Raw genomic sequence first — 57,671 nt, 5'->3', positions numbered from 1 at the left:
AGCGCCCCGTCGACCTGATCGAGTACCCCGAACCGGTTCTGCACCGCCGCGACGGGCGCGATCGCGCGGGCCTCGGCCAACTGCTCGGCGCTCACATTGCTCACCCCGAGCCGCCGCACCAGCCCTTCCTCGCGCAGCGCGGCCAGCGCGGCGAACCGCTCCCCGAGCGGCACCCCGCCCACCGCCTTGAGCCGCCCCACCCGCAGGTAGACCAGATCGAGCGCGTCGACGCCGAGCTGCCGCAGGTTCTCCTCGACCAGCCCCCGCAGCTGCTCCGGCCGCGCCTCCGCGTACATCTCGCCGGTCGCGGTGCGCAGCGGCCCGACCTTGGTGGCGATGGTGACGTCCTCGGGGTACGGATGCAGGGCCTCGCGCAGGATGTCGTTGGCCCGCTCGGTGGCGGAGAAGTAGAAGGCGGCGGTGTCGATATGACGGGCGCCCAGCTCCACGGCCCGCCGTGCGACCGCCACGGCCGTCGCACGCTCGACGGCGGGACCGGCCCACCGCCCCGGCAGCTGCATCGCTCCGAAGCCGAGCCGATCGGCCGGTGACGAGAGGTGAGAGAACAAGGACGAAGACGAGGGGGGTGCGGAGGATGAGTTCATGGGGCAGCATGCGCACCTTTTCGCCCCGACCACAAGATCGATCAGCCCGAGGACCGCTCCAGCAGCAGCGCCCGCTCACGGGCGTTACGGGTCAGGGCCGCCGCTCGGGCGAACTCCGCCCGGGCCTCCTCATGCCGCCCCAGGCGCTCCAGCAGATCCCCGCGGACGCTCGGCAGCAGGTGGTAGTCCTTGAGGGCCGGTTCCTCCGCCAGCGCCTCGACCAGCTTCAGACCCGCCGCGGGCCCTTCCGCCATCGCGACGGCGACCGCCCGGTTGAGCTCCACCACCGGGGACGGGGCCAGCGCCATCAGCCGGCCGTAGAGGGCGGCGATGGCCGTCCAGTCGGTGTCCTCGTAGCGGATCGCCCGTGCGTGACAGGCGGCGATGGCGGCCTGGAGGGAGTACGGGCCATGGCCCGCGCGCTGCAGGGCCTCGACGCCCCGGCAGATGAGCAGGCGGTTCCACTTGGTGCGGTTCTGGTCGGCGAGCAGCACCGGCTCACCGCCGGGGCCGGTGCGCGCCGCGATACGGGAGGACTGGAACTCCAGCAGCGCGGCCAGTCCGTGGACTTCGGGCTCCTGGGGCAGCAGCCCGGCCAGGACCCGCGCCAGCCGCAGCGCGTCCTCGCACAGGGCCGGGCGCACCAGATCGTCGCCCGTGGTCGCGGAGTAGCCCTCGTTGAAGACGAGGTAGATGACCTCCAGGACCGAGGAGAGCCGGGCGGTCCGGTCGTCGCCGTACGGCACTTCGAAGGGGACGTCGGCCTGGGCGAGCATCCGTTTGGCCCGGACGATGCGCTGGGCGACCGTGGGCTCCGGGACCAGGAACGCGCGGGCGATCTCCTCCGTCGTCAGCCCGCCCAGCAGCCGCAGGGTGAGCGCGACCCGGGCCTGGGTGGACAGCACGGGATGGCAGGCGGTGAAGATCAGCCGCAGCAGATCGTCGTCGATGTCCTCGGCGGTGCGGGCGAGATCCGCCGGGTCGGGCGGTGAGACGTCCTCCAGGGCCCGCCCGACCTCCGCCAGCTTGCGTGCGTAGATCTCCTTACGGCGGACGAGATCGATCGCGCGGTGCTTGGCGGTGGCCATGAGCCAGGCGCCCGGATTGTCCGGCACTCCCGACTCCGGCCACCGCTCCAGCGCGGTGACCAGGGCGTCCTGCGCGAGTTCCTCGGCCAGCCCGACGTCCCGCACGATGCGGGCGACGCCTGCGATGATCCGCGCGGACTCGATCCTGAAGACCGTTTCGACCGTTGCGGCGATTTCAGTGGTTTCAGCCGTCTCGTCTACTTGAGCCGCTTTCGCCGGATCGGCCGGGCTTGCTGCCGTCACGGCCCCTATCAGAGCAGCCGTACGGGGACGGAGCAAGCACTGCCGGCTCAGCCCGCGACGATCTCGCGGACCTCGACGGTGATGGTCCAGAACTCCTCATGGGTCCGCAGGAACCGCTTGGTCCACTCCACGGCCTCGGCCTTGTCCTTGGCCTGGACGATGGAGTAGCCGCCGATGACCTCCTTGCTCTCGGTGAAGGGGCCGTCGGTGCAGCTGATCTTCCCGCCGGACCAGGTGACCCGGGTGCCCTCGGAGGTCGGGGTGAGCCCGGCCGTGTCCAGCATGACCCCGGCCTTGGTCATCTCTTCGATCAGCGCACCCATCCGCTCCATGAGCTCGGGGCTGGGGCCCTCGGCGGGGGGGTTCTGCTCATCGACGCGGATCATCGACAGATAGCGCGGCATGGTGACTCCTCATTCGACATTACGAAGCGAGATTCGGGACGGAGGCCGGGGGCTTCCCCGCCTCTCACCCCTGCGTCGAACGGGCGCCGCCCGGATCGACAGACCCCACCAGATTTTTTTCGCCGAGGCCGTATCGCCCGGCCCCGCCATGACACGCGCCACTATTGCAAGCAAATGCTTGCAATAGTTAGCACTCCTGTTGCAGCATCGAGGTATGGCATCACTCAACGTCGGCAACCTCGGCGAGTTCCTGCGTGAGCAGCGGCGCAGTGCGCAGCTGTCACTCCGGCAGCTGGCCGATGCGGCCGGGGTGTCCAATCCGTACCTCAGCCAGATCGAGCGCGGTCTGCGCAAGCCGAGCGCCGAGATCCTGCAGCAGCTGGCGAAGGCGCTGCGGATATCCGCCGAGACCCTGTACGTACAGGCGGGGATCCTCGACGAGCGGGACCGCGAAGAGACCGAGGTGCGCAGTGTGATACTCGCCGACCCCTCGATCAACGAGCGGCAGAAGCAGGTACTGCTCCAGATCTACGAGTCCTTCCGCAAGGAGAACGGGCTCCAGACCGCCTCGGACGACATCTCCGATCCCTCCGACACCTTCGGCACCGGCGCCGACGTCGCCACACCCTCGAACTGATCCGGGAGGACCATCACCATGGCCATCACCGACGACGTACGCAAGACCCTGACCGACCCGACCCCGCTGTACTTCATGGCGGGCACCGCCGATCTGGCCGCCCAGAAGCTCAAGGAGGTGCCGTCGCTCGTCGAGAAGATCGTCGCCGAGGCCCCGGAGCGCCTGAACTCGGTGCGCAACACCGACCCCAAGGTCGTGCAGGAGCGGGTCTCCCAGCAGGCCAAGGAGGCCCAGGGCAAGCTCAACGAGGTGCTGGGCTCGCTCGACACCGACATCAAGCGGCTGCGCGACACGGCGCAGGACCTCGCCCTGCAGGGTGTGGGCCGGGCCGCCGAGCTCGCCGTGAAGGCGCGGGAGCGGTACGACGAGGTGGCCGAGCACGGCCAGGAGGTCGTGCGGACCTGGCGCGGTGACGCGGCCGACGAGGTCGTCGACATCGCCGGTGCGATCGAGCCCCACGAGGGGCGGGACGGCAACGCGGCGGCCCGGTCGAAGGCCCCGTCGCAGTCGGTCGCCATGGACTCGTCCAAGGAGGCGCCGAAGTCGGCGGCCAAGCCGGCCACCCCGGCCACCCCGGCCCCGTCGAGCAACTCGGGCCACTCCGGCCACTCGGGTCACTCCGGCGCGCAGACGTCCGCGGCCTCTTCGTCCTCCCAGGCCAAGAAGGCCCCGGCGCGCGGCAACAAGCCCGCCACCCCCGCCAAGCGGCCGGAGCCGAAGTCGGCCGGCTGACGAGCGCACGTCCACGACCGGGCCGGGTACGCCGGGTACGCCCTGCGTGCCCGGCCCGGTGTGCGGGTACGGTGGCCCGCAGAGACGCTTCCCATACATATCTTCTAGGCGGTGGATGGCGTGCTGGTTGAAGGCTTCGGCAAGCTGATGTACTGGGTCTCCTGGGCCCTGCTCCTCTTCAGCCTCTTCGCCTTCGTCGACTCGGCGATCCGCCGGGATGACGCGTACCGGGCGGCGGACAAGCAGACCAAGGCGTTCTGGCTGATCATCCTTGGCCTCGCCGCCGCGGTGAACTTCTTCATGGGAATCCTGGACTTCCTGCCGATCATCGGGCTCATCGCGACGATCGTGTACATCGTCGACGTCCGGCCCGCGCTGCGGCAGGTCTCCGGCGGTGGCCGCCGCTGGCCGCGCGGCCGCGGCTCCAGCTCCGACGGTCCTTACGGACCCTTCAACGGCCACTAGGACGGGCCGAGCGGCTGCAAGCGGCGCGGGGAGACAGGCACCGGGCGCCGGGCGGCAGACGGTGAACGCCGGGCGGCAGACAGCGGAACGGGCCGCGGCCGATCAGCCGCGGTCCAGCAGTAGCACCGCCAGATCGTCGGTCAGCTCCCCGCCGTTCAGCGACCGCACCTCGGTGACGGTCGCGTCCAGCAGCTCCTCGCCGCGCCGCCCCTCCGCGACCTGACGGGCGACGATCTCGACCATTCCCTCCTGGCCGAGCCGCTGCACCCCTGCTCCGACGCGGCCCTCGATCAGCCCGTCGGTATACATCATCAGGCTCCATGCCCCGCCGAGTTCGACCTCGCGGCGCGGCCAGCGGGCGTTCGGCAGCAGGCCGAGCGCCGGGCCGTTCTCGTCCGTGGGCAGCAGCCGGGGCGCCATGCTCGGGCGGATCGCCAGCGGTGAGGGGTGCCCGGCCAGGCAGACCCCGGCCCGGCGGCCGTCCGGCGCGATGTCGACGGTGCACAGTGTGGCGAAGATCTCATCGTCGGCGCGTTCGTTCTCCAGCACCTGCTGAAGGGTGCCGAGTAGCTGATCCCCGCAGAGCCCGGCGAAGGTCAGGGCGCGCCAGGCGATGCGCAGCTCCACCCCGAGGGCGGCCTCGTCCGGGCCGTGGCCGCAGACGTCGCCGATCATCGCGTGGACCGTGCCGTCCGGGGTGCGGACGGTGTCGTAGAAGTCGCCGCCGAGCAGGGCCCGGCTGCGGCCGGGCCGGTAGCGGGCGGCGAACCGCAGCCCCGAGCCGTCCAGCAGCGGGGTGGGCAGCAGCCCGCGCTCCAGCCGGGCGTTCTCCTGGGCGCGCAGCCGTGACTCGGTGAGCTGGCGCTGGGCGAGGTCGGAGCGTTTGCGCTCGACGGCGTAGCGGATGGCGCGGCTGAGGATCCGGCCGTCCAGCTCGCCGCGGAAGAGGAAGTCCTGGGCGCCCACCCGCACCGCCTCGGCGGCGCGCTCGGCGTCGTCCTCCGCGGTCAGGACGAGGACGGCGTGCAAGGGCGCGAGCCGCAGCACCTCGTGCAGCGCGGCCAGCGAGTCCGCGCCGTCGCGGCCCGGGCCCGGGAGGGCAAGGAGGATGCACTGCACCCCGTCGGTGAGCAGCCGGCTGGCCTCGGTGAGATTGCGCGCCGTACGGATGCGGACTCGGTTACCCTCGGTATCCAGCATCTCGGGAACGTTGAAGGCACCGGACGGATCGTCCTCGATCACCAGCAGGGTGAGCCCGTTGTCGGGCAGGGCGGCGGGACCGGCCTGCGGGGCCGGTGCCTCCCGTTGCCTCGGCACGGGTACGGACATCGCTCGATTCCTTCCCTCCCCCCGAGGGCGCGCACCGCCGACCGGTGGAGCGCAGTGGGATTCCGGTACGCACACCGACTGGTCGGTTTCAGCGGACCCAGGGCGCGGGTACCGGATATTGCCAGGCGACCTTAGCGCTAGGCGGCCGTTTCATGGAATGACCTTCAGGCACCGACTTTTGTCATATGCCGCACGTCATGCGGCACTTGGTGGCCCGGGAGACAATCCCGGGATGACGAACATCACGCTGGCACTGGGGGACATCACGGAGCAGAGCGTCGACGCGGTCGTGAACGCGGCCAACTCCTCCCTGTTGGGAGGGAGTGGCGTCGATGGAGCCATCCATCGACGGGGCGGATCCGGCATTCTGGATGAATGCCGCGATCTGCGTGCGTCGCGTTATGGCAAGGGCCTTCCGGCCGGTGAGGCGGTCGCCACCACGGCCGGCCGACTGCCCGCCCGCTGGGTGATCCATACGGTCGGACCGGTCTTCTCCACCACCGACGACCGCTCGGCCACACTCGCCTCCTGCTACCGGGAGTCACTGCGGGTCGCCGATGAGCTGGGCGCCCTTACGGTCGCCTTCCCGGCCGTCTCCACCGGCGCCTACCGCTGGCCCCTGGACGACGCGGCCCGGATCGCGCTCACCACCGTCCGCGCTGCGGACCCCGCGGTCACCGAGGCCCGCTTCGTCCTCTTCGACCAGCGCGCGTACGACGCCTTCGAGACGGCCCTGAACGGACTTCCGCCGGCCTGAGGCGACCGGGCGGACCCCCGCCCGCACCAGCGGACCGGGCCCCGCCGCACTCCCCCGCGTCGCCTTACTACCTCGCGTCCGGCCGGACCACACCGAGGATCGGCATCGAGCCCGCGCCCGCGACCGTCACCTGACGGCCGGGGCGGGGGGCGTGGATCATCGCGCCGCTGCCCACGTACATCCCCACATGGCTCGCGTCCCTGAAGTAGATGATCAGATCACCCGGGCGCATGGCCTTCGTGCTCACCTTCGGCAGCAGCCTCCACTGCTCCTGCGAGGTCCGCGGGATCGCCCGGCCGGCCGCCGACCACGCCCGCTGGGTCAGCCCCGAGCAGTCATAGGTGTCCGGGCCCACCGCGCCCCACACATAGTTCTTGCCGAGCTGGGCCCGCGCGAAGTCGACCGCGCGCCCGCCCATCGCGGTGGCGCCGCTGCCGAGCTCCCGCAGTATCCCGGTGTCCAGCCACTTCGCCTGCGCGCCACGGGCCTTGCCCTCCTCCAGTTGGCGCAGCCGCTCCCGTTCGTCCTTCGCCAGCCGCGACTCCAGCCGCTGCGCCCGGGCCAGCTTGCCCAGGATCTCCTTCTTCGCCGCCGCCTTCTTCGCCCGACTCCGGTCCAGCCGCTCCCACTCCAGGGATGCCGAGTCGGCGTAGCGGTCGAGCGCCGCCTGGGTGCGCTCCAGACGGCCGATCAGGCCGTGGGTCGCCTTTTCACCCTTGCGGGCGAGCGTCACGCCGTCGAGGAACTCGCCCGGATCGCCGTTGAGGAACAGCCGCGCCTCCGCCGGCATCCCGCCGCCCCGGTACTGCGCCCGGGCCATCGCCCCGGCCCGCTTGCGCAGCCCGGCCATCTCCTTCTGCGCCTTCACCACGGCTCGGGCGATCTTCAGGATGGCCTTCTCCTGACGGGCCTGTTTCTCCCGCGCCAGGTTGTACGCGTCCGTGGCGGACTCCGCCTTGCGGTAGAGCCCGTCGACCTCCTGATGGACCTCCTCCAGGCTCTGGCCTCCGGTCGCGCCGCCATCCGCCCCGCCGCCCGGCCCCGGAGCCGGCCCCGGCTCGCCGGGCGCGGCGTACGCCGTCTCCGGCACGGCCGACAGTCCCAGCGCACAGACCAGCGCGGTGGCCGCGGCGACGCTCACACCCCTCCCTCTCCCGTCCCGCCTCACCCGCGGTCTCCTCTCGTTCCGTTCCGGCCGGGCGCGCTCCTGTCCCTCTCGCGCGCCAGACCTGACGTACCGGCACGTAGGGACGGATAGTGACATGCCGTACCGCAATTCGACAGAGACACGCGGCGGTTACGCCAGCAGCCACCCCGAACCGGTTCACCGGACGGGTGCCGCACAGGTGTCGGACGGACCCGGCGCGACCTCCGCAAGGACGTCGCCCGGCTCGGGATCAGGCCGTGACCTGGCCGTGACATGGCCACCACACTGACGGCCGAGGTTCACCATCCGTTAACTCACCCCCTCAGGCCGCTTCACCTGATCTGCCTACTTTCGGCCCTACTGAGCGTGAGCCGAGTCCGGCTCCGGCGCACGCCGCACCAAGTGCGCTCCACCCAATCTCGCGCGCCGTCCCCCAACCGGCGGCTCCTGGAAGGAACTCCTGAAAGTGAAGCTTCAGCGCAAGAACCGGCTTCGCGCCATCACCGCCGGTGCCCTTGCCGTCTCCGGCGTCCTTGTTCTTACGGCGTGCGGTTCCGACGACAACAGCGACTCGGGCGGCGGCGGCTCCAAGGCCGCCTCCAACATCAAATGTGACGGCAAGGGGCAGCTGCTGGCCTCCGGCTCGTCCGCGCAGAAGAACGCCATGGACCTGTGGATCAAGACCTACGGCGAGGCCTGCAAGGACACCAAGCTCAACTACAAGGCCACCGGCTCGGGCGCGGGCATCCAGGAGTTCCTGCAGGGCAAGACCGCCTTCGCCGGCTCCGACTCGGCGCTGAAGCCCGAAGAGGTCAAGTCCTCCGAGAAGATCTGCAAGGGCGGCAAGGCCATTGACCTGCCGATGGTCGGTGGCCCGATCGCCGTGGGCTTCAACGTGCCCGGCGTCGACAAGCTGACGCTGAACGCCGATGTCCTCGGCAAGATCTTCAACTCCGAGATCAAGAAGTGGGACGACCCCGCGATCAAGGCGCTGAACAAGGACGCGAAGCTCCCGAGCCTCAAGATCCAGGCGTTCCACCGCTCCGACGAGTCGGGCACCACGGACAACTTCACCAAGTACCTCAAGGCCGCCGCCCCGAAGGCGTGGCCGCACGAGCCGGGCAAGGCGTGGGAGGGCAAGGGCGGCCAGTCGGCCGACGGCTCCTCCGGTGTCTCCTCGCAGGTCAAGCAGGTCTCGGGCGCCATCTCGTACTTCGAGCTGTCCTACGCGACCGCGAACAGCATCAAGACCGTCGACCTGGACACCGGCGCCTCCGCCCCGGTCCAGGCCACCGTCGAGAACGCCTCCAAGGCCATCTCCGAGGCCAAGATCAAGGGCACCGGCAACGACCTGGCCCTCGACCTGGCGTACGACACCAAGGCGGACGGCGCTTACCCGATCACCCTGGTCACCTACGAAATCGCCTGTGACAAGGGCAACAAGGCGAGCACCCTCGCCGCGACCAAGTCCTTCCTGACCTACGTCGCCAGCGAGGACGGTCAGACCTCCCTCAAGGAGCTGGGCTACGCCCCGCTGCCGACCGAGATCGCCAACAAGGTCCGCGAGAGCGTCAAGAGCCTCTCCTGACCCGAGTGCGGCTGACTCCGCCGCGGCAATCGCCGCGGCGGAGTCAGCCGCATTGTCCGGTGCACCGCCGCACCAGGAGCCTCATCCGCATCAGGCTCCGCAGACCGGAGAACTCATGAAAACGGATATAGAACCCACATCATCAGCCGCCGGGTCTCCACCCAAGGTCCGGACGCGCTCCACCGGCCGCGCCGGTGACAAGATCTTCCTCGGCCTCTCGCGGGGTTCCGGTATCGCTCTGCTGGTGATCATGGCGGCCATCGCGGCCTTCCTCACCTACCGCGCCGCCATCGCGATCTCCAAGGACGAGGCCAACTTCCTCACGTACTTCGAGTGGAACACCGGCTCCTCGCCGATGCGGTTCGGCATCGCCGTCCTCGCCTACGGCACGGTCGTCAGCTCGATCATCGCCATGGTCATCGCGGTCCCGGTCGCGGTGGGCATCGCGCTGTTCATCTCGCACTACGCCCCGCGCCGGCTGGCCACTCCGGTCGCCTACGTCATCGACCTGCTCGCCGCGGTCCCCAGCATCGTCTACGGCCTGTGGGGCGCGCTCTTCCTGGTCCCGCATCTGACCGGGCTGTACACCTGGTTCGACGACTACCTGGGCTGGACCGGGATCCTCAGCTACCAGGGCGGCGCCGCGCGCTCCCTGTTCACCGTGGGCATCCTGCTGGCGATCATGATTCTGCCGATCGTCACCAGCGTGAGCCGCGAGGTGTTCCGGCAGGTCCCGAAGATGCACGAGGAGGCGGCGCTGGCGCTCGGCGCGACCCGCTGGGAGGTCATCCGGATGTCGGTCCTCCCCTTCGGCCGCTCCGGCATCATCAGCGCCTCGATGCTGGGCCTGGGCCGTGCGCTGGGCGAGACCATGGCGGTCGCCACCGTGCTGTCCCCCAACTTCCTGATCGAGACCAGCCTGCTGGACCCGGGCGGCGGCACCTTCGCCCAGAACATCGCCAGCCGCTTCAAGGAAGCCGGTAACGACGGCCGCGACGCGCTGATCGCCTCCGGTCTCGTGCTGTTCGTCATCACCCTGCTGGTGAACGGCGCCGCGCGAATGATCATCGCCCGCCGCAAGGAGTACTCGGGGACCGCCGCATGAGTAACGCTGTCGTTAGCAAAGGCTCGCACCGCGCTTCGAGCCTCCAGCAGGCCCGTCTGCCGCGGTGGACCCCGTACGCCCTGGTCGTCGGCTCGGCGGCGGTGGGAGCGGGCATCGGCACCGCCCTGGGAATGGGCAATCCGCTCCAGTGGAGCCTGTTCGCCGCCCTGGTGTTCATCATCGCCTCGTACATCCTCGGCGCCGTGGTCGAGGGAGGCCGGCAGGCCAGGGACCGGCTGGCCACCAGCCTGGTCTGGGTCTGCTTCCTGCTCGCCGTCATCCCGCTGCTCTCCCTGCTCTGGGAGACCATCGACCGGGGCCGGACGGTGCTCGACGGCTACTTCCTGGGCCACTCCATGGAGGGTGTGCAGACGATCCTGCCCGGCGGTGGCGCGTACCACGCGATCATCGGCACCCTGGAGCAGGTCGGCCTCGCCACGCTCATCGCCGTTCCGATCGGCCTGCTGACCGCCATCTACCTGGTGGAGTACGGCCGCGGCCGGCTCGCCAAGGCCGTAACCTTCTTCGTCGACGTGATGACGGGTATCCCCTCGATCGTCGCCGGCCTGTTCATCCTCAGCTTCTGGATCATCATTCTCGACTTCAGCTACTCGGGCTTCGCCGGTGCCATGGCGCTGGCCATCCTGATGATGCCGATCGTCGTCCGCTCGACCGAGGAAATGCTCAAGCTCGTCCCGGACGAGCTGCGTGAGGCGTCCCTCGCGCTCGGCGTGCCCAAGTGGCGCACCATCCTCAAGGTGGTGCTGCCCACCGCGATCGGCGGAATCACCACGGGTGTGATGCTCGCGGTCGCCCGTATCGCCGGCGAGTCCGCCCCCATCGTGCTGCTGGTCTTCGGTGCCGCCGGGATCAACAACAACCCGTTCGAAGGCGCCCAGTCGTCGCTGCCCTACTACATCTACGAGCAGTGGCAGCTCGGCAACGAGGCCTCCTTCAACCGGGCTTGGGCCGCGGCGCTCGTGCTCATCGCCTTCGTCATGATCCTGAACCTGGTGGCCCGCGGCATCGCCCGCTGGAAGGCCCCGAAGTCCGGCCGCTGAGGCCAAGAAGAAGAGAAGTGATTCACATGGCCAAGCGCATCGACGTCAGCGGGCTGACGGCCTACTACGGCACCCACAAAGCCATCGAGGACATCTCGATGACGGTCGAGCCCCGCTCGGTGACCGCCTTCATCGGCCCGTCGGGCTGCGGCAAGTCGACCTTCCTGCGCACCCTCAACCGGATGCACGAGGTCACCCTCGGCGGCCGGGTCGAGGGCAAGGTGATGCTCGACGACGAGAACCTCTACGGCTCGGGCGTGGACCCGGTCTCCGTGCGCCGCACGGTCGGCATGGTCTTCCAGCGCCCCAACCCGTTCCCGACGATGTCCATCTTCGAGAACGTCGCCGCCGGGCTGAAGCTCAACGGCTCGTACCGTAAGAGCGAGCTCGAGGCCGTCGTCGAGAAGTCCCTCAAGGGCGCCAACCTGTGGAACGAGGTCAAGGACCGGCTGAACAAGCCGGGCGCCGGGCTCTCCGGTGGTCAGCAGCAGCGGCTGTGCATCGCCCGCGCCATCGCGGTCGAGCCCGATGTGCTGCTGATGGACGAGCCCTGCTCGGCGCTCGACCCGATATCGACGCTCGCCATCGAGGACCTGATCGGTGAGCTCAAGGAGCGCTTCACGATCGTCATCGTGACGCACAACATGCAGCAGGCGGCGCGCGTCTCGGACCGTACGGCCTTCTTCAACCTGGCCGGCGTCGGCCAGCCCGGCAAGCTCATCGAGATCGACGAGACCGAGCGGATCTTCTCCAACCCGTCGGTGCAGGCGACCGAGGACTACATCTCGGGCCGCTTCGGCTGACCAGACTCCTCGCCGCACTATGGGCGAGGACAGAACGTCCTGCGGTGCTGCATGGCGGTGCCACCGCAAGACGAAGGGCCCGCCCCTGGCTCCCGGGGGCGGGCCCGCTTTTGCGTGTCTGCTTCGTGTATCCGCTTCGTGAATCCGCGTGCGGCGGTCGGCCGGAGCGCGTGCGGCGGTCGGCCCTGAAACGTACGCCGGTCAGCCGAAGGCCAGGTTGACGATCCAGTAGCTGAGCGCGGCGACTCCGGCCGCCGCGGGCATGGTGATGAACCAGCCGAGGATGATGTTCTTCGCGACCCCCCAGCGGACCGCGCTCACCCGCTTGGTCGCCCCCACACCCATGATCGCCGAGGTGATCACATGGGTGGTCGAGATGGGCGCCTGGAACATGAACGACGCCGTGTACATGACCCCGGCCGCCGTGGTCTCCGCCGCGAACCCCTGCGGCGGGTCCAGCTCGATGATCCGCCGTCCCAGCGTGCGCATGATGCGCCAGCCGCCCGCGTAGGTGCCGAGCGACAGCATCGCGGCGCAGGAGATCTTCACCCACACCGGAATCGCGTCGCCTTCGTCCTCGACACCCCCGATGACCAGGGCCATCACCACGACACCCATGGTCTTCTGGGCGTCCTGGAGACCGTGGCCGAGCGCCATGGCCGCCGCCGAGACGGTCTGCGCTATCCGGAAGCCGCGCTTGGCCTTGTGCGGGTTCGCGTCACGGAACAGCCAGAGGATGATCACCATCACGAAGTAGCCGAGCACCAGGCCGACGATGGGAGAGAGGACCATCGGGATGACGACCTTCTCCAGCACCCCGTCCCAGTGGACCGTGCTCGCCCCCGCCAGCGCCGCGCCGACCAGCCCGCCGAACAGGGCGTGCGAGGAGGAGGACGGCAGACCGTAGTACCAGGTCACCATGTTCCAGGTGATCGCGCCGACCAGCCCGGCGAACAAGATCATCATGCCTTGGCCGCCGGTGGGGGTGGCGATCAGGCCCTCACTGACGGTCTTGGCGACACCGCTGCCGAGGAAGGCACCCGCGAGGTTCATCACGGCGGCCATCGCGAGCGCCGCCCTGGGGGTCAGCGCCCGGGTGGAGACCGAGGTCGCGATGGCGTTGGCCGAGTCGTGGAAGCCGTTGGTATAGGTGAAGAAGAGCGCGACCGCGATGGTCACGACAAGCGCGAAGGTGTCCATGCCCGGGCTCAGGACTCCTTGACGGCGATGGTCTCGACCGTGTTGGCCACATGCTCGAAGGCGTCGGCCGCTTCCTCCAGCACATCGACGATCTGCTTGAGCTTGAGCACCTCTATGGCGTCGTACTTACCGTTGAAGAGGTGGGCCAGGAGCTTGCGGTGGATCTGGTCCGCCTGGTTCTCCAACCGGTTGACCTCGATCCAGTACTCGGTGAGGTTGGTCATGGTGCGCAGATTCGGCATCGCCTCGGCGGTCAGCTCGGCCGCCCGCGCCAGCACCTCGATCTGCTGCTCAACCCCCTTGGGCAGCTCGTCGACCTGGTAGAGGACGACCAGGTCGACGGCCTCCTCCATGAAGTCCATGATGTCGTCGAGGGACGAGGCCAGGCGGTAGATGTCCTCACGGTCGAACGGCGTGATGAAGGAGGAGTTCAGCTGGTGGAAGATCGCGTGTGTGGCGTCGTCCCCCGCGTGCTCCGCGGCCCTCATCCGCTCCGCGATCTCGGCACGAGCGGAGGAGTCCGCCCCGAGCAGTTCCATCAGGAGCTTGGAGCCGGTCACGATGTTGTCCGCGGACGCGGCGAACATGTCGTAGAAGCTCGTCTCCCTGGGGGTCAGACGAAAGCGCACTGGGGATCCTCGGAGGCAGCGGATGGGGACTCGTCGATGCTAGGCGCATCTTCCGGCCACGGTAACCGGCGATCCCAGTGTCGCCCATCGTGCAGAGTGCTCAGCACGGGGGCCCGGTTCGACCAGAAAAGCCGGTACCATATACCCACTGGGGGTATATGCGGACATTGCGTAATCAACGGGAGGACGCCATGACGACCACGGCAGCCGACACCACCGCGCCCACCGACGGCGACGAGCGGGGCCAGACGTCCGGGCATACTTCCGCCCAGGAGTCCGTACCCCACGGTGGCCATGGATACGCCAAACAAAAGGATCAGCACCTCAAGCGTTTGCGCCGGATCGAGGGCCAGATCAGGGGACTGCAGCGGATGGTCGAGGAAGACGTCTACTGCATCGACATACTCACCCAGGTCTCGGCCGGCACCAAGGCACTGCAGTCCTTCGCCCTCCAACTGCTCGAGGAGCATCTGCGCCACTGCGTCGCCAGCGCGGCCGTGGAGAGCGCGGCCCAGGGGGAGACGGAGGGCACGAGCGAGGTCGACGCCAAGGTGGCCGAGGCCACGGCGGCCATCGCCCGGCTGCTGCGGACCTGAGCCCGTACCGGCACGGCCCGTCCCGGGCGCGGATATGACCGCAGTCGGGCGCAGACAGGGCCGCTCGCCGGACGGGGCCGCTGGGCACCCGCCGGCGAGACGGCGACTCCGCTACGGAGCGTCCGGGACCCCGGCCTCCGGGGCGCCCGTCGATTCCTCGGCACCCCTTGCGTCCTCGGCGCGATCAGCGTTATTGACCCCCTTGGTCCGCTTGACGCCGTTGGCACCCTTGGTCCCATTAGCGCCCTTGGCACCCTTGGCTCCCTCGGCCGAATCTGATCGGTCGGCCTGCACCCGGAGCACCTCGTCGATACGGTCCGTACTGAGCCTGTCCTCGTCCGCGCTCGACGCAGCGATCATCAAGTCACCATAGAGATCGATTTCGACGAGGGCCACGGGGTCCGGGCCCGACGAGCCGCGACGCGCAACCACGTGTTTCACCTCCTCCAGCGAGCACCTGCGAGCACTTTCGAGCAGCGGCTTCCCAGCGTAGGGATCGGTACACACTCCGCGCATGGCACGGATGGGCCATTTCGAAGGGTAAAGCAGGCCCCTCCGACTACTTCTGAGGTGATCCGACCTTTCCTGTGTAGATATCCGTGGGCTTGGGGAGCTCGATCACGGCCGGCGCCCCGAAGTCGTACAGCTCCGTCGTCGAGGCGACGCCCACCGCACCGCGCCGCCCGGCGGCGTCCGGCCCCGCCGTCGCCTCCTGGCCGTCGGTCCGGCTGCTCACCGTGAACCGGTGCCGCACCTCGCGCAGCCGGCCGAGCCCGTCGAGATACGCGTCGAAGGTCACCGTGTTCTCGCCGAACCCCCTCGCCGCGGCCACCAGCGACCCCCGCGCGCCCTCCGACGCGACCCGGGCCGCCCGGCCGATGTCGGTGATGCCGCGATAGTGGCGCACCAGATCCCCGTCGAGCCCCTCCTGGCCGACCAGGCTGGCCTTCCGCACCCCGCGCAGCAGTTCGGCGGCGGTCAGCGGATCTGTGGCCCCGCCGGTGACGAGATTGCCGTCGGGAATGTCCGTCGTATCCACCCGCACCCACTTATCGCGGGGAATGCCCGCCCCGCGATTGCGCATGAAAAGCGCTCCGGAGGCCAGGAGTTCGGTGATCGGCGCATGCTCGGCGGCCCCCATCGCGTCCCTCGGCAGCAGCAGCCGCAGCCGACCCAGCCGCTTCTCGAAGTCGTACGCACCGCTGCCGCGGATAGACACGCGGGTGCCGCCCGTCGCCGTCTCCATGGTGGTGCGGACCCGCGAGCTGCCCGATCTGACCAGCACGTCCGCGGCCCGGTGCAGCACCGTGACCGCGCTCTCCCGCGCCGTGCCGCCGGGGCGTTCATCGGCCGCGGTCTCGGTGGAACAGCCGCTGACGCCCGCCAGCGACACGGCCAGCAGGCCGCCCGACACGACACCGGCGACCGCTCTCACCCGTCTCCGTACGCCGAGCCCGCGCTGCTGGAACTCCATCGACCGCCGACCCCCTGGCCACGCTCGTCCACGCTTGATACTTGTTCGTTTAACGATCAGGACCGGTGGCCCGTCACGGCCCGGTAGCGTGGTCATGTGCTCGACTCAGGCGACATAGGCCCCGGCCAGGACCGCACCACCACCGTGGAGAAGGGCTCCTTCTCCATCGCCCGCTGCACCTGCGGCTGGTACGGTCCGGCCCGTCGCGCCAGAGGCACCGCCCGCGACGACGCGGCGGCTCATGCGACGGCCCGTCACTCCCCGTCCGACACAAGCGATTCATCGGACTCGTCCGATTAGTGGGGCTTGTCCGTCCCCCGACAACACTTCGGCAACGAGCGGAACCACATCCCCCGGTCCCTCCCTCTGACCCAGGGACCGGGCCGGCTCCGCGGTGGCCCGGTCGACGGTTGAGAACAGCGTCGACAGGGAGGGGACACCGCCATGAACCGGCGGACACTGCTGGCAGCGGGCACGGGGCTGACGGCCACCGCCACATGGGCCACCGCGTGCGACGACGACGCGGGAAAGGCCGGCGGTGACGGGACCTCCGCCGACTCCGCCTCCTCCTCGGCGCCGGACGCCCATTCGGCCTCCGCGAGCGGCAGGCGCGGCGCCGTCGACGGCAAGCCGAAGTCCGCCGACTGGAGCGCGCTCGGCAAGGACCTGCAGGGCGACCTGGTGCGCCCCGGCGACTCCGACTACACCTCCGCCAGCCGGCTCTACAACACCCGGTTCGACCATCTGCGCCCAGCCGCCGTCGCCTACATAGAGAACACCTCGGACATCTCCGCCTGTCTGGACTTCGCCCGCCGCCATGGCGCCCCCGTCGCCATCCGCAACGGCGGTCACTCCTACGCCGGGTGGTCGAGCGGCGACGGCCGTCTCGTCATCGACGTCTCCGCGCTCTCGTCGATCCGTACGACCTCCGGGGAGGCGCGGATCGGTGGCGGTGCCAAGCTCATCGACGTCTACACCTCACTCGGCACCCGCGGGGTCACCGTCCCCGGCGGTTCCTGCCCGAGCGTCGGCATCTCGGGGCTGACCCTCGGCGGCGGCCACGGTGTGGTCTCCCGGGCGTACGGCCTGACCGCCGACAGCCTTACGGGCGCGACGATCGTCACCGCGGACGGTAAGGCCCTCGAGGTCTCCAAGAACCGCGAGGCCGATCTGTTCTGGGCGCTGCGCGGCGCGGGCAACGGCAACTTCGGCGTCGTCACCGAACTGCGGTTCCGTACGCATGAGGCGGCCGACGGCGTGACTTGCTATATGTCATGGCCATGGTCTAAGGCCACGAAGGTGCTGAGCGCCTGGCAGAAGTGGGGCCCGGACCAGCCGGACGAGATCTGGTCGGCGCTGCATCTGTCCGCCGCCCCCGGGGGCACCCCCACCATCTCCATAAGCTGCTTCTCGCTCGGCACCTACAGCGCGCTGCAGAACGCGGTGGACCGGCTCGCCGACGGACCGGGCGGCCCCGGCCCGTCCGCACAGGTCAGCCTGCGCCGCCGGGGCTACGTCGACGCCATGCGGATGTACGCGGGCTGCGGCGACACCTCCACGACCAACTGCCATCTGCCGGGCGACAAGCCCGGCCACAGCACCTCCGGGGTGCTGAATCGCGAGACCTACGCGGCGCGCTCGGACTTCTACGACCGCTCGCTGAGCCAGGCGGGCGTACGGGCGATGCTCGACCAGGTGGAGCGCTACGGGCGGCGCACCGGCGGCGGGGGCGCGGTGAGCATCGCGCTGACCGCGCTCGGCGGGGCGGTCAACCGGGCCTCGCCCACGACCACGTCCTTCGTCCACCGCCGCTCGCGGTTCCTCGCCCAGTACACCGCGTCCTGGGCGGCGAGCGGCTCGGGCACCGCGGGCAACGCCTGGCTGGACGGGGCCCATACGGCGATGCGGCGGTACGCCTCCGGCGCGGCGTACCAGAACTACACGGACGCGTCGCTGAAGGACTGGCGCTCGGCCTACTACGGCTCGGCCGCCGACAAGCTGACGCGGCTGAAGAAGCGTTACGACCCGGACCGGCTCTTCGACTTCCCACAGGCGCTGTGAGGCCGTTCGCCGTGCGGTGACGACGGCGACCGCGGCCGCAGGGACGACCAGAGGGTTACCGAGCGGCCGGAGACGTGGGGACGCGGATGCGACGAAGGCCCGGCAGCCGCCGGGCCTTCGTCGCATCCGTAAGGAGGCCATCAGGCGTATCCGTAAGGGAGCCGCTAAGCCGCCAGATCCTTGTTCCCGTGGTCGCCGCCCGCTGAGCGGGACTCGGAGAGTTCCGCACACGCCCCGTCCGCGCCCTGGTCGGCGGCGGCGGGCTCGGCCCGTATCAGCCGGCCGACGCGCGAACTCGCGATCGCCGTGGTCAGCGGTGTCAGCAGCATCATCGCGAGCGGCGCCAGCAGCAGCGTGACCGCCGTCCCCAGGGCGAACCCGCCGATCACATCGGTCGGGTAGTGGACCCCCATATAGACGCGGCAGAACCCTTCCAGCAGCGCGAGCCCTATCGCGGCCACCCCGTAGGCGCGGTGGGCCATGAAGACGCCGACGGCAACCGCCATGGTCAGCGTCGCGTGGTCGCTGACGAACGAGAAGTCGGTCTTGCCCGCCACCAGGACGTCGAGCCCCTGGTGGTCCTTGAAGGGCCTCGGCCGCTCGACGAAGCCGCGGATCGGGATGTTGGCGAACAGCGCCAGCCCGGCGGCCAGCGGGGCCCACACAAGCCCGGCGACGGCGGACGGCGCCTCCTGCGGCCGCTTCCGCACACTCCACCAGGCGGCCAGGGTCACCAGGGCGAGCCCGATGATGATCCCGTACTCGCCGACGAACTCCATGACGCGGTCGAACCAGTGGGGGGCGTCCTTCGCCAGCCCGTTGATGTCGTAGAGAAGGCTGACATCGGGGTTCGACCCGTCCAGCGCGAGTCCAGCCATGTGCCGTAGCCCCTTATCTCTTGCCTGTCACTACGTGCAGCTGCCGACCCCCCGTAATGCCTTGCGATCCGTGGCATCGCGACCGGCGCCGGAGAGTCCGCCGTCGATCCACGCTGATCCACGCTCCGATCCACCTCCAGGGAACTCCCTCTTCTCGCCGGGGGTTCCGTACTCCACCCAACGATCACCGGGACGTTATCGAAGGGTGACCGATCGTCGCAGCTCAGGGGGAATCCTTACGCGGAGTTCGCCCGCGGCAGCGCTTTCGCGCCATCTTGAGTCACCCGTGTAGCACCGATGTAGTCCGGCGAGTCGATCTTGTCAAAACGGATCACCGCACCGGTGTAGGGCGCGTTGATCATGTAACCGCCGCCCACATACATCCCCACGTGGTGGATCGATCTCGGGTCGTCGAGGTCATAGGCGAAGAAGACCAGGTCCCCGGGGAGTAGCTCGTTCCGCTTGGGGTGGGGTCCGGCGTTCCACTGGTCGTTGGCGACGCGCGGCAGGTCGATCCCGACCGTCTTGTACGCCGCCTTCGTCAGCCCCGAGCAGTCGAACCGCCCGCCCTCCTCCGGCGTGCCGTTCCCGCCCCACAGATAGGGCTTGCCGAGCTGCTTCTGCGCGAAGTAGATCGCCCCGGCCGACTGCTGGGAGGGCTGGACCTTCTGGATCGGCGCCTCGAAGCTCTTGGCGAGGGTGGTGATGGTCTTCACGTAGTTCTGGGTCTCGCGGTAAGGCGGCACCCCGCCGTACTTGATCACGGCATAGGCGCCCGCGTTGTACGAGGCCAGCATGTTGTGCGTCTGATTGCCCGGCACATCCTTGACGTACTTGGCGAGCGAGCAGTCATAGGCCGCCGCCGACGGGATCGCGTCCTGGGGGTCCCAGATATCCCTGACGCCGTCCTTATTGCCGTCGACCCCGTGCGAGGCCCAGGTGGCGGGGATGAACTGCGCTATCCCCTTGGCGTTGGCCGGGCTCTGCGCCTTCGCGTTCCAGCCGCTCTCCTGGTAGAGCTGCGCGGCGAGGAGCGCGGGATTGATGGCGGGGCAGGAGTTCCCGTACTGCTGGATCAGCGGTTCGTACGAGGAGGGAACGGAGCCCTTCGCCAGCCCGACGGCCTTACCGCCCGCACCGCCGATGAGATCCGCCGCGACCATATAGGTGCCGACGACGAGCAGCGCGACGAAGGAAAAGGAGACTCCGATACCGACACTGACACCCAGCCAGACCTTACGCACCCGGCCATCCTCCCCCATCCGCCCGCGATGCGAACGCGTTTACGTCCCCACGGCGAAAATCAGCCGCTCCCCAGCCGAAACCATACGGCGGGCCGCCGACGCGCGCCCCCTTATGCGCCGCCCACCCGCCCCGCGCGCCTCACCGCTCCGCCCAGGCCGCCACTCGCGGAGTCGCGCAACGCGTAGAGTCCAGCCGTCCGAGCACCACGACCCTGGGGGCCGCAGATGACACGGCGCGACTGGCAAGAGCTCGACTGGCAGCGGGCCGCACCCGCCGACAGCGAGGAGGGCCGCGCCTACCTCGAGGTGGCCGAGGGCCCCGACGACCAGATCATGATGCGCGAGAGCAACGACCCGGAGACCGTCGTCGTCACGACCCGGACCAAGTGGGAGGCGTTCATCAAGGGCGTCAAGGCGGGCGAGTTCGACGACTTCGCCGACCTCGCGGAGACCGACGAGCCCACGGGGAAGTGAGCGGCCGATGGCCCTTCACCGATGCCCCTCTGGCTCTCACTGACGGCCTTCACCGCCGGTCCTCACCGCCGGTCCTCACCGATCGTTGCCCGACGCTCACCCGCGTGATACACAGAGTGACCATACGACACTCCGCTGACACGCCTCACACGTCCGCCAGACGGCCGTGTCCCACAACACGCACGAGATCCGCCAAGAAATGCCGCCAAGTCGACATGCGGAAGCGGATTCATCAGCGAAGATAGAGGCTGACCCACGCCATGCCGGCGGGGGGACACAACAACCCACAAGGGGCGGTGAGTTCATCATGTTCCTAGCGGCCGAAAAGGGCGACATCAACACCATCATCGGTGGAATCGCCCCAGACTGGGGCCCGTTCGGCAGTCTGGGCAGCGAGGCCCGCGTCATGATCGAGGTCGTGATGGCGGTCGCACTGCTGCTGTGCTTCGGCATCGCCATCTGGGGCGCGGCCAAGCAGCGGATCGGCGCGACGGCCCTGCGGGACACCTTCAGCGCGGAGCAGGGCAAGGGGCTGATCGTCGCCGGCCTGACCGGTGTGTTCATCATCGGATCACTGGGCACGCTCTTCACGATCGTGTACGGCATGGCCATCTAGCCGCGCCCCCGCCCGCCTCCGAGCCGCCCCCCTGCGCGGGGCGCACACCCCTGGCCGCAAGCCCCCGCTCCCGATTCCCCCTACCGGTCCCCCACCCCGTACCCGAGGCTGCTCCCTGATGCCCGCTCCCGCTCACCACGCTGAGGACGTGTCAGCTTGATGTCCACTCACACCAGCGCGCCCGAGCGTCAGTCCTCGCCGTTACCGTCGTATGCGGGTGACGGAAGAGGGACCATGGATGACGCGGCCGGCACGATCGGCAGGCTCGGCGGGATCAGCAGTCTCGGCAGGCTCGGCACGGGTGAAGGGGCGTACGCAGGATGAGTCTCGGCGGCGACGACGGATACGGCGGTGACTACGAGGGCCATGAGGCGCGCCGCGGCCGCGGCGCGGCCCCTGGAGATCACCTGACGCGCACCCGCCTGCCCGAGGGCGACGGCGACCCATACGGCCCGCCCCGCCGAGCCCCCGGCCGCGCCGGCAAGCCCAGCCGCAACCTGATCACCGTGGTCAGCGTCGTCGTCCTCCTCCTCGCGGCCATCGCCTTCGTCAACCGCGGCAGCGGCGGCAAGGACGGCGACTCCAGCAGCGACGACACCGGCGGCACCGGCACCGAAGCCCGCCCCACCGCCCCCACGGGCGAGCGCCCGGTCGACGGCAAGAACAACACCACGGGCATCGCCTCGGGCTTCGCCAAGTCGGAACAGGGAGCCCAGAGCGCGGCGGCGAACTATGCGGTGGCGCTGGGGTCCGCCGATATGTACAACCGCGACCGCCGCCATGAGATCGTCCCCCAGATCTTCACCAGCGCTGCCGCCGGCCGGCTCCAGAGCAGGCTCGACAAGGCCTACTCCGAGGCATCCCTGGAGAGAATCGGCCTGGACGCGAACGGTAAGGCGCCCGACGGCATGACCTACGTCTCGCGTACCGCCCCCGTGGGCACGAAAGTCGGCAAAGTCTCGGACACCAGCGCGACCGTCGCGGTCTGGTGCACCGGCGTATTCGGCACGGCCGGAGAGGGATCGAAGAACCCGGTCACCAACGACTGGTTCACCCTGACGCTCAAGCTGCGGTGGGTGAACAACGACTGGAAAGCCGAGAGCTATTCGCAGAAGGCTGGTCCGGCACCGGTCAACAGCGACCGCACCGCGTCCACGGCCGATGAGATCGCCAAGGCAGTCGAGCAGTACGGAGGGTTCACCTATGCCCGCTAGCCCCCGCCGACGCGCTCTCACCCTCGCCGGAGCCCTGGCTTCCGTGCAGACGGCCGCTATCCTCCTGGCCAGCCGCGCTGCGGCGGCACCGAGCCCCACCCCGACCCCGTCGGACGACGGTCACTGCGGCGACATCATCGGCCCCGCACCCTGCGGTAAGGATTCCGGCGGCTCCAGCGGCCCCCCCGACCCCTCCAACCCCTTGGACCCCGCCGCCTCCCTCGCCCGCGGCTGCGCCGACGCCGCCTCCTGGCTCATCGGCAAGCTCTCCAAGCTGGTCAAGGAGACGGCCACCGTCGACTTCACCAACGAGGCCTTCCTCCGCCAGTACGCCGTCGTCTTCGCCGCCTCCACCGTCCTCACCCTCATCCTCTGGCTCCTCGCCGTCGCCAAGCGCGCCATCCGCGGCGTCCCCCTCGGCGAGGCGCTCTCCGAAGCCATTGGCTTCCTCTGGCTGACGGTCCTGGCCTCCGCGTTCACCCCTCTCATCCTCTATACGGTCGTCACCGCGACCGACGCCGTCACCGAAGCCATCGCCTCCGGCACCGGTGCGGACAACGACGCCTTCTTCGGCTCCTTCGCCCAGGCGCTCAAGCGGGACGAGGACATCGGCGGCGGCCCGATCATGCTCATCGTCGTCTCGCTTGTGACGATCCTCGCCGCCGGCGTCCTCTGCCTCGAGCTCGTCATCCGCGCCGCCCTCCTCTACGTGGGCGCGCTGCTCGGCACCGCCGTCTACTCGGGCCTCGTCGACAAGAACATGTGGGGGCATGTGCGCCGCTGGGCCGGGATCATGATCGCCGTGATCCTCGTCAAGCCGGTGATCATGATCGTGCTGGCCCTCGCCGGCGCGCTCTCCACCTCCGGTGACAAGCCCGATGCCTTCTCGGCCGTCGTCTCCGGCCTGTCCATCATCATCCTCGCCATCTTCGCCAGCGCGATGATCTACCGCTTCGTACCCGGCTTCGGCGACGAGATCGTCAAGGCCCGCAGCGCCAGCTCCGACCCCGCGTCCCGCCAGGCCGCCGCCGTCATCACGTCCCCCGCGGCCCTGGTGAAGCAGGGCATCAACGCCCACAGCGCCCGCGGCGGAGGCGAGACCGGTGGGGGCGGCGGCGCCCCGGGGCAGGCCAAGCCCGCCAACCCCGTCTCCGGCGGCGTGGCGGCCCACAGCACCCGCACCAGCGGCGGAGGCGGAACCTCGGGCGGCGGGGGCGGCGGCCCCGCGCCCGCCAGCCGCACCGGCCACACCGGAGGCTCCCGCGGCGGCTCCGCCACCAACCGCGGCTCCGGCAACAACTCGGGAGGTGACCGGCGGTGACGATCGACGCCCAGTCGCACCCCATCGCGCCCCGTCGCACATATCTGATCGGGCGCCCCCGCCCGAACGCGGTCGTCGGCAAGAACCGCGAGACCGGGGAGATCGCACTGATCATCGGGGGAGCCTTCATCGGAATGATGTGCGGCCTGCTGGTGCAGGTGCTGATGTTCCGCATCGTCGCCCTGGTCGGCTTCCCCACCCTCGCCCTCGCCGCCGTGTACGTCCCGTACAACGGGCGGACGTTCTACCGCTGGTTCGAGATCAACCGCTCCTACAAGCGCAGCGTCCGTAAGGGCACCACCGCCTACCGCTCCGGCGCCACGGAGGCCGGCACCCGCCTCGACGGCCGGGAGATCGAGGTCGGTCCGCCCCCCGGCATCGGCCGGATCAACTGGCTGGCGGCCCCCTTCGGCCCCGACGAGATCGCCGTGCTCCTGCACGCCGACCGCCGCACCGTCACCGCCGCCATCGAGATCGAGGGCCCCGGCGTCGGACTGCGCGACAGCGAGGACCAGGAAGCCCTCGTGGACCGGTTCGGCACTCTGCTCAAGCATGTGGCCAACGGCGACGGTTTCGTGACCCGTCTGCAGATCCTGGCCCGCACCCTCCCCGCCGACCCCGACGCGCACGCCAAGGACGTCGAGCGGCGCGGCGACCACCAGGCCCCCAACTGGCTCAAGGACTCCTACGACCAACTGCAGTCCATGGTCTCCACCTCCTCCGAGCAGCACCGCGCCTATCTCGTCGCCTGTATGCACTACACCCGCGACCTCGCCGCCGAGGCCCAGGCCATCGCGCGCGCCGCCCGCCACAGCGGCGCCGGCCGCCGCATCGACAAGGACGCGGGCCTCGCCGTGGTGATGGCCCGTGAGCTCACCGACATCTGTGCCCGGCTCGCCGAGGCCGACATCCGGGTGCGGCAGCCCCTGGGGCAGGGGCGGCTGGCGTCGCTCGTCCACTCCATGTACGACCCGGACCACCCCATCGACCACATCCAGGCGATGACCAAGCGGAACGCCTGGCCCGCCGAGCTGGACGCCATGGAGCCCACCTACCTCCAGGCCAAGACGCGGGAGTCGAGCACCCGCGAGCCCTGGTGCCACTCCACGGCCTGGGTAAAGGAGTGGCCCATGACGCCGGTCGGGGTCAACTTCCTGGCCCCGCTGCTCGTCCACACCCCCGATGTCATCCGTACGGTCGCCGTCTGTATGGACCTCGAGCCCACCGAGGTCGCCATCGAGCGAATGCTCACCGAGAAGACCAACGACGAGGCCGAGGCCAGCCGCGCCGCGAAGATGAACCGCACCGTCGACCCGCGCGACATCGCCGCCCACGGCCGGCTCGACCAGCGCGGCGAGGATCTCGCCAGCGGCGCCGCGGGCGTCAACCTCGTCGGCTACATCACCGTGTCCTCCCGGTCCCCGGAGGCCCTCGCGCGCGACAAGCGGACCATCCGGGCCTCGGCGGGGAAGAGCTATCTCAAGCTGGAGTGGTGCGACCGCGAGCACCACCGGGCCTTTGTGAACACGTTGCCGTTCGCGACCGGCATCCGCCGATAGAGACGACTGGGACGACAGGGACGATAGGGGCTCCGCAGTGGCCGATCCGATGAGCGCCGTCACCGATGCGTTCACCAGCTTTCTGTTCGGAAAGGTGGAGACGACGCGGCTGCCCGTGCGCACCTCCACCGGCCAGGCGCAGGCCGTCTACCTGCCCACCGCGGCCCCCGGCCTCGGCGACTCCGGCGTGATCATCGGCCGCGAGGTCTACTCCGGCAAGGGCTATATCTACGACCCCTTCCAGCTCTACGGCCAGCAGCTGCCGGCCCCTCACTGGCTGGTGCTCGGCGAGTCCGGAAACGGAAAGTCGGCCCTGGAGAAGACCTACGTCCTGCGTCAGCTGCGGTTCCGCGACCGCCAGGTGGTGGTGCTGGACGCCCAGGGCGAGGACGGGGTCGGCGAATGGAATCTCATCGCCCAGGAGCTGGGGATAACGCCCATCCGGCTCGACCCCATGGCGGCCCTGGACGGCGGTATCCGCCTGAACCCCCTGGATCCGGCGATCACCACGACCGGTCAGCTCGCCCTGCTCCGCACGATCATCGAGGTCGCGATGGGGCACGGGCTCGACGAGCGCTCCGGGTTCGCCCTGAAGGTCGCGCACGCCTACGTCAACGAGACCATCGTCGACCGCCAGCCGGTGCTGACCGACATCGTGGAGCAGCTGCGCCACCCCGAGGAGGATTCGGCGGCGGCGATGAACGTCGATATAGACGATGTACGGGCCTGGGGCCTCGATGTCGCCCTGGTGCTGGACCGGCTGGTCGACGGCGATCTGCGCGGTATGTTCGACGGCCCCACCACGGCTGGAATCGATCTGGACTCACCCCTGATCGTCTTCGACCTGTCCCATATCGATCGCAACTCGATCGCGATGCCGATCCTGATGGCCATCGTGGGCGTCTGGCTGGAGCACACCTGGATCCGTCCCGATCGCAGGAAGCGCATCTTCCTGGTCGAAGAGGCGTGGCACATCATCAATTCCCCCTTCGTCGCCCAGCTCTTCCAGCGGCTGCTGAAGTTCGGGCGACGGCTCGGCCTGTCCTTCGTCGCCGTCGTCCACCATCTCTCCGACGTGGTCGACGGCGCGGCGGCCCGGGAAGCCGCGGCCATCCTCAAGATGGCCTCCACACGGACGATCTACGCCCAGAAGGCGGACGAGGCACGGGCCACCGGCCGCGTCCTGGGCCTGCCCCGCTGGGCCGTCGAAATCATCCCGACGCTCTCCCCCGGTATCGCCGTATGGGACGTCAACGGCAACGTACAGGTCGTCAAACACCTGATCACCGAGGCCGAGCGGCCCCTGGTCTACACCGACCGGGCGATGACGGAGGACGGGCTGGCCGTCCAGATGGCGGCCGAGGCGGAGGCCGAGGAGCGAGCCGCCGCGGCGGTCGAGGCGGAAACCTACGGCGGGCCGTCGTACGGATCAACGGTGGCGTGAGATGGCAGCGGGACAGAACCACGGCGGGCCCGCGGAGCACGGAAGACCTCCGTCCGCGGAAGGCGGCATTCCGGACGGTCTGCTGATCGGCGCCATCGGCCTCCTGCTGGGCACGCTCGGCCTGATGTGGTCGGCGACCGGGCTGGCCGGGCTCTTCGCCCGCGGCGCCTGGCCGGACAACCTGACCTTCATGCGGACACCGGTGGCACTGCGCCATCTGGTGCAGGAGCCCCAGGACCTGGCGGCGGCATGGCCCAGCACCCCGAAGGACCAGCTGTCGGGGTACGGGCTGTTCTGGGGCGTCTTCATCAGTGAGCTGATGGTGCTGATCGTGCTGACGATCTTCGTGATCGGCACACTGGCCCGCTACCGGACGGTCCGCACCCAGCGCCGCGCCGACGCGACCGCCCGCGCGGAGGCGGCGGAGGCGAAACGACTCGGCCTTACGGGCGCGGGCGCCGCCGAGGACGGCTTCGGAACCGGCAACGGTACGAGGAGGGAGCCGGCCCCGGGCACCGAGGCGCCACCCCCGCCCGCACCAGTCCCTGGAAGCGGCCCGGCGTCCGCAGGAGCCGCCTCCGGCGCCGCCAGACCCCCTGAGGGCTCCTCGGCCTCCTGGTCCGAGAGCGCCGCTCCAGGCCACCCCGTCGGGCCCCCGGCACCGGCCGAGGCGGTTGCCGGCAACGGCCTCGTCGCACCCGTCGCCGGTCACCCCCACGACGCCGAGGCCGTCGCCGCTGAGGCGGCCACCGGGACGGGCCACCAGCCGCATCCCCACATCGCCGAGCAGAGAGCCCGCGCGCAGGGCGCCCCCACGGACGGCGCGAGCACACCGCCCGCCCACGACGGTCTGTACGCCCCGCTCGGCCCCGACCCGGTGTCCGCTCAACCGCTCCCCACTCCTCGCACCGACCCGCTGACGGCGGCCGGCCTTCCCGACGGCGAGTTGGCCCAGTCCCGTGTCCTCTTCGGTGCCCAGCGCGGCGAGTCCGCGGCCCACACCGTCCTGGAGGCCTTCGGCCCCGTCCTGGTCGTCACCAGCGATCCCGAGCTCTGGTCCACCACCAAGGACGCCCGCGCCAAGCTCGGCCCCACCCACGTCTTCGATCCGTCCCATCTGCTCGACACTCCCGCCCGGCTGCGCTGGAACCCGGCGTCGGACTGCGGCTCCCGCGATATCGCGGCCTCCCGCGCCGTCGCCCTCCTCGCCCCCGTACGGCCCATGCACGCCATGGACCGGCCCATGGCGGAAGCCGCGGAGACGATGCTCCGCTGCTGGCTGCACGCCGCCGCGGTGGACGGCCGGCCCTTCCGCCATGTGCACCGCTGGGCGCAGGGCAGCTCGGCCCACGAGCCCGTGAAGATCCTCCGTACGCATCCCAAGGCGGCGGGCGGCGCGGCCGGCGAGCTGGAGGCCACGCTCACCGCACACCGTGAACGCCGCGATATGGCCCAGGAGCTGACCGCCCGTGCCCTCGGCGCGCTGTCCTCGATCCACATCCGGGACGCCTGCAATCCGGGCCGCGCCGACACGCTCGCACTGGAGTCATTCGTCGCCGAAGGGGGAACGCTGTATCTGATGGGTGAGTCCATCGAGGACCCCCGAGCCCATCCGGGTGCGATGCCCCTCTTGACCGCACTCGCCTCAGACGTGGTCGAGCACGGCCGGCGCATGGCCGAACGGTCATCCTCCGGTCGGCTCGACCCACCACTGACTCTCGTCCTGGACGACGTCGCCGCTGTAGCGCCGCTCCCGGCGCTCCCCGATCTCCTCACCCAGGGCGCGGCCCAGGGCCTGCCCACACTGGCCCTGATGCGCTCCCAGGAACAAGCACGAGCCCGCTGGCCCCACCGCTCCCTGGTGGGCCAGTAGTCGGGCTGGCCGGGACGGACACCGCGACAGAGGCCCCCGGTCAGCCGTTCCCAGGGTCCCCAGGCCGTGGACAAGAGGCCGCCGTGGCGCATCGTCCGATGGTGCTTACCGAGGCCTCTCTTTCGTGTCTTTCGTGTGCAAGCGGGGACGGATATTGCGGCGAACAACGAGGCGAACGCAAAAAAGCCTCGGTCTCAAGCACTGAATGCTCGGGACCGAGGCTAAAGATTGTTCGGCGGTGTCCTACTCTCCCACAGGGTCCCCCCTGCAGTACCATCGGCGCTGAAAGGCTTAGCTTCCGGGTTCGAAATGTAACCGGGCGTTTCCCTAACGCTATGACCACCGAAACACTATGAAACTGAACCGGAACCACACCCCAAACAAGAAGGGGGGTTCAATACGGTTCATTGCTTCAGAACCAACACAGTGGACGCGAGCACCTGAGGACAAGCCCTCGGCCTATTAGTACCAGTCAACTCCACCAGTTACCCGGCTTCCATATCTGGCCTATCAACCCAGTCGTCTACTGGGAGCCTTAACCCATCAAGTGGGTGGGAGTCCTCATCTCGAAGCAGGCTTCCCGCTTAGATGCTTTCAGCGGTTATCCCTCCCGAACGTAGCCAACCAGCCATGCCCTTGGCAGGACAACTGGCACACCAGAGGTTCGTCCGTCCCGGTCCTCTCGTACTAGGGACAGCCCTTCTCAAGACTCCTACGCGCACAGCGGATAGGGACCGAACTGTCTCACGACGTTCTAAACCCAGCTCGCGTACCGCTTTAATGGGCGAACAGCCCAACCCTTGGGACCGACTCCAGCCCCAGGATGCGACGAGCCGACATCGAGGTGCCAAACCATCCCGTCGATATGGACTCTTGGGGAAGATCAGCCTGTTATCCCCGGGGTACCTTTTATCCGTTGAGCGACGGCGCTTCCACAAGCCACCGCCGGATCACTAGTCCCGACTTTCGTCCCTGCTCGACCCGTCGGTCTCACAGTCAAGCTCCCTTGTGCACTTACACTCAACACCTGATTGCCAACCAGGCTGAGGGAACCTTTGGGCGCCTCCGTTACCCTTTAGGAGGCAACCGCCCCAGTTAAACTACCCACCAGACACTGTCCCTGATCCGGATCACGGACCCAGGTTAGACATCCAGCACGACCAGAGTGGTATTTCAACAATGACTCCACCACAACTGGCGTTGCGGCTTCACAGTCTCCCACCTATCCTACACAAGCCGAACCGAACACCAATATCAAGCTATAGTAAAGGTCCCGGGGTCTTTCCGTCCTGCTGCGCGAAACGAGCATCTTTACTCGTAGTGCAATTTCACCGGGCCTATGGTTGAGACAGTCGAGAAGTCGTTACGCCATTCGTGCAGGTCGGAACTTACCCGACAAGGAATTTCGCTACCTTAGGATGGTTATAGTTACCACCGCCGTTTACTGGCGCTTAAGTTCTCAGCTTCGCCACACCGAAATGTGACTAACCGGTCCCCTTAACGTTCCAGCACCGGGCAGGCGTCAGTCCGTATACATCGCCTTACGGCTTCGCACGGACCTGTGTTTTTAGTAAACAGTCGCTTCTCGCTGGTCTCTGCGGCCACCACCAGCTCAAGGAGAAAATCCCATCACCAGCAATGGCCCCCCTTCTCCCGAAGTTACGGGGGCATTTTGCCGAGTTCCTTAACCATAGTTCACCCGAACGCCTCGGTATTCTCTACCTGACCACCTGAGTCGGTTTAGGGTACGGGCCGCCATGAAACTCGCTAGAGGCTTTTCTCGACAGCATAGGATCATCCACTTCACCACAATCGGCTCGGCATCAGGTCTCACCCCTAAAGAGGAACGGATTTACCTACTCCTCGGGCTACACCCTTACCCCGGGACAACCACCGCCCGGGCTGGACTACCTTCCTGCGTCACCCCATCACTCACCTACTACAGGTCTGGACCGTCGGCTCCACCACTCCCCTCAACTCCGAAGAGATCAGGGCGGCTTCACGGACTTAGCATCGCCTGGTTCGACGTTGGCGCTTCAAAGCGGGTACCGGAATATCAACCGGTTGTCCATCGACTACGCCTGTCGGCCTCGCCTTAGGTCCCGACTTACCCTGGGCAGATCAGCTTGACCCAGGAACCCTTAGTCAATCGGCGCACACGTTTCCCACGTGTGTATCGCTACTCATGCCTGCATTCTCACTCGTGAACCATCCACAACTCGCTTACACGGCTGCTTCACCCGGCACACGACGCTCCCCTACCCATCACAGCGATCGTTAGACCACATGCTGCAATGACACGACTTCGGCGGTACGCTTGAGCCCCGCTACATTGTCGGCGCGGAATCACTTGACCAGTGAGCTATTACGCACTCTTTCAAGGATGGCTGCTTCTAAGCCAACCTCCTGGTTGTCTCTGCGACTCCACATCCTTTCCCACTTAGCGTACGCTTAGGGGCCTTAGTCGATGCTCTGGGCTGTTTCCCTCTCGACCATGGAGCTTATCCCCCACAGTCTCACTGCCGCGCTCTCACTTACCGGCATTCGGAGTTTGGCTAAGGTCAGTAACCCGGTAGGGCCCATCGCCTATCCAGTGCTCTACCTCCGGCAAGAAACACACGACGCTGCACCTAAATGCATTTCGGGGAGAACCAGCTATCACGGAGTTTGATTGGCCTTTCACCCCTAACCACAGGTCATCCCCCAGGTTTTCAACCCTGGTGGGTTCGGTCCTCCACGAAGTCTTACCTCCGCTTCAACCTGCCCATGGCTAGATCACTCCGCTTCGGGTCTTGAGCGCGCTACTAAACCGCCCTATTCGGACTCGCTTTCGCTACGGCTTCCCCACACGGGTTAACCTCGCAACACACCGCAAACTCGCAGGCTCATTCTTCAAAAGGCACGCAGTCACGACCGTGCTCCGAAGAACACGGCGACGCTCCCACGGCTTGTAGGCACACGGTTTCAGGTACTATTTCACTCCGCTCCCGCGGTACTTTTCACCATTCCCTCACGGTACTATCCGCTATCGGTCACCAGGGAATATTTAGGCTTAGCGGGTGGTCCCGCCAGATTCACACAGGATTTCTCGGGCCCCGTGCTACTTGGGAAATACTCAAGCAAGTTGCTGACGTTTCAGCTACGGGGGTCTTACCCTCTACGCCGGGCCTTTCGCATGCCCTTCGCCTACATCAACAATTTCTGACTCACCGACCAGCCGGCAGACCGATCAAAAGCACTCCCACAACCCCGTATGCGCAACCCCTGCCGGGTATCACACACATACGGTTTAGCCTCATCCAGTTTCGCTCGCCACTACTCCCGGAATCACGGTTGTTTTCTCTTCCTGCGGGTACTGAGATGTTTCACTTCCCCGCGTTCCCTCCACATACCCTATGTGTTCAGGTATGGGTGACAGCCCATGACGACTGCCGGGTTTCCCCATTCGGACACCCCCGGATCAAAGCTCGGTTGACAGCTCCCCGGGGCCTATCGCGGCCTCCCACGTCCTTCATCGGTTCCTGGTGCCAAGGCATCCACCGTGCGCCCTTAAAAACTTGGCCACAGATGCTCGCGTCCACTGTGCAGTTCTCAAACAACGACCCGTACCCCGTCACCCACACTCACCGTGCGGTTCACCGGGACCGGCCGAAGGAACAGGCAACTTTCCAGCCCGTACCCTCAGACACCCAACAGCGTGCCCGACACCGTCCACCTGATCCGATCCGCGTTCCACGCCCCAGAGGGCAGTACTAGCGGTCTTCACACGAAGGACTGTGCCGAATAGTCAACGTTCCACCCATGAGCAAACCGTGCGAGACATGCGCTCGCAGTCGGCTATGTGCTCCTTAGAAAGGAGGTGATCCAGCCGCACCTTCCGGTACGGCTACCTTGTTACGACTTCGTCCCAATCGCCAGTCCCACCTTCGACGGCTCCCCCCACAAGGGTTGGGCCACCGGCTTCGGGTGTTACCGACTTTCGTGACGTGACGGGCGGTGTGTACAAGGCCCGGGAACGTATTCACCGCAGCAATGCTGATCTGCGATTACTAGCGACTCCGACTTCATGGGGTCGAGTTGCAGACCCCAATCCGAACTGAGACCGGCTTTTTGAGATTCGCTCCACCTCACGGCTTCGCAGCTCATTGTACCGGCCATTGTAGCACGTGTGCAGCCCAAGACATAAGGGGCATGATGACTTGACGTCGTCCCCACCTTCCTCCGAGTTGACCCCGGCAGTCTCCTGTGAGTCCCCATCACCCCGAAAGGCATGCTGGCAACACAGAACAAGGGTTGCGCTCGTTGCGGGACTTAACCCAACATCTCACGACACGAGCTGACGACAGCCATGCACCACCTGTACACCGACCACAAGGGGGCCCCTGTCTCCAGAGGTTTCCGGTGTATGTCAAGCCTTGGTAAGGTTCTTCGCGTTGCGTCGAATTAAGCCACATGCTCCGCCGCTTGTGCGGGCCCCCGTCAATTCCTTTGAGTTTTAGCCTTGCGGCCGTACTCCCCAGGCGGGGAACTTAATGCGTTAGCTGCGGCGCGGACAACGTGGAATGTCGCCCACACCTAGTTCCCAACGTTTACGGCGTGGACTACCAGGGTATCTAATCCTGTTCGCTCCCCACGCTTTCGCTCCTCAGCGTCAGTGTCGGCCCAGAGATCCGCCTTCGCCACCGGTGTTCCTCCTGATATCTGCGCATTTCACCGCTACACCAGGAATTCCGATCTCCCCTACCGAACTCTAGCCTGCCCGTATCGAATGCAGACCCGGAGTTAAGCTCCGGGCTTTCACATCCGACGCGACAAGCCGCCTACGAGCTCTTTACGCCCAATAATTCCGGACAACGCTTGCGCCCTACGTATTACCGCGGCTGCTGGCACGTAGTTAGCCGGCGCTTCTTCTGCAGGTACCGTCACTCTCGCTTCTTCCCTGCTGAAAGAGGTTTACAACCCGAAGGCCGTCATCCCTCACGCGGCGTCGCTGCATCAGGCTTTCGCCCATTGTGCAATATTCCCCACTGCTGCCTCCCGTAGGAGTCTGGGCCGTGTCTCAGTCCCAGTGTGGCCGGTCGCCCTCTCAGGCCGGCTACCCGTCGTCGCCTTGGTAGGCCATCACCCCACCAACAAGCTGATAGGCCGCGGGCTCATCCTGCACCGCCGGAGCTTTCCACACGCATCCCATGCGGGAGCGTGTCATATCCGGTATTAGACCCCGTTTCCAGGGCTTGTCCCAGAGTGCAGGGCAGATTGCCCACGTGTTACTCACCCGTTCGCCACTAATCCCCGGCCGAAACCGGTTCATCGTTCGACTTGCATGTGTTAAGCACGCCGCCAGCGTTCGTCCTGAGCCAGGATCAAACTCTCCGTGAATGCTTCCGGGATATCCCGGTCACACAGTCACGAGAGCGGAGCAGACCGGAGGAATAATCCAGTCCGCTCACAGCGTCCTCGCTGTGTATTTTTTCCAAAGGAACCTCGTCCGAGATGGACGGGGTATCAACATATCTGGCGTTGACTTTTGGCACGCTGTTGAGTTCTCAAGGAACGGACGCTTCCTTTGAAACCGTTTCACCGGTCTCTCCGGGCGCTTCCCCTCGGTGTTTCCAACCTTACCAGATCCGTTTTCCGTTCCGTTTCCGGTCCGAATTCCGTTTCCGGCCCCCTGTTGGAGCGGGGTCTTTCGCGCCTTCCGGCGTGTCCACTACTTTAGCGGATTCCCCCGGAAGCTCATAATCGAGCTTCCCGATCCGAATTCCGGCATGCCGAAATCCATCCCGATGAGGGACCGTGCAGAAGTGGTTTGCCGCCGGTGCGGCTCAAGTGCCGACCAGAGAACCGTGACGGCTCCGTGGCAGCTCGGAGTACATTACGGATCGCCCGGATCCGTGTCAACACGGCCTACGCCGAATGCCTCAGTCGAGGTTGCTCAGGCGCCCCTCGGCATCGGGCTGTGCCTCCTCCACCCGGCGCAGCACGCGGGTGAGCATCGCGCCGAGGGCTCCACGCTCCTCACTGGAGAGGTCCTGGAGAAGGTCCTCCTCGAAGATCGTGGCCTGACGCATCGCCTCCAGCCACTTCTCCCGGCCGTCGGGGGTCAGCTCGACGATGACGCGGACCCGGTTGTCGGCATCACGCTCACGGGTGACCAGACCTTCATTGACCATGCGGTCGATGCGGTGGGTCATCGCGGCAGGAGTGAGGCCGAGCCGCTTGGCCAGGTCTCCGGGGCCCAGGCGGTAGGGAGCCCCGGACAGGACGAGCGCCTTGAGGACCTCCCACTCGGAGTTGCTGATCCCCAGCCTGGCCGACTGGCGGCCGTAGGCGACGTGCATGCGCCGGGTGAGCCGGCTGAGCGCGCTGACGACCTGCTCCACCTGGGGGTCCAGGTCCTGGAACTCGCGCTGATAGGCCGCGATCTGCTCCTCGAGGCTCAGCAGGTCGTCCGCATCGGGGGTCTCCGCCATGGTGAACAGCATGACACGAAAGTCATTGGCGCTGAAGTCCTTCACTCTGTACTCTTAACGATTGAAGTTTAGGTTCGAAGTCTTCAGATGTCGATCCTCCGGGCTGACCCGCAGGTCAGGCCCGTTCTCTCTTGACCCTTCTCGACCTAGGTAGGTGAGTGTGACCACCGCGATGGGCGCAGCGCTGCGCCGTATCCAGCTGGGCAACGCGCTGAGCGCGTTCGGCAACGGCTTCACGGTCCCGTTCCTCTTCGTCTATGTGGCGCAGGTGCGGGATCTCGGTTCGAACACCGCGGGCGTGGTGCTCGCGACGTTCGCCGTGGCCGCGCTTGCCGTGCTGCCCTTCATCGGTCGGGTGATCGACCGGCGAGGGCCGCTGTCCGTTGCCGTCGCGGGCGCGGTCGCCGCCGCTGTCGGATCGATGGGGCTCGGGCTGGCGGCGAACGAGCCGCTGGTCATCGCCGCGGCCGGAGTGCTGGGCGCGGGCATCGCGGCCATACAGCCCGCGCTGGCCACGCTGATCGTCTGGTGCTCGACGCCGATCACCCGGTCGCGGGCCTTCGCCACCCAGTTCTTCCTCGGCAATCTGGGCCTCGGCGTCGGTGGGCTGCTCGGCGGGCTGCTGGTGGACACCTCCGCGGCCTCGAGCTTTGTGCGGCTCTTCGCGATCGACGCGGTGATGTTCCTGGTGCTCGGCGCCGCGGTCGCGACCGTAAGGCTGGCGAAGACACCGGTGTTCGACGACCCGGTGCCGACCGCCGATGAGCACCTCGGCGGCACCGGCGGCGGCTGGCGTTCGCTGCTCGGCGATCGGGCCATGGTGCAGCTCTGTGTGCTGGGCTTCGTGATGTTCTTCGCCTGCTACGGCCAGTTCGAGTCCGGGCTGTCGGCGTTCGCGGTGGATGTCGCCCGCATATCGCCGTCGATGCTGGGCATCGCTCTGGCCGCGAACACGGCGGCGATCGTGCTGGCGCAGTTCGTCGTGCTCAAGCTGGTCGAGCGGCGGCGGCGCAGCCGGGTGATCGCGCTGGTCGGGCTGGTCTGGACGGTGGCGTGGTGCGTCGCCGGATCCGCCGGGCTGGTGCCCGGGAGCCAGGCCGTCGGCATCACGGCGATCGTCTCGGCGTACGCGCTGTTCGGGCTCGGTGAGGCGATGCTGTCGCCGACCGTCGCGCCGTTGGTCGCCGATCTGGCGCCGTCGTCGGCACTCGGTCAGTACAACTCGGCGTTTGCGCTGGTCAAGCAGCTGGCCCTAGCGGTGGGTCCGGCGGTCGGCGGGCTGATGGCCGGTGCCGGGCTTTACGGGACGTACATCGTGACGCTGATCGTCTGCTCGCTCGGCATCACCGCCCTCGCGCTGAGGCTCGGCAAGTGGCTCACGGCCGAGCAGGACAATCCGCTGCGGGCGGTCGCCGGTGCCGCGGTGCCCGCGCCGCGGGCGGCCGCCTCGGACGAGGTGACCACCGCGGCCTGACCCACCGGCCATTCCGCCATCGCCCTGGCGCGGCGAAGGAGCCAGTCGGCTCCGCCGTGCCAGGGCGATGTGTTTGTTCGGGGTCAGCGCTGCCCTCGTCGGGCCAGTACCGCCGGGACGCTCCGTGGAGCTAGCCCGTCGGCAGGGCGAATTCGCACCACACCGCTTTGCCGCCGCCCGGTGTGCGGCGTGAGCCCCAGGAGGAGGCGATGGTCGCGACGATCGAGATGCCGCGTCCGGCCTCGTCCACCGGTTCGGCCCGGCGGCGGCGCGGCAGATGCTCATCGCCGTCCGTCACCTCGATGATCAGGCGTCGGTCGGTACGACGCAGCCGCAGTCGCATGGGCGGTGTGCCGTGCTGGAGGGAGTTGGCGACGAGCTCGCTGGCGGCGAGCACGCCCAGATCGCGCAGTTCCATGGGGAAGCGCCAGCTGGCGAGAACCCCGGAGGCGAAGGCCCGGGCGCGCGGTGCGGCTTCCACCCCGCCGAGGAGCTCCAGCGCGGCGTTGTGGAAGAGCTCGGCGTCATGCCCCGTACGGGCGGGGTGCTGGAGGACCAGCACCGCCACATCGTCGTCGTGCTCCGCGGTGATGCCCAGGGCCCTGATGAGGCGGTCGCACATCACCTGGGGCGAGCCGGTCGCGCCCGCGAAGACGCGCTCGAGCGCGGCCACACCGTCGTAGATGTCCTTGTCCCGCCGCTCCACCAGGCCGTCGGTGTAGAGGACCGCGCTGGCGCCGGGGCCGAGCGGGACCGAGCCGGTGGTGTGGAGCCAGCCGCCGGTGCCGAGCGGGGGCCCGGTGGGCTCGGAGGCGCGGCGCACGGTGCCGTCCGGGTCGCGGACCAGGATCGGCAGATGGCCCGCGGAGGCGTAGACGAGGCGGTTCTCGTTGGGGTCGTGGACGGCGTAGACGCAGGTGGCGATCTGGTGGGGGTCGATCTCGGCGGCCAGGCCGTCGAGGAGCTGCAGGACCTCGTGCGGCGGAAGGTCGAGCCGGGCGTAGGCCCGGACGGCGGTGCGCAGCTGGCCCATGACGGCGGCGGCCCGCACACCGCGGCCCATGACGTCGCCGATGACGAGGGCGGTGCGGCCGGCGCCCAGGGTGATGACGTCGTACCAGTCGCCGCCCACCGCCGCGTCCGTGCCGCCGGGCTGGTAGGTGGCGGCGACCCGCAGATCGTCGGGCTGCTCCAGTTCCTGGGGGAGGAGGCTGCGCTGGAGGGTGACGGCGGCCTCGCGCTGGAGGCGCTCGCCGGCGCGCAGCCGCTCCGCGGATTCGACCTGGTCGGTGACGTCGGCGCCGAAGACGAGCACGCCGCGGACGGGCTCGGTGACCGTGCCGGTGGCGGTAGCGGTGGCGACGGCCTCGGTGGCAACCGCCTCCGGCATGACGTCCTTACGGAGGGCGGCTTCCCGGATCGATCCGTCCATCGGCGATCCATCCACCGGGGATCCGTCGACGGTCCCCTCCCCCGCCCGCTCGTCCGCCGGCTGCGCGGGGGCGACGACCCTGGGCGCGGCCATCTCGATCGGGGAGCAGGTGAAGGTGTAGTAGCCGTGGCGCGATCGGCCGGGGCCGGGAGTCGCGCCCTCCTGTCGCGGCCCGGGCGTGGTCGCCTGGCCGCCCGCGGGCACGCGCCGGGACTTGACCGTACGGGGCTTGCCGCTGCGCAGGACCTGGTCCATGAGCGGCAGCAGCCCCAGCTCCGTCAGCTCGGGCAGGGCCTGGCGGGCAGGCGTGCCGGGGGCCCGGGAGCCGAAGAGCTCGACATAGGTGTCGTTGAGGTAGGCGATGCGGTGCTCGGGGCCGTAGACCACCGCGACCAGCGCCGGCACCTGGCCGAGGAGGTCATGGACGGACAGCCCGTCGAGGGTCGGGACGGCGTCGGGCGGCGCGGCGTCGGAAGGGGCGGCAGCGGGAGGCTCGCCGCGCCCCGAGGGGTCGGCGCGCTCGCCCCGGGCCGTCGGGACGGAGCCGCCGCCCGCGGTGGCCGCGGGCTTCGGCCGCCGCGCACCGCGGTCTGCCCGGGCGGCGTTGCGTCGCTGGGTTCGGGGGAGCCGGGCGCTCCAGCGCGTGAAGTTCACTGCGGATTACCTCGTGGGGTGGTGGCTGAGCTGCGCGCCGGAGCGGGATCGGGGAGAGGGGTGCGGGTGCGGGGGACGGCCCCCAGGGGAATGCAGCAAACTTCCGAATCCTCGCGATTGTCACTCTTTGCAGATACGAGCCCACCCATGGTCACACGACCAGTGTGGCCGACCGGACTGACATCCGTGAGACGCCGATCGTGGGAGGGGAGTTCCCGGCTCCGCCCCGATCGGCTCAACTGGACTCGGGATGGCGACCGGTGTCCGCGGCGAGTTTGAACTCGGCGCGCGGGTTCTCCAGCGAGCCCAGCGAGACGATCTCGCGTTTGAACAGCCCCGACAGGATCCACTCGGCCAGCACGCGCGCCTTACGGTTGAACGTCGGCACCCGGCTGAGGTGGTACGCACGGTGCATGAACCAGGCAGGGTAGCCCTTCAACTTGCGCCCGTAGATATGGGCGACGCCTCTGTGGAGCCCCAGGGAGGCCACGGAGCCCGCGTACTTGTGCGCGTAGTCGGTGAGCGGCCGGCCGGCGAGCGAGCCGGCCACGTTCTCGGCGAGGACCTTGGACTGGCGGACGGCGTGCTGTGCGTTGGGGGCGCACTCCGCACCGGGCCGGTCGGCCGTCAGATCGGGGACCGACGCGGCGTCCCCGGCCGACCAGGCGTGCTCCACGCCCTCCACCTGGAGCGCCGCGGTGCATTTGAGTCGGCCGCGCTCGTTCAGCGGCAGATCGGTGGCGGCGAGGATCGGGTGCGGTTTGACGCCCGCGGTCCACACGAGCGTGCGGGTGGGGAAGCGCGAGCCGTCACTCAGTACGGCGATCCGGTCGGCGCAGGAGTCCAGGCGGGTCTCCAGCCGCACGTCGATATTGCGGCCGCGCAACTCCCGGACGGCGTACTTGCCCATTTCCTCGCCGACCTCCGGGAGGATCCGGTTGGTGGCCTCGACGAGGATCCACTTCAGATCCTCGGGGGCGATGTTGTGGTAGTAGCGGACGGCGTACCGGGCCATGTCCTCCAGCTCGCCGAGCGCCTCGACGCCCGCGTATCCGCCGCCGACGAAGACGAAGGTCAGCGCCGCGTCGCGGACCTCGGGGTCCCGGGTCGAGGAGGCGATGTCCAGCTGTCCGAGGACATGGTTGCGCAGGCCGATGGCCTCCTCGACGGTCTTGAAGCCGATGCCGAACTCGGCGAGGCCGGGGACCGGGAGGGCGCGGGAGACGGATCCGGGGGCGAGCACCAGCTCGTCGTAGTGGATGTCGACCGTGCCGGTGCGCTCTTCCTCCGTGGCGAGGGTTCTCACGGTCGCGGTGCGTTTGCCGTGGTGGATCGCGGTGGCCTCGCCGATGATGACCGTGCAGTCGGGCAGGACCCGCCGCAACGGCACGACGACATGGCGCGGTGAGATCGATCCGGCCGCCGCCTCGGGCAGGAAAGGCTGATAGGTCATATACGGCTCTGGGTCGACCACGATGACCTGCACGCCGCCGTGTCTCAGCTCTCGCTTCAGCTTTCGCTGGAGGCGCAGCGCGGCGTACATCCCGACGTAGCCACCACCGACAACGAGAATGCGCACGGGTTCCTTCACCCTCCCATGAGGCACGCGCGACCGCGGTTTGTCCACAGCCCCGACGAATTGTGTGACCGGACGGCTTGGCTCGCCCCGCGGCGCGGAATCGGTTACACGTACGAAATGTCCGCAGGTCAGCCCCTCGAAGTCCGGTGACGGTCGGGGGGCGAGTCAGAAAAAGGCGGTCCTCTGCTCTGATCGGGGGCGTTCTGTCCCGAGCTACCCTCTTCTTTCTTGACCTGGGCTCAACTATGTTCGTACTTCGTCGGGGTTGTGACTGCCTCGACAGTCTGGGCGGGGAGTCTCCGGGGGGAGACGTCATTACCGGGGGATCACTTATGCACCTTCAGGGTTCGTCATGGTCCGCAGCCGTCGCATCGTCAGACGGAAACGGCGGACGGAACACACCGTTGCGCGTGGACGCGCAGCGCAATCTGGAGCACGTCCTGCGGGCGGCGCGCGAAGTCTTCGGTGAGCTCGGATACGGGGCTCCGATGGAAGACGTGGCGCGCCGGGCGCGAGTCGGGGTGGGCACCGTCTATCGGCGCTTCCCCAGCAAGGACGTGCTGGTGCGCCGCATAGCCGAGGAGGAGACGGCAAGGCTGACCGATCAGGCGCGGGCGGCGCTGGGGCAGGAGAACGAGCCGTGGTCCGCGCTGGCCCGGTTCCTGCGCACCTCGGTGGCGTCCGGCGCAGGCCGGTTGCTGCCGCCGCAAGTGCTGCGGGTCGGGGTCGATGCGGAGGCCGAGATCCGGCTGCCGCAGCAGCGGCAGGCGGCGTTAGCCGCACCCGGTCAGCCGGAGCTCCGGCTGGTCGAGCGGCCGACCGCACCTGAGGACGAGCCGGACGACTCGGGCGCCGCGGCGCTGCTGGAGGTCGTCGGGCAACTGGTGGAGCGGGCACGGGCCGCGGGCGAGCTGCGCCCGGATGTGGCGGTCGCCGACGTACTGCTGGTGATCGCCACGGCAGCGCCCTCGCTGCCGGACGCGGCGCAGCAGGCGGCGGCGTCGGCCCGGCTGCTGGACATCCTGCTGGACGGGCTGCGGTCGCGCCCCGTGGGGTGACGCCGTCGGCCCTGGAGCGATATCCACGCCCGGCGGGGTGACATCGGCGACGTCCGAGGAGCCGTGCCGGGCGGGGGTGCTTGCCGGCGGGACCGTCCGCGACGGGGTTCGGCGATACGTCGGCCCGGTGGGCGGGGCCCGCAGGTGCTCGCGTTCGTGCGCCGGGGCGGTCGGGGGTGCGTTGCGCCTCCTCCGTACGAGTGACCACACACGACTGTGGGCCGGGGCGCTGCGCATGCGCGTGCGTGCGTCCGCGTCAGCGGGCGGGCGGGCGGCGGTGCGGCTCCCCGGTCGGCCGTCTCGGCTTGGATGTCGGGCCTGGCTTGGATGTCGGGCCTGGCTTGGATGTCGGGCCTGGCTTGGTCGTCGGTTTCGGCCCGCTCGACGGCCTCGGCCTAGGCCTCTGCCTGGGCCTCTGTCTGGGCCTCTGTCTGGGCCTCTGCCTGGGCCGCGGTGGCGTCGGTGGCGTTCGCGGCATCCGTAGCGTCGAGAGAGGTCAGCACCCCGTCGAGCAGGCAGATGGCCTGCTCGGGGGTCAGGCTCGTGCTCTCGGTGCGCAGCTTCTCCACCGCGTCCTGGCCCAGCGCCTCGCTCGCGCGGGCCGCGGTCGCGCCGACGTCCCCGGCCACCAGTGGTGAGCGGGGCAGCCGACCGCGCCAGCCGTCGGCGGCGCCCAGCAACCGCACGGCGAGCCGCTCCTGTCCGCATCGCACCAGGAGCTCCGCCGCCGACTCCGCCTGATGGGCCAGCAGCAGCTCCATGGAGTTCGCCTCGAAGCCCTCGCGCAGAGTGTTCCGCAGCTTGCGCAGTCCACCGACCAGATCGCCCTCCAGGCCGGTGATACGGCCGTCCAGGCCGTTGGCCACGACCCAGAACTGCGGCGGAGGCGTGCCGCGGCCCGCACGATGCCAAGCGGCGTCGCAATACGTCCTGGCCCGCGCCACATCACCACGAAGCAGCTCGGCCTCGCTGCACACGATCTGGTTGAAGGCCCGCACGTCCTGGGTACCGCAGCGCTCCGCCTCCTCCTCGGAGCGCGCCACCAGCTTCAACGTGCCCTCCAGGTCCCTCTCGTGGAGGGCGAGATCGGCGAGGCGGGTGCAGAGGAACGGCACCTCGGTGTGGGCGCCGAGCTCCTGCGCGAGCCGCAGTGCCTTCTCGTAGGCGGCCCTCGCCTCCGCGAACCGGCCGTGGTGGGTGGCGATCTCGCCGCGCGCGCCCTCCACCTGGGCGAGCAGCCAGCGATCGCCGACGCGAGTGGTCAGCTCGCGCAGCTCGGCCAGGTCGTCGTCGACGGTCTCGATGCCGCCCGGCATGTCGATGGCGAGGTGGGTGCGGTACATCAGCGTGATGCCGAGCGCCCAGTCGTCGCCGTACGTCCGGCAGCCGGCCACGGTCTGGTCCATGAGCGGCAGCATCCCACCGGCGAAGCCCTCGATGACGAAGGCCGTGAACGGCCACAGCAGACCGGGGAAGGACGCGCTGCGGGGCCCTGGGTGGCCCGCGTAGGCGTCGCGCATGCGGATGGCCACGTCCCGGATCGCGGGGTCGCTCATATCCGGGCCGGTGCCCTGCTCCGCGAGCAGGACGAAGAACATCAGCCGCAGGTCCATACGCTGCCAGTACCGGGTGGCTTCCTCGTCGACACCGTCCTCGCCGTCCGGAACCCGGGCCGGGATGTGCGAGAACTGGTCAAGGGGATGGCTGCCGCCCGGTATCCGGTCCGCCTCGGCGTCCGTGCCATGGGGGCGGGCCAGGAGATCCAGAGCACGGCCGACCCAGGCCGCGCCCTCGTCCCGGTAGTTGCGCAGCCACCAGAACCAGGCCAAGGCGCGGATGAGCGCGATGACGGTGTCCTCGTCCGCGATGGTCAGGGAGCGGTGCAGCGCTGATCGGATGTTGTCGAGGTCGGTCTCGACGAGGAGGAGCCAGGGCAGTTGTCCGGCGGAGCGCAGGCGGGGCTCAGCGGTGCAGATGAAGTCCCTGAAGTGGGCGGTGTGACGGGCCACGGCGGCCTTATGGTCGGCACGGGCCGCCCGGTCCTCGGTGGCGCGCTTGCCGACGTACTCGTGGATCGTCTCCAGCATCCGGTAGCGGGGCTCCCCGAGCGGCGGCCCGGAGGACTCCGCCGCCACACCGTGCGATGGATGGTCGACGATCAGAAGCGACTTGTCGACCAGCGCCCCGAGCAGCTCCAGCACCTCGGCGGGCGCGATCCTGGTGTGGGGGCGCGTATGAGAGCGCATGAGGGAGCGCGTCTCGTCGTACGCGACCGTGTCGCCCGGCTCCGGTGTGCTTGCCGTCGCGTCCGTAAGGGCGCCACGGGTGTCGATGCCGTCTTCGCGGACGCCATGCTCGCCGTCTTCGCGGACGCCATGCTCGCCGTCTTCGCGGACGCCATGCTCGTCCGTGTCGACCGTAAGGACGTTCTCACCGGGCGGGCCGTCCGCGCATACCGCCTCGGCCGCGGACAGGGTCCACCCACCCGCGAAGACCGACGCACGGCGCAGCACGGTGCGCTCGCGCTCGTCGAGGAGGTCCCAGGACCACTCGACGACGGCCCGCAGGGTCTGCTGGCGGGGTAGCGCCGTACGGCTGCCGCTGGTCAGCAGGCGGAAACGGTCGTCCAGCCGGTCCTCGATCTGGCGTGGGGTCAGCAGCCGCAGCCGCGCCGCGGCCAGTTCGATCGCCAGCGGCAGACCGTCCAGGCGGCGGCAGATCTCCGCGACCGCGGCCTCCGTGTCCGGGTCCGCCACCGGGTCGAAGCCGGGCCTTACGGTGGCGGCGCGTTCGGCGAACAGCTCGTGGGCAGGGGCGGGCGCGAGCGGCTCCACCGGTCTGATGGTCTCGCCGGGCACCCCCAGCGGCTCCCTGCTGGTGGCGAGCACGGTCACACCGGGGCAGTTCGCGAGCAGAGTCTCGGTGAGCCGAGCCGCGGTGTCGATGACGTGCTCGCAGTTGTCGAGCAGGAGCAGCAGCCGCCGGTCGGCGCAGTACTCCACGAGCCGACTGGTCGGATCCCCGCCGTCCGGGCCCGTGGTGCGGCTTTCGAGCCCGGAGGCGAGCAGCATGGTCGCGCGGCGGCCGACCGCGCTCAGGACGGCGCCGGGGACGGCGGAGGGGTGGTCGAGCGGGGCGAGTTCAGCCACCCAGACGCCGTCCGGATAGCCGGCCGTCACGGTCGCCGCGGCCTCCTCGGAGAGCCGGGTCTTGCCGGAGCCGCCGGGGCCGGTGAGGGTGACCAGCCGGGCGCCGTCCAGGTCCCGGAGGATGTCGCCGATCTCGTTCTGCCGGCCGACGAAGCTGTTGAGGCGGGCCCTGAGGTTGCCGTGCGGCAGGGGCGGCACGGCGGTGCGCGAGCCCGCCTCCCGGCCGTCTTCGTCCCTGCTTCGGGTCCCGCCGCCGGTTCCTCCGCCCCCAGCCGGGCTGTCGAGCGCGCCCCTGGCCGCGCTGCCGAACGCGCCCCTGGCCGCGCTGTCGCCCCGGCCGTCGGGCATCCCCCTGGGGGCGCTGTCGCCTCGGCCGTCCAAAGCCCACCCAGTCCCGCACTCGGCCCGGGCTCCGCCCCCGCCGCTCCCCCCATGGCCGTCGGCCCTCGGCGCCACGGCCTGCGCGGTGGGCGCACCGCCGCGCGCGACGTCCGGCTCCCCGAGGGCCGGCTCGGCGTTCGTCGTCAGCAGCCGTCTGTGGAGCTCCTTCAGCTCCGCTCCCGGGTCGGTGCCGAGGCGGTCGGCGAGGGTCCGGCGGACGTCCTCGTACGCGGCGAGGGCGTCGGCGGAGTGACCGGCCGCCCGCAGCGCGCGGATCAGCTGGGCATGGAACGTTTCGTCGAGCGGAAGGTCCGCGACGAGCTGGCGCAGCTCCGGTATGACGTCCGTGGGGCGGTCGAGCGCGAGGTCGGCGTCGATCCGGCGGTGCAGCGCGGTCAGCCGGAGCGCCTCGGGGCGGGCGGCGGGCGCGTCCCGGTCCGGCAGGTCGGCGAGGGCCGGGCCGCGCCACAGGGCGAGCGCCTTACGGAGGGTGGCGGCGGCCGTCTCGGGGTCGTCGGCGTCCAGGGCGCGTATGCCCTCGTTTGTCAGCCGCTCGAAGCGCAGCAGGTCGACGTCGTCCTGGGGCGTGGTGGTCGCGAGGCGGTAGCCGCCGGGTGAGGAGATGACGGCGTCCCTGCCGATGGTCCGGCGCAGCCGGCCGACGAGCGCCTGGAGCGCGGCGGGCGCGTCATGCGGAGGGTCGTCGGCCCACACCTCGTCGATCAGGACGTCGACGGAGACCGGGGCGGAGCGTGCGGCCCGTACGGCGAGCGCCGCGAGCAGCGCGCGGATCCGGGGGCCGCCGAGGGGGAGCGGGTCGCCGTGGTCGTCGCGCGCTTCGGTGGTGCCGAGGATCAGATACCGCACAGGGGCCACTCTCCTAGCTTGCCGGTTGCCGCTGGGGAGCTCGTGCGGCGCGGCCCCTTCGTCTCGTCCGCCATAAGGACCCGTCCGCCATCAGGACTCGCCCGCCGTAAGGACGACTCGTCGCATAAGGCCCCTTCCTCCGTCGCCCGCCGTCGTCCGCCGTAAGGACCCCGGCGTCGTGCGCGGGGGCCCGGCCCCGGCTCCCGAGCGGCAGGGGCGATGCCCGCGGGGCACCCGGGGCGAGGTGTCACAAGGCGGCCTCGTGTCGCCTCGGTGCGGAAGCTGTCACAGGCTCGGGCGCGGCACCACTCCGCCTGCCACGGCCCGCTGCCGTGGCGCCGCCGTACCCGTCCAGCAGGTGCCCCGGCGGGCCAGCAGGCGCCGCAGCCAGACTTCGGTGGAGACGAGTTCGGCCAGGCCGTCCAGGGGCAGCCGCTCCCCCTGTGCGGCGGCGCGCAGAGCCTTACGGATGACGCGGGCCTCGATCAGGCCCGCGTCCGCCAGCAGTGGGGCGTCGAAGAGGGTCATCAACTCGCCCGTCCAGGTGCGCATGCCGGTCCGTACGGCGGCGGTGTGGGCGGCGTGGGAGGTGGCTCCCCAACCGGGAGGAAGCTCCCGGATGCCCGCTCCGGCGAGGACCGTCCGCAGCACCGCGGCGCGCGCCCCCGGTTGCACCCGAAGCGCTTCGGGGAGCGCGCGGCAGGCCCGTACGACCTGGTTGTCGAGGAAGGGCGCGTGCAGGCGCTGGCTGCGGATCTCGGCGGCCTGCTCGAAGACGCGGTGGTCCGCGGCGTAGCGGGCGAGGGCGGCGTCGGCGCGGCGCTCCCCGGGGCGGCGCACCAGCACGGGGCGCATGGCCGCCTCCTCCAGCCGGACGGACACCTCGGCGAGCGTCTCCCCGGTGAGCCAGCGGGCGGCGGGCCCCGGGCGGCACCACGTCAGGGCGGCGAGGGAGGCCGATACGGCGCCGGGGTCGCGTACCGCCTGGTCGTCGGCGAAGCGGCGCTCCAGGAGGCGCACCGCGGCCTCTTGGACGCCGTCGCGATAGGAGGTGCGGGCCAGCCGCCGTGCGGCCCGGTAGACCGTGAAGGGCACGAAGAAGGACTGCGCGGAGGGGCCGTCGGCCTTCGCGAGCGCGGTGGCGGGGCGCAGCAGATGGCGTCTGCGCCGGTCGAGCAGCAGGTCGGCGAGGCGTGCGGGGTGGGCGTCGAGCACCTGGCGGGCGCCGTGCCCGACGAAGTGGTCCGCGCTGCCCGCGGCGAGCCGGCGCCGGTGGCGCTCGGCGATGACGAGGGAGGGGCCGGGCTCATCGGTAAGGGCGCCGGTGTCGAGGCCCGCGTACGGCAGGGCTTCCTCGCCCGCGGCGACGACCACATGGTGCAGCCGAGGATTGGCGGCGATGGCGCCGGCCCGTTCGAGCTCGGCCTCGCGGGTGCGGGCGCCGCCCGCCGTGGCGAGGTCGTTGAAGGTGACGGCCAGGAGCCGCTCGCCCGCCTCGGTGCCATGTCCGAAGAGGGTGCCGGGCATTCCGGGGAGCCCGGCGGCGAGCAGGGCGAGGGTGGCGGAGGCGCTGCCTCCGGACAGATCGGCGCCGATGCCGGGGGCCGGGGCGCCGCGGGCCGCCCGCCGCTCGGCGGGCCCCATGCCGGGCACCGGGCCGGGGTCGAGGTCATCGGTCTCGGGGGCGTGGCGCGGGGCGGTGAGCCGGGCCCGTACGGCCTCCACGAGGGCGTCCTGGACCGCGTCCACGGCCGTGCCCTGGTCAAGTGGGGGCGCGGCGACGGCGAGGGACGCGGTGGGCTCGTAGCCGGTGACGTCGCGGGCGCCGTCGCGCAGGATCAGCGCATGGCCCGGGGGCACGCGTCTGACGCCCATGTAGGGCGTGCCGCCGCCCATGGCCTCCGGGGAGTCGGGGCAGGCGAGCAGCGCGCCGAGGTGGCCGACGTCGAGCTGCGCCTCGATGAGGTCGGCGAGCGGGAGCGCGGCCGTGGCGTAGGCGGTGCCGCCGGCCCAGTCGGTGTGGAAGACGGGCCGGGCGCCCGCGAGGTCGCCGACGATGGTGATGCGGCGGCCGACCTGGGCGACGGCGGTGTAGCTGCCGGACCAGGCGGTCAGATGGCGCAGGGCGCCGCCGCGGGCGGCGAACAGCCCCACCCGCAGCTCCTCATCGGTGGCGCCGCAGCAGCCGAAGACGGCGAGGCGGGTGAAGGGATCGGTCTGGACGACGCGCACCTCATCGGGCCGCCAGTCGCCGACCGCCCACAGTGGATCGGGGTCGGACCACAGGAGTTGGGCGCCGACCGGTTGGATCGCACGGCCCTCCGGGGGGACCGGGCCGGATGCGGTACTGCTCCACCCCACCAACCACCGCATCGCCGCCTCCACAGGCTGTGGGCATCCAGGGCAACCAAGAAGTAGGTGCCATCATGCACAGCATGTTGACGGTTTCGGCATCGAACCGGACAACAACATGGATCTCCTGGATGTCCTGTGACCACAGATGACCGCAGAAATCGCAGAGTTGATCCCAGTAGGTGATGCCCCGCTGGGAGGCATCCGTAAGGAGCCCACGAGGGAACCACCGCCGGTAGCGACCCACCGTTCCGCCGTGGCCCATGCTGCCACGACTGGGGCGCGCAAGAGCGCAAGGGCATGGACGCGTATGCGGAGCGGCGCACAAGGGGCGCACGAAGGGGCGCACGGAAAATGCGCCAACCCGCAGACCAGGAGAGGGACTTACCGTCCGCGCCGCGGCGTCCGCCGCGCACCGGGGCATCCGCGGCATGTGATACGTGGCGCACCGCTCTGGGCCGAATCCGTGCGCGATCCGAGCGGATGAGGGCTTCCCGCGTCGGGCCTCCCCCTCCCCGGCCCGACGCGGGAGCCCGGCCGTGAGGGGCGTTATTCAGCCAAGTTGCCGTGGCGCTCTCGATGGTCTTGCGGACGCCCTGTACGTACTCGACTTCCGCCTCTCGCGCCCCCGACACGACAGTCCGGGAGGCGGCATTCGCCTCCCGGACCGTTCCGCCACCCGCGGGGAATGAGGCGGCGGCGTCCCCCAGCCCACTGGATCCAGTACAGCGGGCCGACCCACGCAGGACCCATCGAAACGTCCCCGCCGCGACTGAGACAGAGCGCACACACGGGCGCACAGCCACACACACCGGGAGCACACGTCACGCCCCGCACGCCCGTTCGTACAAGAATCTCGCCATCCGGGACACCACCTCTTAACGGTCGGGATGCGGCGAACTACGCTGGGTTTACGAATGCCCCGCGCTTATGCAGGGGCGGCCGTCGGTGCTGTCGAGGGGTGCGCATGTCCAGGGAGCCACGCGGGCCGAACGAAAAGCTCGGCACCGTTCTCGCCCTCGCTGGGATCAGCAATGCCGGGCTCGCGCGCAGAGTCAACGACCTCGGCGCCCAGCGTGGCCTGACACTTCGCTACGACAAGACGTCCGTCGCGCGCTGGGTGTCCAAGGGCATGGTCCCCCAGGGCGCCGCGCCACACCTCATTGCGGCTGCGATCGGCAGCAAACTCGGCCGTCCCGTACCCCTGCACGAAATCGGCCTGGCCGATGCCGATCCGGCCCCCGAGGTCGGTCTCGCCTTCCCGCGCGACATCGGCCAGGCCGTCCGCTCCGCGACCGAGCTCTACCGGCTGGATCTCGCGGGTCGGCGCGGCGGGGTGGGCATCTGGCAGAGCCTGGCCGGATCTTTCTCAGTAAGCGCGTACGCCACCCCGGCCTCACGCTGGCTCATATCTCCGGCCGACAGCTCGGTGGCCCGCGAACCCAAGGACGCCGAGGACGGGACCGCCGCCGCGAGCACCACGGGCGGGGCGGCGCCGGACGCCTTACCGCTGCAGCGCGTCGGCCACAGCGACGTCACCAAGCTGCGCGAGGCCGCCGAGGACGCCCGCCGCTGGGACTCCAAGTACGGCGGCGGCGACTGGCGTTCGTCCATGGTTCCCGAGTGCCTCCGGGTGGACGCGGCGCCCCTGCTGCTCGGCTCGTACAGCGACGAGGTCGGCCGCTCCCTCTTCGGCGCCACCGCCGAACTGACCAGGCTTGCCGGGTGGATGGCCTTCGATACCGGCCAACAGGAGGCCGCTCAGCGGTACTACATCCAGGCGCTGCGCCTCGCCCGCGCCGCGGCCGACGTCCCCCTGGGCGGCTATGTGCTGGCGTCGATGAGCCTGCAGGCCACCTACCGGGGCTTCGCCGACGAGGGCGTGGACCTGGCCCAGGCCGCCCTGGAGCGCAACCGCGGCCTGGCCACCGCCCGCACCATGAGCTTCTTCCGGCTCGTGGAGGCGCGCGCCCAGGCCAAGTCCGGGGACGGGCCCGCCTGCGGGGCGGCCCTGAAATCCTCCGAGGGCTGGCTGGAGCGCTCGCGGGCGGGCGACCCCGATCCGTCCTGGCTCGACTTCTACAGCCATGAGCGGTTCGCGGCCGACGCCGCCGAGTGCTATCGCGATCTCCGGCTGCCGCGCCAGGTGCGGCGCTTCACCGAGCAGGCGCTGGCCCGGCCGACGGAGGAGTTCGTACGGTCGCACGGGCTGCGGCTCGTGGTGTCCGCCGTCGCCGAGCTGGAGTCCGGCAATCTGGACGCGGCCTGCGCGGCGGGCGCCCGCGCCGTGGAGGTCGCCAACCGGATCTCGTCCGCGCGCACCACGGAGTACGTGCGCGACCTGATGCGCCGCCTCGAGGCATACCGCGACGAGCCGCGCGTCGCCGAGCTGCGCGAGCAGGCCCGGCCGCTGCTGGCGGCCCCGGCGTGAGCGGCCCTCGGCGTGGGAGGAGACGAGACGTGGCCGGCCCGGGATGAGAGGCGTGACCGGCCCGGGATGAGTGGTGAGGCGAGAGCTGCCCGGAATGCGCGATTCAGACGTGCGTCGCCCGGAATGGGGGGCTCGCTATGAATCGATCCATATGGCCGGTGGACCTAGCCCGGACCCTAGTCATGGCATGGGTTTCGGGCCGTTGTCAGTGGTGCAGGTCATGATAGGGATCGACGGTCGGGCGACTGGACGGTGTGGCGCGTGGGGAGGTGACATGGCGTGACGGCGTTGGACTGCGATGTGCTGGTGATCGGGGGCGGGATCGTCGGCATGTCGACGGCGTATGCGATCACGCGCGCCGCGCCCGGCACCCGCGTGACCGTGCTCGAGAAGGAGGCGGGCCCGGCCCGCCACCAGACCGGGCGCAACAGCGGCGTGATCCACAGCGGTATCTACTACCGCCCGGGGTCGCTCAAGGCGCGGTTCGCGGTGCGCGGCGCCGCGGAGATGGTGAAGTTCTGCGCCGAATACGGCATTCCGCACGAGGTCACCGGCAAGCTCATCGTCGCCACGGAGCGCTCCGAGCTGCCGAGGCTCCACGGCCTCGTCCAGCGCGGCAGGGAGAACGGCATTCCGGTGCGCGAGCTGGGCCCCGCCCAGATCGCGGAGTACGAACCATGGGTGCGCGGCCTCGCCGCGATCCATGTCGGCACGACGGGCGTCTGCGACTTCGGCGCGGTGGCGGCCCGGCTGGCCCGGCTCGCCCAGGACGCGGGCGCCTCGGTGCGGTACGGGGCGCAGGTGCGCACCATCGGCCGGCGCCCCTCCGCGGTCGCGGTGCGCACGGCGGACGGCACGGTGCTGCGCGCGCGGGCCCTGGTCAACTGCGCGGGGCTGCACTGCGACCGCGTCGCCCGGCTGGCGGGCGACGACCCGGGCATGCGGATCGTGCCCTTCCGCGGTGAGTACTACGAGCTGGTCCCCTCCCGCGCCTCGCTGGTGAACGGTCTGGTGTACCCGGTGCCCGACCCGGCGTTCCCGTTCCTCGGCGTCCATCTGACCCGCGGCATCGACGGCGGCGTCCACATCGGGCCCAACGCGGTGCCGGCCCTCGCCCGCGAGGGGTACGCCTGGCGTACGGTGCGCCCGCAGGAGCTGGCCGGCACCCTGGCGTATCCGGGCTCCTGGCGGATCGCCCGCCGCCACTGGCGGTACGGGGCGGGTGAGCTGCGGCGCTCCCTGTCCAAGCGCGCCTTCACCGACGCCGTGCGCCGCCTGCTGCCCGATGTGACGGCCGACGACCTGATAGCGGCCCCGGCAGGCGTGCGGGCCCAGGCGGTGCTGCCGGACGGCACGCTGGTGGACGACTTCCTGATCTCACAGTCGCCCCGGATCGTCCATGTGCTCAACGCCCCGTCGCCCGCGGCCACGGCCTCACTGCCGATCGGCCGGGAGGTCGCCCGCCGAGTGCTGGAGACCCTGCGGACGGGGTGAGGGGCCGCTGGGGGCGAGGTACTAGCCGGGCCGGGCCCCCGCCGCCGAGATACGGGCGAGCCTCGGCGTGAGGTACGGGCCGAGCTCTCGCAGCGAGGCACGGGCCCAGCCCGCAGGCCACCCTCACCGGGGCCGCACGACCGACCTGACCGCCCAGGGCCCGGCTGCCCATGGATCCGACTGTCCATGGGCCGGCTGCCCGTCCCGCCGCCCCAACCCGCTGACCGCTGGGCGGCGGCCACCGGACCAGCCCCCGGTGCCCCGGCCCACCTGCCGCACCGGCCCCGCCTGCCGCACCGGCCCCGCCGCCCTCCCCGCCTCCGCCCGTAGAATCGAAGCACTGTGTCCGAGAACCCCACCGCCCCCGATTCCCACGTGGAGCGCGCTCTGCCCGCCCCCCGTGACCGCAGCGAGCCGATGTTCCCCGGCGGTCCCGTGGCCGATCCGGCGGGCTCACACCACGAGCGCCGCATCCGCTCCTTCCGCCCCCGCCGCGGCCGGGTGACCCCGGGCCAGGGCGAGGCACTGCGCCGCCTGTGGCCACAGTGGGGCCTGGATATCGACGGGCTGAGCCGTATCGACCTCGGTGAGCTGTTCGCCACAGAGGCAGGCCCGCGTCCCGGCCTTCCCATCGTCCTGGAGATCGGCTTCGGCATGGGTGAGGCCACCGCGCAGATGGCCGCCGCCGACCCCGGCACGGGCATCCTCGCGGCCGACGTCCACACTCCCGGCCAGGGCAATCTGCTCGCGCTCGCGGAACGGAACGGCCTGGACACCATCCGGGTCGCCAACGGCGACGCGATCATCCTGCTCCGCGAGATGCTGGACCCCGCCTCGCTCTCCGGGCTGCGGGTCTTCTTCCCCGACCCCTGGCCCAAGAAGCGGCACCACAAGCGCCGCCTCATCCAGCCCGAGTTCATCGAGCTCGCCGCCACCCGGATGAAGCCCGGTGCGCTGCTGCACTGCGCGACCGACTGGGAGCCGTACGCGGAGCAGATGCTGGAGGTCCTCTCCGCGAGCCCTGCCTTCGACAACTCCCAGCCCGACGGCGGCTATGCCCCGCGCCCGGACTTCCGGCCGCTCACCAAGTTCGAGAGCCAGGGGCTGGACAAGGGGCACCTCGTCCATGACCTGATCTTCCGCCGCAACGACACATAGCGACCCCAAGGGGATGGGCATAAACCCTGAGTCCCCCTTCCCCCTTTCGTTAGGGTCGGTCGAGTGCATCAGTCCCCGCCCCCGCAAGAGCCGCCCGAACCACCGGTCACGCCGCCGTACGGCGCTCCGTACGGAGCGCCGCACCAGGCTCCGCCTGGCGCACCGCACGAGGCTCCGCACGGAGCGCCGTACGAGGCACCCCAGGGCGGCCCGAACGCGGCACCGCAGGGCGGCCCGTACGAGGCGACGCACAGCGGCCCGTACGAGGCGACGCACGGCACACCACAGGGCACACCGCAGGGCGCAGCGCCGCACGGCACTGGCACTCCCTACGGCGCTCCTTACGGTGACCAGCACCCGTGGTTCGGCACCGGCGCCGCACCTGCGGCCTGGCCACATCCGCCCCGCCAGGGCCTGTGGGGGCCGGAGGGCCGTCTCGCCCGCGTCTGGCACAACAAGGCGCTGCGGGCCACCGCGCTCACCGGTCTGCTCTCGCTCTCCGGCCTGATCATCCTGGCGCTGGTGCGCGAACAGACGGGCACCAAGGGCTTCCTGGTGGGGCTCGGCCTCGCCGTGCTCCCCGTGCCACTGATCATCGCGGTCTTCCGGTGGCTGGACCGCGTCGACCCCAAGCCCTGGCGAAACCTTGTGTTCGCCTTCGCCTGGGGAGCGTGCGCCGCGACGCTGGTCGCGCTGATCGCCAACGGCTTCGCCACCGAGTGGCTCATGACCACCGTGGACTCCTCGTCCCCGACCGGCCAGGCCGACGCCGACGCCTGGGGCGCCACCTTCATCGCGCCGTTCGTGGAGGAGAGCGCCAAGGCTGCCGCCGTCCTGCTGCTCTTCCTCTTCCGCCGCCGCGACTTCAACGGGCTGGTCGACGGGGTCGTCGTCGCCGGAATCACCGCCACCGGTTTCGCCTTCACCGAGAACATCCTCTACCTCGGCTCGGCCTTCGTCAGCGACCAGACGCTCGGCTACTCCGGCATCCGGTCGACCACGGCCGCGACCTTCTTCATCCGCGCCGTCATGTCCCCCTTCGCGCACCCCCTCTTCACCGCGATGACGGGGGTGGGCTTCGGCATAGCCGCCGCGGCGGCGCGGCACCAGCGCGTCCGCCGCGTCCTCATACCGATCGCGATGCTGCTGACCGCGATGGTCCTGCACGGCGTCTGGAACGGTTCGGCGACCCTCGGCGGCTACGGCTTCCTCATCGTCTACGCCCTGTTCATGGTCCCGATGTTCGGGCTGCTGACCTGGCTGACGCTCTGGTCCCGCGGCAAGGAGCTGCGCACCATACGGGAGCAGCTCGCGACCTACCAGGCCGCCGGCTGGCTCACCCCGCCCGAGCCCCTCGCCCTGTCCTCGATGCGCGCCCGCGGTATCGCCCGCGACCTCGCCCGCCGCACCCATGGTGTGGCGGCCGCCCGCGCGGTCGGCGAGTACACCGCCTTCGCGACCTCGCTCGCCTTCCTCCGCCGCCGCGCGTACCGCGGCACGGCCGGCCCGGACTTCACCACCCACGAGAAGGAGTTGCTGGACCGTCTGTGGGAGCGGCGGGAGACCGCCCAGCCCGCCCTGGCCCACGCGGCGCTGTCCGTGCCGCTCCCCCGGCCTCGCCGGGCACCCCGGCCGGCCCCGGGCACGATGCCCGCACCGTTCTGGCCCACGGGGCCGTACGGCGGCGGGTACGCATACGACCACGGAACCGGCCAGGGCTACGGCTACGGCGACCCCGGGCCCGGTTACGGGTACGGCTACGGGGCCCAGCCGCAGTACGGGGCCCAGCCCACCTACGCCCCGTGGGGGACCCCTCCGCCGCACGGCCCGCAGCCGCCCGCGAACTCGGCGACGCCCCACACCTCCCCCGTCCCGTACGGACCCGGCGGACCCGAAAGTCGTCTGTAACCTCCCGCCCCTTTCGGACGTGTTCCTACATAGAAGCGGGGAGCACGTGGGGGCGCGGGGGATTCATGTCAGAACCATCATCTTCATCCACACCATCCGATTTCGACCAGTTCTATACGGCTACGGCGAAGCGGCTCGTGGCCGCGGTCTATGCGGCGACGGGCGATCTCGCCGAGGCCGAGGACGCGGTGCAGGAGGCGTATGCCCGGGCGTGGCAGCGCTGGGACCGGCTGACCGCCGAGGGCGACCCCACGCCCTGGGTCCGCACCGTCGCCCTGCGCCTCGCCGTCAGCTCCTGGCGCCGCGCCCGTAACCGCATGCGGGCCCACTTCCGCCATGGCCCGCCCCCCGATCTGCCCGATCTCGCCCCGGATCGGGTGGCGCTGATCCATGCCCTGCGCGGGCTGAAGCCCGAGCAGCGTACGGCCGTGGTCCTGCACCACCTTCTCGATCTGCCCATTGAGCAGGTGGCCCGGGAGACGGGCGTCTCCTCCGGCGCCGTGCGCACCCGGCTGAGCCGCGCCCGCAAGGCCCTCGGCTCCCATCTCGCCGACGCCGATGCCGATGCCGACGCCGTCGCCAACGCCGAGGCACCGGCGCCCCATCCGCCCACCTGCCGCCCGAAGGGGGTGCCCTCCCATGGCTGAGCTGGACGAGCGCCTGCGCGATATCGCCCGAGACGTCGAGCCCTCCATACGTCTGGCGGGTCCGGAAGCCGTGCGTGCGCGGGGTCGTCGGCGCCGCGCACGGCAGCGCACCGCGATCACCGTCGCGGCCGTCCTCGCGGTGGCCGCCGTGACCGCGGGCTCCTGGCGGCTGCTGCCGGGCGACGACTCCACCCGTACGCTCCCGGCGGCCCCGCCCGCCCCACGAACGGACCGCGTCCCGGGAGCGCAGATCCCCACGGGCGCCCTGCTTCGCCCCTCGGCGCTGCCCTTCGACGCGATGATGCGCTGGAAGACGGTCGACGCCACCATCGGCTCCGCCGACGACGGCCGGGCACCGCTGCTCGACCTCTCCCCCAGCTGCCGCCTCGACGGTCCGCCACCGCTCGCCCAGCGCACCCGGAACTACCAAAGCCGCGAGGCGGAGCAGGCGCGCCACACCATCAACGCCTATGCGAGCGAAGGTGAGGCCGCGAAGGTGTTCACCTCCCTCGAGGAGACGCTGAAGGACCACTGTGCCCGGCCCAAGTCGATGGACGCGCCGTCGTCGAGCAAGACCGCGGTCGATCAGCCGACCACCATGACCTACGGCTGGCACTCGCCGCGCGCACCGCACGACGCCCACGTCGTCCTGATGCGCTCGGGCACCCGGGTCGGGGTGCTGCAGGCCGAGGGCATCGGCAGCCCGTCCGGCGACTACACCGACGGTCCCTCCACCTACTGCGTATCGGTCGCGCTCTGGCGCCTCGATCCCACCGCCACCGCCTCCCCCGGCCCGTACCGGGACAACCCCGAGGAGGCGAAGAGGCGTTGCTGACCCGCTCCTCCCCTCCCGCCGCCCCTCACGACTCCCGCGACTCCCGCAAGAGGTCCTCTGTGCTGCTCTCCGTCCGTTCCCTGCGCACCCTCAGCACCCTCACGGTGCCCGCCCTCGCCGTCGCCCTGCTCGCCGGCTGCCAGTCGGCGTCGAAAACCGCCTCGGTGGACCCGGCCGACGCCAAGCCCGCCCGGATCACGATCACCCCAAGCAGCGACACGGCGGCGATAGCCCCCGACGCCACGGTCAAGGTGACCGCCTCCCACGGCACCCTCACCAAGGTCCGCGTCGTCCCCGACGGCGCCGGTTCCCAGGCCGCCACGGTGACCGGCGCCCTCTCCCATTCCAAGAGCGGCTGGCGCTCCACCCGCACCATGACCCCGGGCACGACCTACACCGTCGAGGCCACAGCCACCAACGCCGCCGGCAAGTCCGCCGTCCAGCACTCCACCTTCCGCACCCGCGCCGCCCAGCAGACCAACGGCGTCACGGTCACCCCGACCAAGGGCTCCACCGTCGGCATAGGCCAGCCGGTCTCCCTGGCCTTCGACCACCCCGTCACCAACAAGGCAGCGGTGGAACGCACCCTCTCCATCTCCACCAGCCCCAAGACCGAAGGCTCCTGGGGCTGGACCAAGGACCCCCTCACTGGCATCGAGCGCGTCGACTGGCGCCCCAAGACCTACTGGCACAAGGACACCAAGATCACCCTCCGAGCCCACCTCAGCGGCGTGAACACCGGCGACTCCCGCTACCTCCGCCGCGATGTCTCCACGACCTTCACCATCGGCACGCCCCGGATCTCCAAGGTCGACATCAAGAACCACACGATGACCGTCTACGAGGACGGCCAGAAGCAGAAGACCATCCCCATATCCGCCGGCCAGCCCTCCTACCCCACCTGGAACGGCACCATGGTCGTCCTCGACAAGGCCCCCATGGTCAATATGACCAGCGAGTCCGTCGGCATAGCCGACCCCTACAACAAGGACGTCCCCTGGGCGGTCCACCTCACCACCTCGGGGACCTACGCCCACGCCGCCCCCTGGAACGAGGGCCTCGGCTACTTCGGCCAGACCAACATGAGCCACGGCTGCGTCGGCATGTCCCTCGCCGACGGCAAGTGGTTCTACAACCGCGCCACCCGAGGCGACATCGTCGAGATAACCGGCTCCACCCGCGCCACGGTCTCCACGGGCAACGGCTTCGGCGACTGGAACCTCCCCTACCCG

43 protein-coding genes and 3 rRNA genes (2 of these 46 only partly in view) are annotated in these 57,671 nt (G+C 69.8%); 27 read left to right on the top strand and 19 right to left on the bottom strand.

The annotated features are described in order from the left end of the window. The 3 genes from CGL27_RS26495 to CGL27_RS26485 all read right to left on the bottom strand — a co-directional run. Positions 1-605, bottom strand: partial view of an oxidoreductase gene (locus tag CGL27_RS26495; RefSeq protein ID WP_119990474.1) — the 5' portion only. It extends 277 nt beyond the left edge of the window; only the first 605 of its 882 coding nucleotides appear in the window; its start codon is at positions 603-605; the stop codon falls past the left edge of the window. Positions 606-646: 41 nt separating this feature from the next. Beyond that, on the bottom strand, positions 647-1,867 hold the full coding sequence (locus CGL27_RS26490; protein ID WP_119994560.1) for an RNA polymerase sigma factor: 1,221 nt from the start codon (positions 1,865-1,867) through the stop codon (positions 647-649). Between the two features lie 116 nt (positions 1,868-1,983). Next, complete coding sequence (locus tag CGL27_RS26485) at positions 1,984-2,340, bottom strand: YciI family protein (RefSeq protein WP_078642736.1); 357 nt, start codon at positions 2,338-2,340, stop codon at positions 1,984-1,986. Positions 2,341-2,554: 214 nt separating this feature from the next. Here CGL27_RS26485 and CGL27_RS26480 point away from each other — a divergent pair, with 214 nt between their 5' ends. The 3 genes from CGL27_RS26480 to CGL27_RS26470 all read left to right on the top strand — a co-directional run bounded on the left by CGL27_RS26480 (position 2,555) and on the right by CGL27_RS26470 (position 4,174). After that, positions 2,555-2,977 (top strand): helix-turn-helix transcriptional regulator, encoded by a 423-nt coding sequence (locus CGL27_RS26480; RefSeq protein WP_078642735.1) that lies wholly within the window; start codon positions 2,555-2,557, stop codon positions 2,975-2,977. An 18-nt stretch (positions 2,978-2,995) separates the two neighbouring features. Beyond that, on the top strand, positions 2,996-3,709 hold the full coding sequence (locus tag CGL27_RS26475; protein WP_078642734.1) for a hypothetical protein: 714 nt from the start codon (positions 2,996-2,998) through the stop codon (positions 3,707-3,709). Positions 3,710-3,829: 120 nt separating this feature from the next. After that, positions 3,830-4,174, top strand: a complete 345-nt coding sequence (locus CGL27_RS26470) for a DUF2516 family protein (RefSeq protein ID WP_237299075.1) — start codon at positions 3,830-3,832, stop codon at positions 4,172-4,174. Positions 4,175-4,276: 102 nt separating this feature from the next. Here CGL27_RS26470 and CGL27_RS26465 read toward each other — a convergent pair whose 3' ends face one another. After that, positions 4,277-5,503 carry a fused response regulator/phosphatase gene (locus tag CGL27_RS26465; RefSeq protein ID WP_014053905.1) on the bottom strand — a complete coding sequence of 409 codons (1,227 nt, stop codon included), beginning with the start codon at positions 5,501-5,503 and terminating at the stop codon, positions 4,277-4,279. Positions 5,504-5,735: 232 nt separating this feature from the next. Here CGL27_RS26465 and CGL27_RS26460 point away from each other — a divergent pair, with 232 nt between their 5' ends. Then, positions 5,736-6,260 (top strand): O-acetyl-ADP-ribose deacetylase, encoded by a 525-nt coding sequence (locus CGL27_RS26460; RefSeq protein WP_119990472.1) that lies wholly within the window; start codon positions 5,736-5,738, stop codon positions 6,258-6,260. Between the two features lie 67 nt (positions 6,261-6,327). Here the strand turns inward: CGL27_RS26460 and CGL27_RS26455 are convergent, their stop codons facing one another. Next, complete coding sequence (locus CGL27_RS26455; RefSeq protein WP_240450642.1) at positions 6,328-7,401, bottom strand: C40 family peptidase; 1,074 nt, start codon at positions 7,399-7,401, stop codon at positions 6,328-6,330. Between the two features lie 472 nt (positions 7,402-7,873). Here CGL27_RS26455 and pstS point away from each other — a divergent pair, with 472 nt between their 5' ends. From pstS to pstB, 4 genes are all read left to right on the top strand, one after another. Then, entirely contained in the window at positions 7,874-8,995 is a 1,122-nt protein-coding gene (pstS, locus tag CGL27_RS26450) for a phosphate ABC transporter substrate-binding protein PstS (RefSeq protein WP_119990468.1), read from the top strand. A gap of 115 nt (positions 8,996-9,110) precedes the next feature. Beyond that, positions 9,111-10,100: a phosphate ABC transporter permease subunit PstC gene (gene pstC, locus CGL27_RS26445; RefSeq protein ID WP_078642730.1), complete on the top strand. Its 990-nt coding sequence runs from the start codon at positions 9,111-9,113 to the stop codon at positions 10,098-10,100. Then, positions 10,097-11,161 (top strand): phosphate ABC transporter permease PstA, encoded by a 1,065-nt coding sequence (gene pstA / locus CGL27_RS26440; RefSeq protein WP_078642729.1) that lies wholly within the window; start codon positions 10,097-10,099, stop codon positions 11,159-11,161. Before pstC ends, pstA begins: the two co-directional genes overlap by 4 nt. A gap of 26 nt (positions 11,162-11,187) precedes the next feature. Further along, the gene (gene pstB, locus CGL27_RS26435) at positions 11,188-11,964 is read left to right on the top strand and encodes a phosphate ABC transporter ATP-binding protein PstB (RefSeq protein WP_078642728.1); all 777 of its coding nucleotides are present in this window, start codon (positions 11,188-11,190) and stop codon (positions 11,962-11,964) included. A gap of 201 nt (positions 11,965-12,165) precedes the next feature. On the opposite strand, the gene CGL27_RS26430 is transcribed toward pstB, so the two are convergent. Together CGL27_RS26430 and CGL27_RS26425 are read right to left on the bottom strand one after the other, a co-directional pair. Then, entirely contained in the window at positions 12,166-13,164 is a 999-nt protein-coding gene (locus CGL27_RS26430; protein WP_119990466.1) for an inorganic phosphate transporter, read from the bottom strand. 8 nt (positions 13,165-13,172) lie between these two features. After that, on the bottom strand, positions 13,173-13,793 hold the full coding sequence (locus tag CGL27_RS26425) for a DUF47 family protein (protein ID WP_078642726.1): 621 nt from the start codon (positions 13,791-13,793) through the stop codon (positions 13,173-13,175). 191 nt (positions 13,794-13,984) lie between these two features. On the opposite strand from CGL27_RS26425, the gene CGL27_RS26420 reads away from it, so the two are divergent. After that, the gene (locus CGL27_RS26420) at positions 13,985-14,389 is read left to right on the top strand and encodes a metal-sensitive transcriptional regulator (protein ID WP_059145907.1); all 405 of its coding nucleotides are present in this window, start codon (positions 13,985-13,987) and stop codon (positions 14,387-14,389) included. Between the two features lie 111 nt (positions 14,390-14,500). Here the strand turns inward: CGL27_RS26420 and CGL27_RS26415 are convergent, their stop codons facing one another. Next, complete coding sequence (locus CGL27_RS26415; RefSeq protein WP_162952800.1) at positions 14,501-14,749, bottom strand: hypothetical protein; 249 nt, start codon at positions 14,747-14,749, stop codon at positions 14,501-14,503. 199 nt (positions 14,750-14,948) lie between these two features. Then, on the bottom strand, positions 14,949-15,863 hold the full coding sequence (locus CGL27_RS26410; RefSeq protein ID WP_119990462.1) for a hypothetical protein: 915 nt from the start codon (positions 15,861-15,863) through the stop codon (positions 14,949-14,951). A gap of 96 nt (positions 15,864-15,959) precedes the next feature. On the opposite strand from CGL27_RS26410, the gene CGL27_RS26405 reads away from it, so the two are divergent. Continuing rightward, positions 15,960-16,163 carry a hypothetical protein gene (locus CGL27_RS26405; RefSeq protein ID WP_119990460.1) on the top strand — a complete coding sequence of 68 codons (204 nt, stop codon included), beginning with the start codon at positions 15,960-15,962 and terminating at the stop codon, positions 16,161-16,163. Positions 16,164-16,307: 144 nt separating this feature from the next. Further along, positions 16,308-17,924: an FAD-binding oxidoreductase gene (locus tag CGL27_RS26400; RefSeq protein ID WP_119990459.1), complete on the top strand. Its 1,617-nt coding sequence runs from the start codon at positions 16,308-16,310 to the stop codon at positions 17,922-17,924. A 164-nt stretch (positions 17,925-18,088) separates the two neighbouring features. Here CGL27_RS26400 and CGL27_RS26395 read toward each other — a convergent pair whose 3' ends face one another. After that, positions 18,089-18,802, bottom strand: a complete 714-nt coding sequence (locus CGL27_RS26395) for a phosphatase PAP2 family protein (RefSeq protein WP_119990457.1) — start codon at positions 18,800-18,802, stop codon at positions 18,089-18,091. Positions 18,803-19,038: 236 nt separating this feature from the next. Further along, the gene (locus CGL27_RS26390; RefSeq protein ID WP_014053891.1) at positions 19,039-20,046 is read right to left on the bottom strand and encodes a bifunctional lytic transglycosylase/C40 family peptidase; all 1,008 of its coding nucleotides are present in this window, start codon (positions 20,044-20,046) and stop codon (positions 19,039-19,041) included. 225 nt (positions 20,047-20,271) lie between these two features. Here CGL27_RS26390 and CGL27_RS26385 point away from each other — a divergent pair, with 225 nt between their 5' ends. The 7 genes from CGL27_RS26385 (at position 20,272) to CGL27_RS26355 (ending at position 28,547) form a co-directional block, all read left to right on the top strand. Continuing rightward, entirely contained in the window at positions 20,272-20,520 is a 249-nt protein-coding gene (locus CGL27_RS26385) for a DUF397 domain-containing protein (RefSeq protein ID WP_078642720.1), read from the top strand. A 307-nt stretch (positions 20,521-20,827) separates the two neighbouring features. Continuing rightward, the gene (locus CGL27_RS26380) at positions 20,828-21,136 is read left to right on the top strand and encodes a hypothetical protein (protein WP_009716148.1); all 309 of its coding nucleotides are present in this window, start codon (positions 20,828-20,830) and stop codon (positions 21,134-21,136) included. A gap of 320 nt (positions 21,137-21,456) precedes the next feature. Next, complete coding sequence (locus CGL27_RS26375; protein WP_078642719.1) at positions 21,457-22,350, top strand: hypothetical protein; 894 nt, start codon at positions 21,457-21,459, stop codon at positions 22,348-22,350. Next, complete coding sequence (locus tag CGL27_RS26370) at positions 22,340-23,671, top strand: hypothetical protein (RefSeq protein WP_119990455.1); 1,332 nt, start codon at positions 22,340-22,342, stop codon at positions 23,669-23,671. The genes CGL27_RS26375 and CGL27_RS26370 overlap by 11 nt, the downstream gene beginning before the upstream one ends. A 2-nt stretch (positions 23,672-23,673) precedes the next feature. Continuing rightward, a complete protein-coding gene (locus CGL27_RS26365) occupies positions 23,674-25,230 on the top strand; it encodes an SCO6880 family protein (RefSeq protein WP_119994559.1) in 1,557 nt (518 codons plus the stop codon). Positions 25,231-25,267: 37 nt separating this feature from the next. Continuing rightward, entirely contained in the window at positions 25,268-26,674 is a 1,407-nt protein-coding gene (locus CGL27_RS26360) for an ATP-binding protein (protein WP_078642717.1), read from the top strand. Between the two features lies 1 nt (position 26,675). Further along, the gene (locus tag CGL27_RS26355; protein ID WP_119990453.1) at positions 26,676-28,547 is read left to right on the top strand and encodes a type IV secretory system conjugative DNA transfer family protein; all 1,872 of its coding nucleotides are present in this window, start codon (positions 26,676-26,678) and stop codon (positions 28,545-28,547) included. Between the two features lie 230 nt (positions 28,548-28,777). On the opposite strand, the gene rrf is transcribed toward CGL27_RS26355, so the two are convergent. The 4 genes from rrf to CGL27_RS26330 form a co-directional block, all read right to left on the bottom strand. Beyond that, a 5S ribosomal RNA gene (gene rrf, locus CGL27_RS26350) occupies positions 28,778-28,894 on the bottom strand. Between the two features lie 95 nt (positions 28,895-28,989). Continuing rightward, positions 28,990-32,110 (bottom strand): 23S ribosomal RNA (locus CGL27_RS26345). Between the two features lie 289 nt (positions 32,111-32,399). Continuing rightward, positions 32,400-33,926 (bottom strand): 16S ribosomal RNA (locus CGL27_RS26340). Together the 16S, 23S and 5S rRNA genes form the textbook arrangement of a ribosomal RNA operon. 542 nt (positions 33,927-34,468) lie before the next feature. Beyond that, entirely contained in the window at positions 34,469-35,020 is a 552-nt protein-coding gene (locus CGL27_RS26330) for a MarR family transcriptional regulator (RefSeq protein WP_078647559.1), read from the bottom strand. A gap of 160 nt (positions 35,021-35,180) precedes the next feature. On the opposite strand from CGL27_RS26330, the gene CGL27_RS26325 reads away from it, so the two are divergent. Continuing rightward, on the top strand, positions 35,181-36,494 hold the full coding sequence (locus tag CGL27_RS26325) for an MFS transporter (RefSeq protein ID WP_119990448.1): 1,314 nt from the start codon (positions 35,181-35,183) through the stop codon (positions 36,492-36,494). A gap of 130 nt (positions 36,495-36,624) precedes the next feature. On the opposite strand, the gene CGL27_RS26320 is transcribed toward CGL27_RS26325, so the two are convergent. After that, positions 36,625-38,580 (bottom strand): ATP-binding SpoIIE family protein phosphatase, encoded by a 1,956-nt coding sequence (locus CGL27_RS26320; protein ID WP_119990446.1) that lies wholly within the window; start codon positions 38,578-38,580, stop codon positions 36,625-36,627. 235 nt (positions 38,581-38,815) lie between these two features. Beyond that, the gene (locus CGL27_RS26315; RefSeq protein ID WP_119990444.1) at positions 38,816-40,171 is read right to left on the bottom strand and encodes an NAD(P)/FAD-dependent oxidoreductase; all 1,356 of its coding nucleotides are present in this window, start codon (positions 40,169-40,171) and stop codon (positions 38,816-38,818) included. A 320-nt stretch (positions 40,172-40,491) separates the two neighbouring features. Here CGL27_RS26315 and CGL27_RS26310 point away from each other — a divergent pair, with 320 nt between their 5' ends. Beyond that, positions 40,492-41,217 (top strand): TetR/AcrR family transcriptional regulator, encoded by a 726-nt coding sequence (locus CGL27_RS26310; protein WP_119990442.1) that lies wholly within the window; start codon positions 40,492-40,494, stop codon positions 41,215-41,217. A gap of 395 nt (positions 41,218-41,612) precedes the next feature. Here the strand turns inward: CGL27_RS26310 and CGL27_RS26305 are convergent, their stop codons facing one another. Together CGL27_RS26305 and CGL27_RS26300 are read right to left on the bottom strand one after the other, a co-directional pair. Then, positions 41,613-45,614 carry a BTAD domain-containing putative transcriptional regulator gene (locus CGL27_RS26305; protein WP_119990440.1) on the bottom strand — a complete coding sequence of 1,334 codons (4,002 nt, stop codon included), beginning with the start codon at positions 45,612-45,614 and terminating at the stop codon, positions 41,613-41,615. 285 nt (positions 45,615-45,899) lie between these two features. Then, the gene (locus tag CGL27_RS26300) at positions 45,900-47,987 is read right to left on the bottom strand and encodes an asparagine synthase-related protein (protein WP_119990438.1); all 2,088 of its coding nucleotides are present in this window, start codon (positions 47,985-47,987) and stop codon (positions 45,900-45,902) included. Between the two features lie 946 nt (positions 47,988-48,933). Here CGL27_RS26300 and CGL27_RS26295 point away from each other — a divergent pair. The 7 genes from CGL27_RS26295 to CGL27_RS26265 form a co-directional block, all read left to right on the top strand. Beyond that, positions 48,934-50,397 (top strand): MFS transporter, encoded by a 1,464-nt coding sequence (locus tag CGL27_RS26295; protein WP_119990436.1) that lies wholly within the window; start codon positions 48,934-48,936, stop codon positions 50,395-50,397. A gap of 279 nt (positions 50,398-50,676) precedes the next feature. Then, positions 50,677-51,891: an L-2-hydroxyglutarate oxidase gene (gene lhgO / locus CGL27_RS26290; RefSeq protein WP_119990434.1), complete on the top strand. Its 1,215-nt coding sequence runs from the start codon at positions 50,677-50,679 to the stop codon at positions 51,889-51,891. Between the two features lie 417 nt (positions 51,892-52,308). After that, positions 52,309-53,049 carry a tRNA (guanosine(46)-N7)-methyltransferase TrmB gene (gene trmB, locus CGL27_RS26285; RefSeq protein WP_240451008.1) on the top strand — a complete coding sequence of 247 codons (741 nt, stop codon included), beginning with the start codon at positions 52,309-52,311 and terminating at the stop codon, positions 53,047-53,049. 414 nt (positions 53,050-53,463) lie between these two features. Beyond that, complete coding sequence (locus tag CGL27_RS26280) at positions 53,464-54,957, top strand: PrsW family intramembrane metalloprotease (RefSeq protein ID WP_119994558.1); 1,494 nt, start codon at positions 53,464-53,466, stop codon at positions 54,955-54,957. Positions 54,958-55,022: 65 nt separating this feature from the next. After that, a complete protein-coding gene (locus CGL27_RS26275) occupies positions 55,023-55,604 on the top strand; it encodes a SigE family RNA polymerase sigma factor (protein WP_119990430.1) in 582 nt (193 codons plus the stop codon). Further along, positions 55,597-56,439 carry a hypothetical protein gene (locus tag CGL27_RS26270; RefSeq protein ID WP_119990429.1) on the top strand — a complete coding sequence of 281 codons (843 nt, stop codon included), beginning with the start codon at positions 55,597-55,599 and terminating at the stop codon, positions 56,437-56,439. Before CGL27_RS26275 ends, CGL27_RS26270 begins: the two co-directional genes overlap by 8 nt. 59 nt (positions 56,440-56,498) lie before the next feature. After that, positions 56,499-57,671, top strand: partial view of an Ig-like domain-containing protein gene (locus tag CGL27_RS26265; protein WP_119990427.1) — the 5' portion only. Its footprint extends 30 nt past the window's final position; only the first 1,173 of its 1,203 coding nucleotides appear in the window; it begins with the start codon at positions 56,499-56,501; its stop codon lies off the right edge, out of view.

This window comes from Streptomyces sp. 11-1-2, assembly GCF_003595545.1.
Lineage (GTDB): Bacteria > Actinomycetota > Actinomycetes > Streptomycetales > Streptomycetaceae > Streptomyces > Streptomyces hygroscopicus_B.
The sequence above is the reverse complement of the archived record's forward strand: the minus strand, read 5'-3'. Positions and strand labels throughout refer to the sequence as shown.

Bases quoted from the DNA above. Each gene is read 5' to 3' on its own strand.
- CGL27_RS26415 (WP_162952800.1), bottom strand. From the start codon at position 14,749: ATGATCGCTGCGTCGAGCGCGGACGAGGACAGGCTCAGTACGGACCGT.
- CGL27_RS26385 (WP_078642720.1), top strand. From the start codon at position 20,272: ATGACACGGCGCGACTGGCAAGAGCTCGACTGGCAGCGGGCCGCACCC.
- CGL27_RS26380 (WP_009716148.1), top strand. From the start codon at position 20,828: ATGTTCCTAGCGGCCGAAAAGGGCGACATCAACACCATCATCGGTGGA.
- CGL27_RS26410 (WP_119990462.1), bottom strand. From the start codon at position 15,863: ATGGAGTTCCAGCAGCGCGGGCTCGGCGTACGGAGACGGGTGAGAGCG.
- CGL27_RS26395 (WP_119990457.1), bottom strand. From the start codon at position 18,802: ATGGCTGGACTCGCGCTGGACGGGTCGAACCCCGATGTCAGCCTTCTC.
- CGL27_RS26400 (WP_119990459.1), top strand. From the start codon at position 16,308: ATGAACCGGCGGACACTGCTGGCAGCGGGCACGGGGCTGACGGCCACC.
- CGL27_RS26430 (WP_119990466.1), bottom strand. From the start codon at position 13,164: ATGGACACCTTCGCGCTTGTCGTGACCATCGCGGTCGCGCTCTTCTTC.
- CGL27_RS26485 (WP_078642736.1), bottom strand. From the start codon at position 2,340: ATGCCGCGCTATCTGTCGATGATCCGCGTCGATGAGCAGAACCCCCCC.
- CGL27_RS26375 (WP_078642719.1), top strand. From the start codon at position 21,457: ATGAGTCTCGGCGGCGACGACGGATACGGCGGTGACTACGAGGGCCAT.
- pstB (WP_078642728.1), top strand. From the start codon at position 11,188: ATGGCCAAGCGCATCGACGTCAGCGGGCTGACGGCCTACTACGGCACC.
- CGL27_RS26420 (WP_059145907.1), top strand. From the start codon at position 13,985: ATGACGACCACGGCAGCCGACACCACCGCGCCCACCGACGGCGACGAG.
- CGL27_RS26370 (WP_119990455.1), top strand. From the start codon at position 22,340: ATGCCCGCTAGCCCCCGCCGACGCGCTCTCACCCTCGCCGGAGCCCTG.
- CGL27_RS26300 (WP_119990438.1), bottom strand. From the start codon at position 47,987: ATGCGGTGGTTGGTGGGGTGGAGCAGTACCGCATCCGGCCCGGTCCCC.
- CGL27_RS26355 (WP_119990453.1), top strand. From the start codon at position 26,676: ATGGCAGCGGGACAGAACCACGGCGGGCCCGCGGAGCACGGAAGACCT.
- CGL27_RS26465 (WP_014053905.1), bottom strand. From the start codon at position 5,503: ATGTCCGTACCCGTGCCGAGGCAACGGGAGGCACCGGCCCCGCAGGCC.
- CGL27_RS26275 (WP_119990430.1), top strand. From the start codon at position 55,023: ATGTCAGAACCATCATCTTCATCCACACCATCCGATTTCGACCAGTTC.
- CGL27_RS26330 (WP_078647559.1), bottom strand. From the start codon at position 35,020: ATGGCGGAGACCCCCGATGCGGACGACCTGCTGAGCCTCGAGGAGCAG.
- CGL27_RS26460 (WP_119990472.1), top strand. From the start codon at position 5,736: ATGACGAACATCACGCTGGCACTGGGGGACATCACGGAGCAGAGCGTC.
- CGL27_RS26475 (WP_078642734.1), top strand. From the start codon at position 2,996: ATGGCCATCACCGACGACGTACGCAAGACCCTGACCGACCCGACCCCG.
- CGL27_RS26295 (WP_119990436.1), top strand. From the start codon at position 48,934: ATGTCCAGGGAGCCACGCGGGCCGAACGAAAAGCTCGGCACCGTTCTC.
- CGL27_RS26310 (WP_119990442.1), top strand. From the start codon at position 40,492: ATGCACCTTCAGGGTTCGTCATGGTCCGCAGCCGTCGCATCGTCAGAC.
- CGL27_RS26480 (WP_078642735.1), top strand. From the start codon at position 2,555: ATGGCATCACTCAACGTCGGCAACCTCGGCGAGTTCCTGCGTGAGCAG.
- trmB (WP_240451008.1), top strand. From the start codon at position 52,309: ATGTTCCCCGGCGGTCCCGTGGCCGATCCGGCGGGCTCACACCACGAG.
- pstA (WP_078642729.1), top strand. From the start codon at position 10,097: ATGAGTAACGCTGTCGTTAGCAAAGGCTCGCACCGCGCTTCGAGCCTC.
- CGL27_RS26270 (WP_119990429.1), top strand. From the start codon at position 55,597: ATGGCTGAGCTGGACGAGCGCCTGCGCGATATCGCCCGAGACGTCGAG.
- pstC (WP_078642730.1), top strand. From the start codon at position 9,111: ATGAAAACGGATATAGAACCCACATCATCAGCCGCCGGGTCTCCACCC.